Here is a 57671-nt window from a genome sequence, read left to right on the forward strand (position 1 = left end):
ATCCGTTAGGAATATCACTTGCCGTTAAACCCCAGCAATTTTCGCCATAACCATAGTTTCCGAGCGGATTAGCTTTGCAATAATTATAATTAATCTGCGTGTGTGCTTTAGTCTGTGTTTCGTAATTTGCGTAAGCATCGCTTAAACCTGTTGGATTGATACCCAAAAAAGAATAGTGTGCAAAAAATAATGGGCCACCATTGGCTGTTCCTAAAGGAAGTTGAACACTATAATAGGTATTCCCATTTTTCATTGCTCCATTTTGTGCCCAACCATTATCATAAACAGTTTTAGGGATCGAATAAGTAGGAGAGGCTGCTGCCATCACATAAGTGATTAGGCACTCGTTCCAGCCTTTAATGGGTAGGTTCATGTCCCAGTTATAATTAGGGCTCCAATGCCAGTAAAGTGTATTACTGTTATCTTTTCTGTACCAGGCCCATTCTACGCCGTTATAAATGTTATTAATATCAGCTCGTAACGCAGTTTCTGCTGCATCAGTTCCATTAAAATATTGACGGGCAGTGATTAGTCCTGCCATTAAAAATGAAGTCTCAACGAGATCGCCACCATTATCTTTGGTGCTGAACGGAATTGCCTTTCCGGTATTGCCATCCAGCCAATGTGGATAGGCGCCATGAAAACGATCGGCAGTTTTTAAAAAGGATACCATCTTTTGGATCCTCGTCAATCCATCGGCCCTGCTGATGAAATTTCTGCTGATACCAGTAACCAAGGCCATGATTCCAAAACCCGATCCACCAGAAGTTACGGTATTACCAGATGTATTTCTTTCCCTGGCAAGGCCACTGGTTGGGTGTGCAAAATCCCAGAAATATTTAAAAGTCTGCTTTTGAACTAAAGTTAAAAGGTCGTCGTCGCTGATGCGGGCAAATTTATCTGCATCATCTACAGCAGTGATCAGGTTTACAGCAACCGCCGATTGAAGTTTGCCACCGGTTTTTGATGATAAATTGTTATTAACGTTTAAGATATATTTAGTAATGGGCTGCAATGCCGTAGCAGTAATTACAACCGTATTATCGTTGTTCTCTAATTTGGAAGTGAATGCTGCCGGATTTCCAGAGGCATCGGTAAGGGTAACGTTGCCACTTATAGAAGCCGAATTGATTGGTGATGAGAATGTTATTTTGATAATTGGGTTATTGTTTAAGCCATAATAGGTAAAGCCACTGTAAGCATCGTTTACCTTTAAATCGCTAAAAGCGAAAGATGATGGTGTAACAGGCGGATCAACCGGTGCTGGTGTATCGCCTTTTTTGCACCCAAAAAAAATAGCCGATAAGATGAAAATATAAAAATATTTTTTTTTCATAGTGTGGTAGTTGAAAGGGCCCCCAATCGGTGGCCCTTTTAATTTGGTCTATCAGGGAGGAAAACTATTTTCCTCTTCCTTCTAGTTTAGATAATGAACCAATTTCAACATCGGTTAGTGCCTTGTTAAAAATTTTAACTTCATCTAATTGACCTACTAAATAACTCGCCCAATCTTGTTTGCCAGTTGAGTTTGTTAAACTAGGTGTTGTTTGAAATTGCACGGTGCCAAAAACCATTTTAGAGGCATCCTGAAAGGTTAGTTGACCCAAGTTTGCTACAACTTTTTCTCCGATTTTAGAGCCATTAAAATATACTTTATAGGTTGAAGTGGTAGCATCATATGAATAGGCTATTTGATTCCATTTATTCCAAGGATCAACAATCTTTAAAAAATTGTCTCCGCCGTTGTTAACCACACCTGTATAAGAACGGGCAACCAATCTGCCAGTTGAAGCATCTCCGTTATTTTCCATAAACAGCGTTAGATTTCCCCAAAAATCGGATGATTTTGCAACATCAACTAATCCTACAATTCCTTTATCATTAAGGGGCATATTAAACCAGCAGGTGAGCGTAAAACTTTTTAAATTTTGTACTGCCGCTGGCGTGTTGGAAGTTACGTAGCCATTTAATGCGCCTTGTAACGATTTCCCTTTAATACCGGTACTGAAACTGGTACCAGTATTGGTGCCTGCTGTATTCGATACACTATCAATTAAACTGCCATCAAATGCCCAATAAGCTATTAGGCTTGAGGGAGCAATCTGTTTTGAACTCGTGTAGCCATTAATGTTTAAGGCTGGTGCATAAGTTGTTGGATCAAAGTCTTTTTGGCATGATGATAACACCAAGGTTACAGCTGTCAATAATAAAAAATATTTTGTTTTCATTTTCGTAAAAATTAGCGATTAGTAACCTGGGTTTTGAGTTAAAGTTCCTGCACTTTTATCAATCTCATTTGCGGGTATTGCCCAAACTTCGTTTTTGCCTGCTTTCCAGCCTTTAGGACCAAATATGGCCGCTCCACGACCTTGGCGAATTACATCGAAATAACGGTCTGACTCCATCGCTAATTCTACTTGTCTTTCTTTCCAAATCGCCTGGCGCAAAGCCTCTTTATCAGAAGTGGTTACATCTGGTAAAATACCAGCAATCCCTCCGCGTGCACGCGCACGTACCCTGTTCAATGATGTTTTAGCTAAAGTGGGATTTCCTTGCTCGTTTGCAGCTTCTGCATTCATTAGCAATACATCCGAAAATCTTATTACCCTAACATTTTGTTGCGAGCCTTCTGTATAACCGCTTACAATTAAACTAAATGGTACATATGATTTTTGATTATACATTGGATTATCTCCAGTCGGACTAATAGCATCACCTTGGGGAGTAGTTTCTCCTCTAAAAATTATTGTTGCATCTTTACGGGGATCACCAGTTTCGTAAGCTGCTACTAGAGCAGGAGTAGGTACATTAAAACCCCAACCTGCAACACTACCCCGTACACCTTGTACCTGGCTATATTGAGAGTTAGAAGCATCTTTATTATTCAATAAAAGTTCGCATTGTATCTCAAAAACTGATTCGATATTATTTTCGTGGTTAGTTCTAAAGCCCTCTTGATAATTAGGATATAAATCGTAACCCAATGTAATTACAGTATTTGTAAAAGAAAGTACCTGATCCCATTTTTGCTGATACATAGCAACTTTTGCATGTAAGGCGAGCGCAGCGCCTTTGGTTGCTCTGCCTAAATCAGCAGCTGGATAGGTTTGAGGCAAAACTGCTGCTGCATCATCCAGATCTTTCTCGATAGCGGCCCATACTTGCGCTTTAGGCGTTCTCGGAATATTAAACTCAGCCGGTGTTTTTGGAACGTTTAAACGCAAAGGTACATCGCCAAAAGCGCGAACCAATCTAAAATAAGAATATGCTCTAATAAATTTTGCCTCGGCTAAATAACGTGCTTTTAAGCTTGCATCCATATTGATCCCTGGAACGTTATCAAGCACTTGGTTACAAAGATTTATATTTTGATACTGTGCTTCCCAGAAGCCTCCCATTTGCCCTTCTGTTGATGTTACTGTAAAATTATCATAGGCATTTAAATAGTCAGAATCATTTGCCGCACTACCTTTTTCTGCTTCATCAGAACCCATACTTTCGAGCGCTAATGCCGGAAAAGCGGTATTTCCCCAAGTTCTGAGCTGTGCATACATCGAATTAACCGCTTTTGCAGCATCGCTAGCATCTTTCCAGAAAACTACCGCAGGTTGCTGTGCTTGTGGATCAACATCTAAAAAACTTTTTTTACAAGCAGGTATTATTAAAAGTGAGGAACAGATAACTACTATCCCCATCTTTTGTATATAGGTATTTTTATAATTTATTTTCATCGCTATTTGATATTAAAAAGTAACATTAACACCTAATCTGTAAACTGCAGATAGTGGATACACACTCGCATCGATACCTGCATTTGTTGGCGTACCACCGATTTCTGGGGTAAAACCTTTATATCCAAATAAGGTCACAGGGTTTTGCGCATCAACAAAAACTCTTACTTTTTTCATTGTCCACTTATTCATTAAAGTTGACGGTAACGAATAACCTAATTGGATATTTCTTATACGGATATATGATCCATCTTCAACATAGAAAGAGTTTGGAGCGGAATTAAAGGTTGAGCCAACTGCTGCAGAAGGATAGGTGTTTGAAGTGCCTGCTCCATGCCATCTGTTATCATAAAAATCTTTACTAAAATTTTCGTTTCCAAAACGCGAGCCAATATTGGCATTGTAAACATCTACCCCGGCAACACCTTGTATATCAACGGTTAAATCGAAATTTTTGTAGCCAAATGTAGTGCTTAAACCATAATTATATTTAGGATTAGGATTACCTAATACAATTCTATCTTTACCATCAATTACACCATCGTTATTTTGATCAATGTATTTAAAGTCGCCAGGTTTTGCTGTTTTTTGAGCCGATGCTGCAACCTCTGCAGGAGTTTGAAATATCCCATCTACTTTATAGCCATAAAATTCTCCAATTGCACCACCTTGTATAGTGCGTGTTGCTAAGCCTCCATTAGAAAGCCCTGCGCCACCCGCATAAATAGGGTTTAGGCCCGTAACAACTGATAAAACTTTGTTGTTATTTAACCCAACGTTACCGCTAATAGAGTATGAAAAGCCACTTTTAGTTTGATCTCTCCAAGTAGCCAAAAACTCAAAACCACGATTTTGTAAATCAGCCTGGTTGCCAATTTGTTTACCAGAAGAGGTACCAATAGAAGATAAGATAGGGATTTCGAAAATTGCTTGCTCTGTTTTTTTATTGTAAAAGCCAGTTTCTACATTTAATCTGTTATTTAAGAAACTTGCTTCAAGGCCAATGTCAGTACCAGTAGTACGCTCCCAATTTAAGAACGATGGCACTAATGAACTAACGTTTGCGCCAGTGTAAGCAACGCCGTTAAATACCACAACATAAGCGCCATCTTGTTTTACTACAAGCGTTGTTGGGTTTACAGGAACACCAGCATTACCCACTTTTCCCCATGATCCTTTTAGTTTTAAGCTATTGAAGATTTTCTGATCTTTCATAAAATCCTCATTGGAAATTACCCAACCAGCACCTACTGATGGGAAATAACCCCACAGGTCTCCTCCACCATAAAATTGCGATGCTGCATCAGCACGTATCGTTGCATTTAAAAGATAACGGTCTTTGAATGAGTAATTTGCTCTACCAAAATAAGAAGAATAGGTTGTTAAGCTACCACCATCAATTACTGATCTATCTGCAGCATTACCAAGTGCTAAATATAGATCGCCCTCGCTTGAGTAAGGAACATTAAGCGCTGATGAATTAATATAGTAATTTTTTCTTCTCTGGGCAGTTTGACCTGCTAAAATTGTTAAGTTATGATCACCGAAAGTATTTTTATAAGTTAAGGTGTTTTCTAAGATCCAGTTTCTATCCTCGGTTCTTTTAATTTCTAATAAGCTTTTGTCGTTTCTTTGCCCCTGTGTAGCCTGATAAACCGGAGTGTACCCACGAACTTCAGCCTGACCAAAATCTCCGCCTATACTTGTTTTAAAAGTAAAGTGCTTAGCAAAATTTAACTCGGCATAAAAATTACCATTGTAACGGTAATTTTTAGACTTTTGATTAAAATAATCTAAGGTTACCTGAGGATTAAAATTATTTCCTCCACCTAAACTAAAATCATTCGCATCACCATAGGTACCATCAGCATAATAAACCGGAACTACTGGACCGGCTGCATATAACTGACGGAAAATAGAGCCGTTAACATCATCAGAGTTTGATGCTGTTGCTGAAATGGTATAACCAATTTTTAAAGGCTTTAATACCTGAATATCGTTAGAAAATTTAGCTGTATAACGCTTGTAGTTTTGTGTTTTAACAATCCCATCTTCTCCGGTATAACCTAAAGAAAAGTTATAAGTACTCTTTTCACTACCACCGTTAATAGATACTTGATGATTGGTTTGTAACGCATTTCTGAATGCCTGGTTATACCAATTGGTACCCTCGCCAAAGCTTGATGGGTTTGCGAAAAGGTTAGGAGCGCCATTAATTGCAGATAACTCATTTATTATTGTAGCATACTCTGTTGCGTTAGCCATAGCCAATTGATTGGTAACTACTCGATAGCCAACGGATCCGTTATAATTTATTACGGGATCACCTGATTTACCTTTTTTGGTCGTTATTAATACAACGCCGTTTGCCGCACGGATACCATAAATAGATTGAGACGAGGCATCTTTTAGGATACTTAAGTTTTCAATGTCGCTTGGATTAAGGAAACTGACCTCATCATACCAAACACCATCTACCACATACAATACACCCGTATTGCCATAAATAGAACCAGTACCGCGAATGGTAATTTTTGGAGAAGAACCCGGTGCACCGTTGTTGGTAATGCTAACCCCTGCAACTTTTCCCTGTAACGCACTTACCGCGTTGGTAGAGGCCTGCTTTGCAATGTCTTCACCTTTAACGGTAGCTACTGATCCTGTAACATCAATTTTTCGCTGTGTACCATAACCCACAACCACAACTTGCTCTAGTTGTTGTGTTGATGAAGCTAATGATACATTTAAAGTAGCTTGATTGTTTACAGCTTGCTCAAGTGCTGTATAGCCTACAAAGTTAAATACTAATGTGGCATTGGCCGGCGCGCTAATGGAGTAGTTGCCGTTCACATCTGTTTGCGTACCATTTTGTGTGCCCTTGATTAAGATAGTTACGCCTGGTAACGGAGTTTTATCACCCCCATCAACTACTTTACCTTTTACGGTAATGTTTTGCGCTAATGCTACGTTAATTGTTAGCAAACAAAATGCAGCGAGAACAGAGATTCTTGTAAAGATTCTTTTCATGCTTTATTATAAATTTAGTTTAATTGTTAGTTAAATGTGGGGTTGTTTTTGCTGATGTGCAAGTGTTTTTACCTCTACATTAATACATCATCTGATACTGTGGGGTATCTCAATCAAATAAACCAAATGCCATTTTAGCCTAAAAATGCAGTTTTTTAGATTTTAACATCACATTAATAAATACACAAGTGTACAAATAACACTAAGTGTTTTGTGGGGCCAAAAAGCTCGCTATGAGAGGTAATGATGTAGTGCCGATTGAGTAAGATAACATGAAAAAGCCTCAAAAATCGTTTTTTGTGCAAACGTTCCCGAGGCTGGTTCGTGCAATTTTTGACCGCTCTAATTTGATTCTAGCTGCAAGATTAAAGTTCCATTAAAAACTCTGTCAGGTTTTTATCGTGCGGTACTTCGAGCTTTTTGCGTAAGCGATATCTTCTGATTTCTACACCCCTTAAACTAATGTTCAACAGTGATGACATCTCTTTACTACTCATGTTCATCCTGAGGTAGGCGCAGAGTTTCAAATCATTCGGAACAAGATCGGGATGCTGTGCCTTTAATTTTTTAAAGAAACTTTCGTGTGCCTCATTAAAACTATTCTCAAATAAATGCCAATCTCGCTCATCATTCATTCCATCATTAATTACTTTCTGGATTTTGCGTGTTTGATCATCTGAGAGTTTTTTTCCGTTCTCATCCTTTAATTTGGTGATCTCATCGCTCAGCTTTTGGAGCAGTTCGTTTTTATAAACAAGGGTCATGGCTGAGTTGGCCAGTTCTCTATTTTTCGAGGCGAGTTCTGCCTGTAATTTTTCGGTTTGCAGCTTGATGATCTGCTTTTCGTTGATCTCTGTTTCCTGTTTCAGGATCTCTTCTTGCTCGGCCTGTAAGCGGTCGCTGATTTTTTGGCTATCCCGCTGTAGTTTTCTTTCGTAAATTTTCTTACCCAGAATCAACACTACCACAAATAAAACAACATAACACAAAATGGCCCAATTATTTAGATACCATGGACGCAAAATAGTAAATGAATAAACGGTTTCCCTGCTTACTGAAGTATCATCGATTTTTGCCCTAACTTTAAAAATATAGTTGCCAGCACTTAAATTGGTAAAATCTTTTTGTGTGGCATAACTCCAATCAGACCAGGCCTTAGAATATCCTTCTAAATAAAACTGATATTTAACCTTAGCCTGTCGGTAATAGGGCAATGCATAAGAAATGCGGATATTGTTACGGCTGTTTTGGATCTCTGTTGCTTCCTCACCGTTTCCGGCTTCACTGATGAGCGAAAACTTATCGGTAATATCTTCTACACGCCTGATCAGTACGGCAGACAATTTTTGTTTCTGCAAACTCAGTTGAGCCGTAGGATTGTAGATTACAAACCCATCATCAACGCTGATCAGGTAAATGGAATTACTGATTCGGCTGATATTCTCATAATATTGCACCATCCTGCCATCTAAAATGCTGAATTGATTCGAATCTATTTCTACTTTACCAGGTTCGCTAAAGTTAACCAGTGCTGTTTTGCCGTGATTAATAAACCAATATTTTTTGCCACCGGCGCTAATAATTTTATTGGAGGATTCGAAAGAACCGAGTTCTTTATTGAGTGCTTCGTACTTGGTAAACTTATTGCTTAATTCATCATAGGTATAAAAACCTGCATCAGAAGAAAAGACAATCTTGTTTTCTAAGTTAAATATATTGATGTTGTAATTTCCGGGCAGACCGTTCCTTTCATCAAAATATTTGGTGCTGGTTACACTCGTGTAGTTAGGGCTTAAGCTTAATTTATACAGCCCCTTATAAGCATGCGCTACCCAAATATCCCCCTTATTATCCTGTTCTACATATCTGGAAGGGGCATCAAATCCGGCAATTTTAGTAACAAACTTTAATCCTGATGCAGGAGATTCTGTAAAAAGCGAAAGCCCGGTATAAGTACCCTGAACAAGGAAATTCGGGTTCGAATTTAGCTTTTTTATCGTCCAGCCACCAGATGATCTCGATAACCAATCGATTTTATCGCCGTTTACTTTAAATGTGCCGCTATTGTGTCCACAGATCAACTCATTATCAATAATGGTGAGTTCCCATACCTGCCCTTGCGAATTAGAGATTAACCGAAAATTAAATGGCAGTAGGTTATCTGGCGACCACTCGCTATAAAATAAACCCTGATTGGTGCCAAGATAAATTTTATTATTAAAGATAATGCTGGAGTAAACAGTACCAAACTGACCTGTTTTATCAAAATAAAAATATAAGGGAGAGTTAAGTTCTATGCGGTCGATCCCATTGTCAAGACCCGTCCAAAGATTTTGTTCATTATCGGCGTATAAACTTAAAACAGTATTGTTCTGTAAACCGCTCGATTTATTGATCCGCTGCACGACTCTTCCATTCTCGTCAATAATGATCAGGCCATTAAGGATAGTGCCGTAAGCAAAATATTTACCCAATAAACTTACTCCATTGTTAAGTTGGTAGGTTTTAAGATAGCTATTTGCTGATGTGTTTAGCGGCGTAAAATCTTTTCCGTCATAGGTAAATAATCCATTTTTACTGGTGCCGATAATGAGGCCACTGGTTTTGTAAGGAAGGATAGAAAGAATTCCTTCTTTGCCAAGTTTTTCACTATTTGGGATGTGGATCAATTTGTTGCCAATGAGCTCGAACAAACCTTTTTCCAGTACTTCAATTAAGTACCTTTTGTTCACCTTATAAAGAAACAGAAAGGATGATGGCGATTTTACAACCTCGATTTTGTTGTTTTTATAGAGAAATATTTTCGAAAAGGATTGAAAGATTACCCTATCCTGATCTACATATATTTTCCAGACTTCATCATTGATTTTTATTCCTTTTGGCAAAAGATTGGTAAGTGAGCTATAGGTTAACTTGTTGCTTTTAATCGACCAAAAGCCAAATTCACCAAAGCTACCGGTATAAATTCTTCCTTTATCATCTGTTGCGACCGATCTAACAATTTGCCTGTTGGGCATCTGATATTTCTGCCAGTAGCGGCCATCGAAAGTTAAAAGTCCTTCAGCATTGCCAAAGTACATTACACCATTTTTATCTTTTGCTATACTCCAGTTCTGGTTTCCTGACGAATAAACCGATTTTGGATAATTTTCTATATATGGAACGCCTATGCTTTTAATTTCTGATGCATGGGCATTTATTGCGAAGCAGGGTAATAATAATAATAATAGGAGCCGGAAATAGTTTAGCATAAAATGGTTAATAGGTAAAGCCATTAATACACAAAGTAAATGAAAAATTGTTTAATAGTCGATCGTTAATGGCCTATAGTTCATGACTATTGGTTAAAGAGGAAGGCTTTTGATAAATGATCAACAATCGCCCTATTAAAAGAGGACGTTGTTATGTAATATTATAATGGTTGATTGTCTTCAGCATTGGGGCGTTAAGAAACATTAAGCAGTTAAGTAAATTAAGGATAGAATACCGGAACCTGCCAACTAGCCCTGATGGCAGTGGCACGAAGCCAATTCTTCATCGGCAAAGTAAAACGTACAGCAGGACCGGACCCTTGTTGTTTGCAATGACACTGTGCTCCAAAAAACTTATGATGTTATAATCCCCACAATTGGAACTCATCAATCAACTACGAACTATCAACCCGAAACCTAGCTTTTCACTGCTACCGGCTGCGGAACCTTTACATAATAGCCTGTACCATCGTAAGGGCGTTTCCGTGGATTGGTAGTGCACTCCACTGAGCAACAGCCCTGAAGCTGATCGCCGCATTCATCGCATTGGGTAATGTGCTCATTACATTCCGGATTGGCGCAGTTAATCATTTTAGGGGTAGTTTTACCACAGTTATAACAAACTGAAACAATGGTAGGGTTTACCGCATTTACATCAACAGCAATGCGGTTGTCGAAAACATAACACTTACCTTCAAAATCCTTTCCACCGGCTTCTTTTCCATATTTAATAATGCCACCATGTAATTGGTAAACATCGTTAAAGCCATGGTGTAAAAGCAAGGCAGAAGCTTTTTCGCATTTAATACCTCCGGTACAATAGGTTAATATTTTCTTGTCTTTATATTGGGCAAGTTGATTAATCTGTTCAGGGAAATCGCGGAAATTCTCGATATCGAGTGTTAATGCATTTTTAAATTTACCAAGATTGTGCTCATAATTGGAGCGGACATCCAGGATAATTACATCCTCATCATCTTTCATTTTCATGAAATCTACAGGCTCTAAATGTTTGCCTGTTTTTTCATTCGGATTAATAATCGAGGTGTCTCTTAAACCAGAATGAACAATTTCTGATTTATAACGACAATGCATCTTAAGGAATGAAGGCTCTTCAACGTTATCTATTTTAAATTCTGTTTTTGCAAACCTTTCATCGGCATGTATAGCTTTCATATAAGCGTCGCAAGCCCCAACCGTACCAGAAACAGTGCCGTTTAAACCTTCATCAGCAACGATAATACGGCCAACTAAACCTAATGATTTACAAAATTTAAGGTGATCGGCAGCAAATTGTTCTGCCTCTGCTATGTAACTATAGCAATAGTAAAGTAATGTCTGATATTTTTCCATAACGCTGTTGATACCGTTGCAAACGGCGTTTAAAGCGGGGCAAAGATAGTGAAAAAAAGTAGAAGGTAGAAGGTAAGGTGGAAGGTTTTTAACTCCTGATTTCAGAATCTTCCCTTTTTAGGAAAACAGCCAAAATTGGCTGAGTATACCTTACGCCTTATACCCTACGCCTTAAACCTTATTATAAGGTGTAAGCTATTCTAAATCCTTGTGTTAATTTGCGGGCACCATCGTACGCGAAGCCATAACTGGCTCTTAACACCAAACGTTGGATACCAAAATAAAATTCTTTATAATTTCGCTTTTCAGGAGAAGACAGATAACCACCTCCAATAAATTCTTCCAACTTAGCCTTACGTAATAACGGAACCTTATTCATGAAAAAGCCTGCGAAATTATGCTCTAAATGCGCTTCGAAATATTGTTGATTAGTACTGAACTGGTAAAAATCTAAATATTGAAACTTCCGCAAATTAGGAGGGAAGATGGTAGAGATGTTACCTGCGAAATGTTTAAAGTCAGGGTAATACATTTTATCATTATTAAGAAATTTGCCTACACCTGCTAAAAATGAAGTATAACCCCATAATCCCAATCCGATCCTATCCTGAGAAACCTCAAGTTTTACAAAATCATAATCAACATCACTGTTTAACACGCCTTTAAACCCTTTTTTATACAATAAAGTCATCTTTGGGAATTTAGATTCGGTGTAAAACTTGCCATCCGGACGGGTAATGTATTTCTGTCCAATAGTATAAGTTAAGCTTGCAGTTGCACTAAACGAGTTGTAGGTTGGGAAAAGTGGTGTTTCTGTTGCCGGACTAAATGGATTGTTCGAAGTAAACTCCCTGTCCTTTGCATCAATAAACTTGAATGTTGAGTTATTACTTAAATTTTTGTTTCTACTATAATCTACACTTACACTTCCCTGAAGGCCGCTTGCCAGTTCTCTGGTTGTATTAATGTTAATAAAACTCTTCTCATAAAATTTCGAGAAGTTTTTTTCGTAAAGTAACGAGTTAATGGTATTGCCTAGTGCAGTCATTGAGCCCAGATTGTTTAGGTCAAAAATGCCATTTCCGAACGATGCACCTATACTGGCCCTTTTAAGCGGATTGTAATAGTAACTTCCGGTTAAACTTCCGGTAAGTTTTTGGTTGGCAAAACCATACCTCAGTTCGGGCCGGATAGAATAAGATCTTCTATTCTCGAAATCCTTTCTGTACGTAACCGCATATTTTACCGCAAAACCTTCTACAGTGTTGTAAAATATGGCTTTAAGTACCGGATCGAAAGACCAGTATTCCTTATCATAGCGATCGTTAACACTATATCCTCTTAACAGCAATTTGCCGATACCAAACTTATTGTTGTCTTTTTCAAGTGAATCGAGATACTTTTTCGATTCCTTTAATTTAGCAATACTATCTTTTTTAACGTAATTAAGCTTTTCATCACCTGTTAAAGGAATCGGCCTATTGTTTGTCCAGTAGGTAGAGTCTTTTTTGTTCACCATTTCAGTTATTTTCAATATTTCGCCATTGAAAAAGTTTTTAGGAAACTTAGGGTCAACATTGTAATTGCTATAAATACCTACATAATAACCTGCAATTTTAAAGCCCAGTACGTTCCCTGCAAATTGAAAATTAATAGCGGTAGGCATATAAATATCCTTAACCTTGGTAAACTGCTGACTGATGTTTAAGGTATCTATAAAATTGATCCCAGCGTTTTTGGTTAGGTAAACATCAGTATTATATATTCTCCAACTGTCATCAATAATATAGATGATCCCTCTAAATACTGGATCATTTTCACGGCGGGGAATAACCTGGATTTTGTGGATCAATTCTCCATTTTCTTTGGTTTCGCCAAGTAATTTGTATTTATAATAAAATAAGGCATTATCTGCAATTGGAGAGATGAAACCCCTCGCACTTAATTTGTTTTCAAGCAGATAATTATCGTAAAAATTAATGATAAGATCAGATGCTTTGTTAAAACTAAAAGAATTGTTTCTTCCCGCAACTTTTGATGAAATCATCTCCTCATGAACATCATTAGGCCTTCTGAAATTGAACTTACTCTGTGATTCTGATAAATAAATGATGCCCTTTCTGTTCGTATCAAGCTCTAAAATTTTTTGAATATCCCGGCCAAAGAACTTTTTAGGGGCACCTCTTAAACGTTGCACGCCTTTGATATAAACATCACAGCTAAATTCCTTAACTTCATTTAAATGTGTTTTTCTCTGATTAATGGCCTTGCGGATAATGGCATAAGCCGGATCTTCGGCATTTGCCCTGATGTTTACATTTTCTAAAGTATAACTTTCGGATGTTAGGGTTACGTTGAGCGAAATATCGTCGGTAAGGTTGATGATATGTTCCTGCTGTTTGTAGCCCACAGCCCTAAAATTTAGTGTGTATTCTCCCGTTTTTAGCTTCATCGAATATCTCCCATCAACATTTGCAGATGTGCCGGTAGTGGTGTTTTTTAAATAAACCGATGCAAAAGGAACAGGCTGCCCGTTGGTATCTTTAACTATACCCGTGATGGTAAATTGTTGAGCAAAAACAAAATTGGTGAGGCCACAAAAAAATAGGAGCGCGCAAATTCTTATCATAAATTAGATTAGTAAGCTATAAATATCGAATAACTTTTAAGACTATACATATAGGCATGTGTTAAAGTTTGTTAAGTTGAAAAAAAAATGGGATAATATTAATTTTTTTCAGAATAATATAAACCTAATCACCATTAGCCAACTAATCAAACGTTTGTCTCTAAAGTATGTTGTTAAAATTGCCTTTTTAGGTCTGTAAAGACTTTTTTTTATAACTTTGGGCGTAAAATTAACCATATAAAAAGGCCATGTATAAAACATTACAACCTGTTCTTCAGAAAGAACTTGAAGAAATCGAAAACGCTGGATTATTTAAACGCGAAAGAATTATTATTACCCCTCAGGGTGCCGACATTAAAGTAAGTGGCGGTGCTGAAGTAGTTAACTTTTGCGCAAATAATTATTTAGGGCTCTCTTCTCATCCAAAGGTGATAGAAGCGGCTAAAAAAGCGATCGACGATCATGGTTATGGAATGTCTTCGGTACGTTTTATCTGTGGCACACAAGATGTACACAAAGAATTGGAAGCTAAAATTTCTAAATTTTTAGGTACAGAAGATACCATTTTGTATGCTGCTGCATTTGATGCCAATGGCGGTGTTTTTGAGCCATTATTTAATGCAGAAGACGCCATTATTTCTGATGAATTAAATCATGCATCAATTATCGACGGTGTTCGGTTGTGTAAAGCACAACGTTTTCGTTATAAAAATGCAGATATGGAAGATCTGGAAAAACAGTTGATTGCTGCCAAAGATTGCAGACATAGAATCATTGTTACCGATGGTGCCTTCTCTATGGATGGATCGGTTGCTCCGCTGGATAAAATTGCAGATCTGGCCGATAAATATGAGGCCTTGATTATGATCGATGAATCGCACTGTACAGGTTTTATCGGTAAAAATGGCCGCGGAACACACGAACACTTCAGCGTAATGGATCGTATCGATATCATTACCGGTACTTTAGGTAAAGCTTTAGGTGGTGCATCTGGCGGTTTTACTTCAGGTAAAAAAGAAATCGTTGATATGTTACGTCAACGTTCACGTCCTTATTTGTTCTCTAATACCTTAGCACCAGCAATTGCAGGTGCATCTATCGCAGTATTAGATATGTTAAGTGAAACCACGTCGTTAAGAGATAAATTAGAAAATAATACGAAGTATTTCCGTGAAAAAATGACTGCAGCTGGTTTCGATATTAAACCAGGTTTCCATCCAATTGTTCCGGTAATGTTGTACGATGCAAAAATTGCACAACAATTTGCTGCTAAAATGTTAGAAGAAGGTATTTATGTAATCGGGTTCTTTTATCCTGTTGTGCCTCAAGGTAAAGCGAGAATCCGTGTACAATTATCAGCCGGACATGAGCAACATCACTTAGATAAAGCGATTGCCGCATTTACTAAGGTAGGAAAAGAATTGGGTGTAATTTAAAACCTATATATCTACGATAACTATAAAAGCCGCTTAAGCGGCTTTTATAGTTATCGGTTCATTTTCTTTTATAATGGTATTGTAAACAGATTATTTGAACTCATTACCCCTAAAATTATTGGATAATTTGCCGTATATTTGAAGCCATGTTACAGGACAAAATAACACAATATACCGATAAAATTAATGCTTTCGTAACTGAAAAAGCAGACGAGTTAGAGCAATTCCGCATCAAATATTTAGGAAGTAAAGGCGTAATCAAAGAGATTTTCGACGAATTCAAATCTGTTTCTGTTGAAGAAAAAAGATCGTTAGGTAAAGTTTTAAATGAGTTTAAGCAACTTGCCGAATCAAAATACCTCACCTTAAAAGAATCTACGGAAAGTGCTGAGGTGAAAACTGAAAACGCGCAACAGGATTTAACTTTACCCGGTGAAGGTTTCGAGATTGGCTCACGCCATCCTTTAGCTTTAGTGCGCCGTGAAATTGTAGAGATTTTTGCTAAACTTGGTTTTACAGTAGCAGAAGGTCCTGAAATTGAAGATGATTGGCATAACTTCTCTGCACTGAACTTCCCCGAAGAGCATCCTGCAAGAGATATGCAAGATACTTTCTTCATAAAAAAGGGTGGAGAAAAAGGCGATATCGCACTGCGTACGCATACTTCTTCCGTTCAGGTACGCATGATGGAGCAGGGCCAACCGCCGTTCAGGGCAATTATGCCAGGCCGCGTTTACCGTAACGAGGCTATTTCTGCACGTGCACACTGCTTTTTTCATCAGGTAGAAGGTTTGTATGTTGATGAAAATGTTTCATTTGCCGATTTAAAGCAAACTTTATTTTATTTCGTTCAGGAATTATACGGAGAAGGTACAAAAGTGCGTTTCCGTCCATCATATTTTCCTTTTACAGAGCCATCTGCAGAGATGGATATTTCATGTACCATTTGTAAAGGAGCAGGTTGCCAATTTTGTAAATACAGCGGTTGGGTAGAGATTTTGGGCTGCGGTATGGTAGATCCCAATGTTTTGGAAAATTGTGGTATCGATTCGAAAAAATACAGCGGTTTTGCATTTGGAATGGGAATAGAACGTATTACCAACCTGAAATACGAAATTAAAGATCTGCGTTTGTTCTCTGAAAACGATGTACGTTTCTTGAAGCAATTTAAATCTGCTTTAATTTAATGATGAAGTATTTATATAGCATATTGTTTGTACTCTTGATTGCCACAGCTTGTGGTAAAGATGAAGGTTACATTCCTGATGTGCCGGTAAATTATAATGTAACACTTCAAGAGTTTTCCATTAAACAAAAAGATAATGTTATGTTAGTTGATGACCGGGGTGTTGGCGGTTTAATTATTGTGAGGATATCATCCAACAATTATGTCGTATTTGATCGTTGCAGTACCGTAAATCCAGAGAAAATTTGTAAAGTAGTGCCTGATGACAGTGGGTTTACCGCAACCGATCCATGTTCGGGCGCAAAATTTTCACTGCTTGACGGAAGTCCACAAAAGGCACCCGCCGAAAGAAGCTTAAAAGCATACAATATTTCGTTGCAGGGCAATACACTATTACACGTAAGCAATTAAAATGGAAGCTGAAAAAATAAAAGAAACAGTAAAAAAGGCTGCCAAAGAACTATTTAGAAAATACGGTTATCATAAAACCAGTGTAAACGAAATTGCTAAAAAGGCGCGTATTGCCAAAGCAACAATTTACAAATATTTCGAAAGTAAAGAACAGGTGCTGGATAGTATCCTAATGGATTACCTTGATCAGAATCTTCACGAAATCCTGCATAATAAATTAAGCTATGCATCAGAAGAAGAACATTTAAAAGCATTGGTGATGAAAACCAGCCGTTTATCTTTTACGGCGTGTAACGAATTTATCGGGTGGGATTTTGTTCGTGAAAATGCAAACTCACAGGAATTCTTAAAACATTTGTCAGATCAGCTTGAAGCTTTATTATTAGCTGCTTACCTGCAATTGGATAACTTTAAGAATAATCCTGCCAGAAGAGAAGGATTGGCCTTTCTGCTAAAAGCCAGTAAGAGCATAGTGTTTTCATTTGCATTTACCTCTGTTAGCGATTCTGACGTTCGTAAGAACTTTGTAAGTTTCCAGAAAGAAATATTGCCATTTTTGGTAAAAGCCGCACTTTAAATCCATTAATTTGTATAAGGCGATCGTCATGCTGAATTTATTTCAGCATCTTTCTTGCAATATAGACCCAGAAATAAATTCAGGGTGACGACTCTCGGTCATAACACCACAATATGATCTTAGCATCCCGCTAAGACACTAAAAAATAAACTTATTGGTATGTCGTAACTCGACGCGACCACCAGAAAAAAATAAAAAGCGAACAAACGCAGAAGTCCGTGTTTATCTGTGTGTACCTGTGGTTAAAAATTCGACTTATTGATTGTAATAATCTTTCATCTTAAATTTTTGCACAGTTCTTTTTATTTTTCCATCAACAAGTTTTTGCATAATCACCGTAACATTATCTGCAATACTCGAATCTTCAATTACCGATGAATCTTCGTAAAGCACATTTTTAGTATCATATTTATAATTGATGGTTTTGTCAAAACAGCATCCATCTTTTTGATGAATAGAAACCTGCTTTGTTTTTTTATCAATATCGAACATGCCCAGGTTTTCGCTTGCCATTTTAGTAAGTTCTTTATTCAGTAGAAACTTGTTTTCTTTTGATGATAAATAAATGTTGTAAGATGGACTGGCATAAGCGCCATTATTACCGTTTCTTATCGCAATATCTTCAGAGCCGTCAAAATTAAAATCACCAAAAATTAGAGGTGTTTGGTATTTGCCCAGATCGAGCCATCCAAGTTTGGCATTCTGGGTTTCAGTTAAGCCAAAATCCAAATCTTCAGAATGGAAGGTGTCTACTTCTCTATCTGTGGCCTTATCGTAAATAATAATTGTAGCTTTTCCGCTACAAGCATTACCTTCGCATTTATCAACAAAAATTTTGGCCTTGTATTGGTCAGAGCTGTTATTAGCTAAGAATTTAAACTGTGCTTTTGAAGTATTGGCAATCAATAAAATACTGCAAAAGATAATCAAGCTTTTCATTAAATGTTTTTCGGTAAAATTACATCAATATCAGTCTGTAAAAAGTTAAAAAAGGTTAACGTTTTCTTTTTCGTGTTTTGATATAGCTTTGAACTGCCGATTTTGTGGTAAGCCAATCTCTACCTTCTTTGTAAGCATCTATTTTACCCTGCCTCGCTAACAAACTCACGTACTCTTGTCCATATGGAACATCAGGTTCTGAAACAATATGCGATATTAGTTCGTAATCTCCGTAGGTGTTTCCTGGCAATGCATTTATATAGATGTTTAACGAGCGCTCCAGGGCCTGCAACATTAACAAACAAAGCTTATGGTAATTGCCCTTGTTGGCTTGGTTAAGTGCTTCGTAGTATTTCTTTCTGTCGTTTTTGAGGATAATAGCTGGTGGGAAGCCTTTGCGCATGAGCAGTAAATTCATGGCAAGCCTCACCGTACGGCCATTTCCATCAAAAAAAGGATGAATCCAAACCAATTTATGATGAAAAATGGTAGACAGTAAAATGTCATTTAAGCCTAAAGGATTATCATTAACGAAGCCAACTAATTCATCCAATAGATCAGAAACTTTGTTAGCGTTGGGCGGGGTAAAATTTGCACCAACAATACGAACACCGCCGTTTCTTAGACGGCCTGCATAATCATCTTCAATGCTCCTGAGCACTAAGCCATGAAGCGACAAAATATCGATATTTCTAAGCGCGTAGTTCTTATTGACTATGGTATAGAGGTAATCGATGGCTTTTTCGTGGTTATAGGCTTCAAAATGCTCTCTCAGTGATTTCCCTTTAACGGTCATACCTTCCTGTAAAACCATTTGGGTTTCTTTGAGGCTTAAAGTGTTTCCTTCTATGCTATTGGAGTTGTAAGTCCATTCTAAGGTGAGGTCTTCTTTGATACGGTGTAGCGCGCTATTAGGCAGTGGCCTTGAGGTTTCCAGCCTGGCCTTTTTTTCGTACAACCTATCTAATTGAGGTAGTAGTTCTTCTAAATTGCTTAAATCGAATTCCCACACACCCAAATATAATAAATATCGGTTGGATATAAAAATTTACTTATCCGATATTAAAGATTTTATCCAAAAAATGATAGCAGATTTGCTACCATTTAAAAACCTTCTTTATTTAATTATTCCCATTTAAATACTTTTACCGCAACGGCATAAATACCAATGCCCCAAAGTAATAGGATCATAATTTGGAATTTAACGTCCCACAAACCTAACCCTTCAAAAGCTACTTTGCGCATGGCATCGTTTAAATAGGTGAGTGGTAAGGCTCTGCTAATCGGCTGTAACCAACTTGGGAAAGCCTCAATGGAAAAGAATGTTCCCGATAATAAAAACTGTGGCAGGGTAATAATGTTTGATATTGGAGGTACCATACTTTCGCTTTTGGCAATGCCTGAAATGATAAAACCAAAGCCCATAAAAACAATCACACCAAGTGTAGCCAGCATGAGCATATTGACGACGGTGAGCGCACCATGGACCAGTGTAAAGCCAAAAAAGAAATGACCTATCAAAATGATAAACAACGCACCAATTAAGGCAAAACCAATGCGGGCAATACCTTCGCCGATTACAATGCTTGAACGCCTTACTGGTGTTGCAAAAAAGCGTTTAATAACCAGGGTTTGGCGCAGACTTAAAAAAACGAATGCAGTTCCGAAAACACCCGTGCTTAATAGCGAGAAACCTAACTGCCCAGGAAGTATAAAATCGATGGTTTTATATTCACGGCCTGTAATGGTGCTTTCTTTTATTTCTGCTACTGTTGGTTTTAATGTTTTATCGTAAAAAATATTGTTTAAAACCGATTTTAAAATCCCGCCTTTATCTCTTGATGCGGAGGTGTAAACTACGTTGACCGAATAAGCAGCTGAATTGACTTTTCTGTGAACATCAATCATGGCATCAACATTGCCTTTTTCTAACAGTTTATCAAACTCAGCTTTCGATTTATCTTTAACCAGGCGGATCATTCCTGTTTTTTCCAACATGCCCATTACCGGGTTGTTTACATCAGCGCCTGGTGTTACTCCCACATCGATGCGTGTTCCTCCACCACCTAAAAATCCGAAGACTAAAATAAATATCAAAGGAAAAGCAAGCGTAAATACCACTGCCGATGGGCTCCGCATAATTGACCGGAAACTCGCTTTGGCAAGGGCAAGGGTTGCTGTAAGGTTATTGTAACCCCCAGCCCCTGAAGGGGAGTCTGAATTTCTTTCGTGTATATCTTTTTGCATATTAGTTCTGCTGGATTTTGTTTTTTAAAAAATGTATTAGCACTAGTTTAAAGCTCCCCTTTAGGGGGTGGGGGCTTATTCTCTCCATTCCTGGCCGGTAAGGTTGATGAAAACATCTTCCAGATTGGCCTTTTTAACCTCTTTTTTGCGCTCAAAACCACTGCTCACTAATTTATCTATTAAATTATCAGGAGTATCCAGCGCGATAATCTGTCCGCGTTCTACAAAAGCAACGCGATCGCAAAGTTGTTCAGCCTCGTCCATATAGTGGGTGGTGATTACAACGGTGGTGCCTGCATTACGGATTTCTGTAATCAGATCCCAGAGATTTCTTCTGGCCTGTGGGTCTAAGCCTGTAGTGGGCTCATCCAAAAAAATAATTTTGGGTTGGTTGATTAATGTAGTTGCTATAGAGAAGCGCTGTTTCTGGCCGCCAGAAAGTGCTTTGTATTTGGCTTTGGCCTTATCCTGAAGGTTTACTTTCTCCAGCATTTCCATCGGTTTGATGCTGGCACCATATAAACCAGCAAAAAGTTCGATCAGTTCGATAAGATTCAGATTTGGATAATAACCAGCTGCCTGTAGCTGTACACCGATAATCTGTTTAATATCCTGCGGCTGTTTGTCGACAGAAAAGCCATCAACAATAATTTCGCCCGAGGTTTTATCCCTTAGGGTTTCAATAATTTCGAGGGTAGTGGTTTTTCCGGCGCCATTAGGGCCAAGCAGACCAAAAATCTCATGCTCGTAAACTTCAAAGCTAAGCCCTTGAACGGCCACGAAATCATCGTATTTTTTTACCAGGTTTTTAACGCTGATAATGGCTTTTTTTGTTTCCATATTGCGAATGTAAGCAGCTTTAAATGAATAGAGAATGAATTTGTAGATGGATAACCGAAAATGTCGGTAAAATGATGTTTGTAGTAGGTAAAAACATTAATTGGTGCTCTTTTTGGTTAAAATGATCACATCGCGATCTATCGAGTCTATTTTATAAGTGTTTTTAGCCGTGTTAAAAGCTTCGCCGAAAACAATTTGATCTTTTAGAAAACTAAACTTTCCTTTTGTATTTATACTGTCGGTAGGAATAACATACGATTCTCTATAAGTGCGATCGTATTCCATTCTGTGTTTCCAGGGGTTTTGGTATTCGCGTACCTTTTTCCCCGTAAAGGTTCCATTGGTTTTAAGCGATACCCGGTAGGTAGTTTTTAGATCATATGATTCAGTACTCCACGCGGTGTCTGGTTTCTTTGTCGCGTTAAATTTATAGATTAACCCATATTGTATTTTCTCTATAAATTCCCTGTTGTTTGTTACTGAATTTTGAAGTCTGAAATTGGCATTTGTGCCATAGAGGGTGTCTAAGCTTTTATTCGCGACAAATTTCCAGTCCGCATAAATATAATCTTTAGCGTTAAGTACTTCATTTATTCTTTTTAAGTAAATCGTGTCGATGCTAGCAGTTGCACCCTTTCCCTGTCCGCCACCAAAAGGGTTATGTCCTTCTATTTTGTAACTCAAAAATCCTTCTTTTTTTATAATTTCAGAAAAGTGAAGGGGAGGGGCTTCCATCATGAAGATTTCGGATATGAAAAATTTACTATAACGGAGTTCTTTTAAATAAAACTTACCATTTGCATCTGTAATGGTTTCGCCCACCTTACAGCCAACAACAGGGTTGTTCTGATAATCCAATATAGTGCCTGTAATTGCTGGCCTCGACAATCTGGAAATACAGGAGCTGAACAAACACAATGAAACAGCAATACACGCAATAAAAAGGTTTTTCAACATGTTCTAATTTAAATAAAAAAACACTGCCAATACGATTGAGCAGTGTTTTAATGCTTTAATAAAAAGACTTGTAGTTTACCAGGTTAATTCGCCCTTCATTACATCAACAAAATCGTCGAATAAGTAACGCGAATCGTGTGGACCTGGTGAAGACTCTGGGTGATACTGAACCGAGAATGCCTTTTTGCCTTTAACACGGATACCCTCTATTGATTTATCGTTTAAGTTAATGTGTGTAATCTCTACTTTATCAGAGTTTCTAACCTCATCAGGAATTACACCAAAACCGTGGTTTTGTGAGGTAACTTCGCAGTGGTTTTTGATAATGTTTTTTACCGGATGGTTTAATCCACGGTGACCGTTAAACATTTTCATGGTGCCAATATCATTAGCTTCGGCCAATAACTGGTGACCTAAACAGATCCCGAACATCGGTTTATTTACCGCTAGAATATCTTTGATTGTTTCTACGGCGTAAGGCATCACTGATGGATCGCCAGGACCGTTAGAAATGAAATAACCATCAGGGCTGAATTTTTCCATTTCGGCAAAAGTAGTTTTCGCCGGGAAAACCTGAACGTAGATATCGCGGTTTTCGAAACTGCGCAAAATATTTTTCTTGATACCTAAATCTAAAGCCGCCACTTTTAAGCTCGCTTCAGGGTTGCCATAAAAATAAGGCTCGGTTGTACTTACTTTAGATGAAAGCTCTAGACCTTCCATTGAAGGTACTTCGGCTAATTTTTGTTTTAATTCTTCTAAATCCGTAATCTCAGAAGAAATAATCGCATTCATTGCGCCTTTATCTCTAATGTGGCGAACCAACGCACGTGTGTCGATATCAGAAATGGCAACCAGGTTGTCGTTCTGAAAATAATCCTGAATTGATTCTGTTGCTTCTTTACGGCTATAAACGATGTTGTAATTTTTGCAGACTAAACCAGCAATTTTAATCGAACCAGATTCGATTTCATCTTTGTGGATACCGTAATTACCAATATGCGCATTGGTGGTAACCATTATCTGGCCAAAATAACTTGGATCAGTAAAAATTTCCTGGTAACCTGTCATCCCGGTATTAAAACAAATTTCGCCAGTAGTGGTGCCAATTTTTCCGGCCGCTTTGCCGTAAAAAACTGTGCCATCGGCCAGTAATAAAATCGCAGGTAACTTGGTGTAGTTAGTCATGGTAATTACAATATGGATTTTGATTTAAAAAAGAGTTGAAAAAAGAATGGCTTTCGGCATTAAAGCCGTTTTTGCTGGGTGCAAAAAAAGATGAATATATCCCTTCCATTTCGGGGTACAAAGATAGAGTTTTAGATTGGAAATGTAAAGAGAAAAGTGAAATAAGGTGAAAGGTTTAAGGTGTAGGGCGTAAGGTTGCTCAACAATAAACCTTATGCCTCAAACCTTATACCTTTTTAAAGAAAAAACAATACTTTTGGCAACACAAAACAAATCCCATGTCGGTACATAAAGAAATCAAACGCATCACCACGCACACTTTACAGGAAATGAAGCAACGTGGTGAAAAAATATCTATGTTAACGGCCTACGATTACTCGATGGCTACCATTTTAGATGACGCAGGATTAGACGTTCTACTTGTAGGTGATTCTGCTTCTAATGTAATGGCTGGTCACGAAACAACTTTGCCTATTACGCTAGATCAGATGATTTACCATGCTGCCTCGGTAATCAGAGCAGTTAAACGTGCTTTTGTTGTTGTCGATTTACCTTTTGGCTCTTATCAGGGAAATTCAAAGGAAGCTTTGAACTCAGCGATAAGGATTATGAAAGAATCGGGCGCCCACGGTGTTAAATTGGAAGGCGGCGAAGAAATTATCGAATCGGTTCAACGTATTATCACAGCAGGAATACCTGTAATGGGGCATTTGGGTTTAACACCTCAGTCGATTTATAAATTCGGAACATATACAGTCCGCGCTAAGGAAGAAGAAGAAGCAAATAAGTTAAAAACAGATGTTTTGGCTTTACAGGCTGCGGGCTGTTTTGCTATCGTATTAGAAAAAATTCCTGCTGCTTTAGGTAAAGAAGTTACAGAAAGCTTGAATATCCCAACTATTGGTATTGGTGCCGGACAAGACTGCGACGGCCAGGTTTTGGTTGTAAATGATATGATTGGTTTAACGAAAGGGTTTAAACCACGTTTTTTACGTCAGTATATTAATTTATACGATGAAATTTTGGGCGCAGCACAATCGTACATTCGTGATGTAAAAGCAAACGATTTTCCGAACGAGAAAGAACAGTATTAAGTTTGGGGTTGGGCGTTTTGAGTTTGGGGTTTTTTCAAGCGCAGATAAGCTATCCAACTTTAAACAAATTAACCAATTGACTTTTGCAATAGACGATTTGCTTTGTTAAGTGAACTAATGACGAATGAACCAATAAACTAACCGATGCCAATTACCGATAACGACATCCTTTTTGAAGATAACCATTTAATCGCCATTAATAAAAGGGCAGGTGATATTGTGCAGGTTGATGAAACCGGCGATGAGCCTTTGGATGAACAGGTAAAAAAGTATATCGCTAAAAAGTACAATAAACCCAATGGTGCTTTTTTAGGGGTGGTACACCGTTTAGATCGGCCGGTGAGCGGCGTAATCTTATTTGCTAAAACAAGTAAGGCTTTGGAACGGATGAATGCCGTTTTTAAAAATAGAGAAGTAAAGAAAACCTATTGGGCAGTGGTGAAGAACAAGCCAGAGAAAGAGTCGGCTACATTGATCCATTGGCTGGTTAAAAACCCGCAGAAAAATGTGGTTTCCTATTATAATACAGAGGTTACTGGTAGTCAGCGTGCGGAGCTTTCTTACAAAGTAAAGGCGAAGGTTGGCGATTATTACCTCTTAGAGGTAGATCCCTTAACCGGACGTTCGCACCAGATCAGGGTTCAGCTCTCATCAATGGGGTGCCCGATTATGGGTGATAATAAATATGGCTATCCCCGCGGAAGCAGAAAAGGGAGCATTTGCCTACATGCCCGCCGTTTACAGTTTATACACCCGGTTAAAAAAGAACCCGTAAATATATTTGCCAAGCTGCCTGTTGATGGTTTTTGGGAACGCTTCGAAGACTTATAGCACAACAATATTTAATATAATTAAGATATCCGGTCACAATATTTAAGTATTTGATCGGATTTTTTATGATTTGGCATCATATTTCGTCTGTTCAGGACTAAAACCAAATTAGTCATGAAAAACACCATCTTATCTATCGCTGCAGCAGGCTTATTGGCTTCTACATTGGTTTCGTGTGATAGCACTAAAAAAACGGAAACAACCAAAGACTCTAGTGAAATTTCCGCTAATGGAGACACCATTACCAAAATAACGACAAAAACAACTGAAACAGTTAAAACCGATGTTCCAACTTTCTCAAGTGAAGAGGTAAACAAAGGGCTTGCTGAATATGCTAAACTTAAAGACGAATATGTTGCAGCTGTGAAAAGTAAAAATGCTGCAGAAATTAAAGCATTAAGCGATAAATACACGGCTTGGGCAAATCAGGCAACGGGCTGGGCAAGCAAGCTAAAGCCAAATGAAATACAAAAATACTCTGATTATATGCTTAAGTTAAGCGAAGAATGGACGAAAGCAGCGAAGGAAGCAGTAACTAAGTAAAGCTCAAATTATAGGAAATCGTCATTCTCGCTTATGCGGGAATCTTAAAGCACTTTTGTTAGGCATTAAGATTCCCAATCAAGTTGGGACTGACGGTTCTTCGGAATTTATTTACAATCTATTTTGTCAAAAGTCATCAATTCATCAAACTTTAGTTTGCTTAGGTCTTTGAACTTGGTTTCTCCTTTTACTTCCTGTACATCGCCAAATCCCTCTGCTAACTGATCACCCTTTTTCAAAAAAGCCACTTCCCTAATTGATGTTTTGCCTTCAGACTGAAAAGTATAGTTAGCAATTATGGTATCGCCTTTAACAATTCCGGCTATAGTGCCCGCATTTTTATCTTTTTCGTATAAATTATAACCTAGTGTACCTGTTACCTTATCATCCGCTGTTTTTAACGATAGGGTGGCAGTATCTCGGTTTTTAATATATTGGTAGCACCGAATAGAGTCGGGGCTTGCTCCTGTTGCATTGGTTACTATTGTGGAATCTATTTTAGCCTGTGTTTTTTTTGCCGTGCCGCCCTGGCAAGATGCCATCAATAAAGCGGCTGCTCCTAGTATTGGGATAATGTTTTTCATTAGGATATATTCTTTTTTTATTATTAAGCAAAGCCCCTGCCAAAAAGATTCATTAACCTGTACCCATCTTTACATCGGAAATGAAGCTATCCTAAATATATGAGCTATGTGATAGCCTTATCAGGGAAGTTTCATTTAAAAAAACAACGAAATGCTGGTTCCTTTGTGTTCGTCAGATTTAATATCAATCTCTATTTTATGAAACCGGGCTATACTTTGCACAATGGCCAGCCCCAGACCAAAGCCGTTTTCTTCGGTATTTCCTCTTTTAAACCGATCGAAAGCATGTTCTACAAGTGCCACGCTCATACCAGATCCGGTATCGCTGATGGTGAGGATATATTTTTCAGCTTCGGTTTTATCTGTTATGGCAATGGTACCCCCTTCAATATTATACTTTATTGCATTATTGATGATATTGATTAAAAGGGTATGTATCAGCGCTTTATTTCCAGTAAAATGAAAATCCTTTGAAAGGTGAGCATTATAACTGATATTTTTATCTGCTATTCGATCTTCCAGATCTTCATATATATCATCGATTTCCTGTTTGAGGCTAATTTCTTCGGTTTTTAGATACTGATTGTTTTCTACCTTCGAAATGAGCAATAAGCTGTTGATAATTACCTTTAAGCGGTTTAACGTTTTTAAAGAGGCGTAGATTTTGTTTTCATGCTCTACCGGAATATCTGGTGTGTTGAGCATATTTTCGAAGCGCGTACTTAAAATTGAAATGGGGGTAAGCAGTTCATGCGAAACGTTAGCTATAAACTGCTTTTCTAAAGCAAAAAGCGTATTTATTTTACGCATTAAAGAGTTTATGCTATTATCAAGGATTTTAAAATCACTGGTACTGGTAGGGATATTCTGGTAATTGTAATGGGAAGGATCATCAACCAAGTTGATTTTTTTGTCGATAATGCGATAAAATGGCTTGAGTAAAAAGTTAGAGAAGGTAAAATCGGCAACCAGGGTTATGAGCAACGCTGCAACGAGTACAATGAGCATATAAAAGCGGATCGAATTTTTAATCGATTGGAGCGCTGTCATCGTTTCCCCAATTTCTAGGTTGTACCAGTTTGTATGGTAAGAGAATTTATAGTTTAAAATGCGGTATACTTCAATATCGCCCTCTATCTCTCTTTTTTCGGTAAATACCTTCGCGGTAGAATCTTTTTGATTGTCGGGTATATCCGTTAACACAATAAATTCTTCCTTTAAAATATTGTAGTCGGTAAATGATTGTTCTTTGTTTAAAAGGCTGTCGATCTCATTATCATTTAAATTTTTGATGATTTTATTCTTCTTTTTGATTAAACGGTTATCAAGTTGGTTGTAGGCAAGTCTGTCTAACGAGAATAAAATGATAGCCCCCAACACCAAGATGATGGCGATTTTGGTTACTGCATTGTATAAGGAAAACTTAACCTGTAACTTCATTTTATTTAATGGTTCATTGGTTCAATTGCCATTGGTTCGTTGGTAGATGGACGCTTAACTTCTGACTTCCCACTTCCCGACTCTTTAGCAATTAATCCTATAGCCAATACTCCTTACGGTTTCAAACCAATCTGTTACACTCACTGCTGCAAGTTTTTTTCGCAGGTTTTTAACATGAACATCAACAAAGTTGGAATCAGAATTGACTTCTAAAATATCACCCCAAACGTGTTCAGTTAAACTCATTCTAGATACCACGCGGTTTTTGTTCAACACCAAATAGTTAAATATTTCGAATTCCTTTTTGGTGAGGTTTAATCTTTCGTCACCAAATGAAACGGTCCTGTTCTGGATATTGAGCAAAAAATTATGAATGTTTACTTCATTTTTCTCTAACTTATGTTTTCTACGGGTAATGGCATGCATGCGCGCTAAAAGTTCATTTAGCGAAAATGGTTTTGGTAAATAATCGTCTGCGCCTTCATCAAGCCCCTTAATCCGGTCATCTACAGCACTACGGGCGGTTAAGATAATTACAGCATCATCGCGATCTTTCATTGCTTTTAACTGTTTTAAAATTTCAAAACCATCACCATCTGGTAAACCTAAATCGAGTAAAATGAAATCATAATTGTTTACAAATATTTTTTCTTCTGCAGAAGATTTTTTCCAGGCATGCTCTACAATAAATCCTTCTTTGCTCAAGAATTCATCCATTTCAAGCGCCAGGCTTTTTTCATCTTCAACGATTAGTACATTCATTTCAGTTAACAATTATTAGTTTTAATCTCTCAGCTTTTTACGCTACGCGCTTTGCTTTTACCCTGCAACTAAGTTAATATTTTTTAAGATGATCGCACAAGCTTCTTCAATTTCTTCTTTTGTAATAATTAAAGGAGGAGCAATGCGCATAGAATTGCTGCAATGTAAAAACCAGTCTGATAACACACCATCTAAAATGCAGGCATCAATGATTTTTTTATTGATCTCGAAATTTTCAAATTCAACCGCCAGCATTAAACCTTTTCCCCTAATTTCTTTAATGGCAGGATGTTGAAGGAGCAGTTTAAACAATTGTCCTTTTTCTTCTACTTCTTCAACAATATGATCATCAACCAAGGTACGTAAGGTAGCCAACCCAGCAGCACAACAAACCGGATGACCGCCAAAAGTAGTCATATGACCCAAAATTGGGGTATGTGATAATACCGACATAATCTCTAGTGAACTTATAAAAGCCCCAATTGGCATTCCACCACCGATTCCCTTCGCTAGGAGCAGCACATCGGGCACAACATTATAATGCTCGAAAGCAAACATCTTGCCGCTGCGGCCGAAACCAGATTGTATTTCGTCGAAGATTAACAAAGTTCCGGTTTCTGTGCATTTTGTCCCCAAAGCCTGCATGTAGCTTAAATCGGCTACCTGGATTCCGGCTTCACCCTGAATGGGTTCGATAAAAACAGCGGCAATTTCTGAGGTGATTTTTTCGAGATCAGCAATGTTATTATGTTCGATAAAACTTACATGTGGCAAGAACGGGCCGTAGCCGGAGGAATAGAAATCGCTTTCCATTAAACTTTCGGCACCCTGCGTACTCCCGTGGTAAGCATTTTTGCAGGCAATAAATCCTTTACGTCCAGTATAACGTTTAGCTAGTTTCATGGCACCTTCTACAGCTTCAGTTCCTGAGTTTAAAAAGTAGGTGCAGCTTAAGCTTTCGGGTAGGATATCGGCAAGGGCTTTAGCAAAATTTACTTGAGGCGTTTGCACATATTCGCCATAAACCATCAGGTGCATATAGGTTTCTGCTTGCTCTTGAATGGCCTTCACCACCGAAGGATGGCAATGACCAACATTACTTACGCCGATACCGGCAATAAGATCGATGTGTTTTTTGTTTTGGGCATCGTAAATGTAAATTCCTTTTGCCTTTACAAATTCGAGCATAAGCGGCTCAGGAGAGGTTTGTGCATTGTGTTGTAAAAACAACTGACGTTGGGTAAGCATGGCACAAAAGTACGGAAATGAAAGAGTGCTTTAAAACAAAAAAGACCTACATTGCTGTAAGTCTCTTTCTTTATTGCTTTTGGCGGCCTTTAAATCTATTGAGTAACTCTCTTTTAAAACCTTCCTGGGCGCGGTAAAACTTTCCAACAATTTTTATCGGCAATACCGCTTTAAGTTTGTTGTAATATTTTTTATCAAGATTAAGGTCTTTTTGCTTAAAGTCGAATTCGCTGGTAATTAAATTTTGCACCTGTGCATCGGTTAGATTATCAATTTCAGTTGTTTTTCTAAAAGAGATCATTTTCTGCATGCGTTCTTTGCGCAAGGCGTTTTGCTCTGCCTGCATATCGTTATAAATCGGCCAGAAAATTTTAGCCTCTTCTGATGATAGGTCCAGTTTTTGAGTGAAAAAAGCTATTTTAAGTGATTCTATTTCCTCTCCCTTTGGTTTTTGTGCCAACAGGGTTGTGGGTAATAAAAACATTAAAGCAACAAAAAGTAAATTCTTCATTTCTGTATTAATTATTTAGTTCCTGAGATAAATCACTTGATGAGAAATTACTCAAGATGTAGTTTTCCATTTCTGTATCTGACACAGAAGTTGTTTTTGTGGTAGATGATGTTGTGTTCTGAGCTTCTAAATGATCGATGATTGTACTTTCGTCAATATCATATAATAGCTGTTCGTTCATCGCTTCTGCAGATTGTGCTTGCTGAACCGCAGTGGTCGAGCCGTTCTGGTAAAAATAAACACCAAACGAGGCGATTAATAAGAAACAGGCTGCGCTTGCATATTTAACAATATTCCGTCTCCATAGCGGAATAATCTTGACTTCCTTTTTAGGTTCGGATGCTGCAATCCTATCGGCAATTCTACGCTGCAGTGTGTCGAAATAATTTTCGGGTACTGTAAAGGCCTGTTCTGCTTTAGGCATTTCAGACAAGGCAATCCGGATTTGTATGCGCTCTGTTAAATCTTCAAAATAATTCTGCGGAACTTCAAAATTATTGTCACTGGTTTTCTGTTTCAATCCATCTAAAAAGACAGCAGAAAAAATAGCCTCATCACAATTTTCGAAATATCCATCAGGAACGGAGAAAGGATTGCGTTTCCCCATTGCCGCAAGGGCTGGGGCTTCGTTCATCCAATCGTTATTTTCTATATTTTCGTTCATCACAGATATATGATACAATTAAAGTGAAAAGGTTTAATAGTCTATTTCATCATTTGTAATAAAAGCTTCAATTTTTTTTACAGCGATGTGAAATGATGCTTTTAAAGCCCCTACGGAGGTACCTAACACTTCAGAAATCTCTTCATATTTCATATCGTCGAAATATTTCATGTTGAAGATAATCCGTTGTTTTTCAGGTAGGGTAAGGATTGCTTTTTGCAGTTTAAGCTCAAGTTTATCGCCGTTAAAATAAGATGAGGCAACTAAGTTATCGGCAAGCTCGGATGATACTTCATCTAAAGGTGTATTGTTCCGCTGTTTTTGTTTGTTTAAGAAAGTGATGGATTCGTTGGTGGCAATACGGTAAATCCAGGTATAAAGCTGAGAATCGCTCCTAAATTTATCAAGGTTTTTCCAGACTTTAACAAATACTTCTTGTAAAAGATCGTCGCAATCATCGTGGTTTAAAACCAGCCTGCGGATGTGCCAGTATATTTTTTGCTGATATTTTTTCAGCAACAGGTTAAAGGCTTCATTACGCGTGCGCTCAACAGCGAACATTGCAAGAATTTCTGAATCTTCAACTTGTTTCATTTATGATAATTATAAAACCACAAAGACACTAAGTACACAAAGGTTTGGTTATGCTTGGTGTTCTTGGTGTCTTTGTGGTTAAATTTTAAATTTTATTTTTTTCTGCCAATTACTTTTTGAACAGCTTCAACAATGTTTACAGCATCTAAGCCATATTTAGACATTAATTGATCTGGTGTTCCGCTTTCGCCAAAAGTATCGTTAGTGGCTACAAACTCTTGTGGTGTTGGCAATTCTGTAGTTAACAAACGCGCTACACTTTCGCCTAAGCCACCAAATTTATTATGCTCTTCGCAGGTAACCACACAACCAGTTTTTTTAACTGATTTTAAGATGGCTTCGTCATCTAAAGGTTTAATGGTGTGGATATTGATAATTTCAGCATCGATACCCAATTCAGCTAATTTCTCACCGGCTTCGATCGCTTTCCAAACCATATGGCCTGTAGCAATAATGGTAACATCTGTTCCTTCGTTAACCATCCATGCTTTACCGATCTCAAATTTTTGATCTGGATCTGTAAACACAGGGATTACCGGACGACCAAAACGTAAATAAACCGGGCCTTCGTATTCTGCAATGGCCATAGTTGCTGCTTTAGTCTGGTTGTAATCGCAAGGATTGATTACTACCATTCCTGGTAACATTTTCATTAAACCTATATCTTCTAAAATTTGGTGTGTTGCACCATCTTCGCCTAAGGTTAAACCTGCGTGAGATGCACAGATTTTAACGTTTTTATTAGAATAAGCTACTGATTGGCGGATCTGGTCGTAGACGCGGCCTGTAGAAAAGTTGGCAAAAGTACCTGTAAAAGGAATTTTACCACCAATAGTCATGCCAGCTGCAATACCGATCATGTTTGCTTCTGCAATACCAACCTGTGTAAAACGCTCAGGGAAATCTTTAATAAAAGCATCCATTTTAAGCGATCCAACTAAATCGGCACATAATGCAACCACATTTTCGTTTTTCTTTCCCGCCTCATGTAAACCAGCTCCAAAACCCGAACGTGTATCTTTTTTTTCTGTATATGTATATTTTTTCATTTTGTTTTTAGCTATGAGATATGAGATTTTAGACGTGAGATCAGGCGAAAATTCGTCTCAAATCTCATATCTATTGTCTCAAATCTAGTTTAATAGTCCCCTAAAGTTTCTGGTAATTGCGCTAACGCTGCTGCCAACTGCTCATCATTAGGCGCTGTACCGTGCCATTTATGTGTGCCCATCATATAATCTACACCAGCACCCATTTGAGTACTCATTAAATTTAAAATTGGTTTACCTTTTCCGGTTAGTGTTTTAGCATAATGTAAGCCTTCAACGATTGCTTTCATATCGTTACCATCGGTATTGATTACATGCCAGCCAAAAGCTTCGAATTTAGCTTGTAAATCATCTAAGGCAAGAACTTTACTTGTAGGACCATCAATTTGCTGTCCGTTATAATCAACAGATGCAATTAAATGATCTACTTTATTAAAAGGGGCGAACATTGCTGCTTCCCAGTTTTGTCCTTCCTGTAATTCTCCATCACCCAATAAGGCGAAGATGAGAGATTTATCACCGTTTAATTTTTTGGCTAAAGCTGCTCCAATAGCAACTGATAAGCCCTGACCTAAAGATCCTGAAGCAATACGGATACCTGGTAAATGCTCATGGGTAGTGGGGTGGCCTTGTAATCTAGAATCCAGTTTACGGAAAGTTGCCAGTTCACTTTTATCGAAATAACCAGCATGAGCTAGTGTACTGTACCATACCGGAGAAATGTGTCCGTTCGAAAGGAAGAAAAGATCTTCGCCAGCACCTTCCATTGTGAAGTCTGTTTTGTGGTTCAATACTTCAAAATATAAAGCTGTAAAAAAATCTGCACAACCAAGCGAAGCGCCTGGGTGACCTGATTGACATCCGTGAACCATTCTTACGATATCTCTTCTAATTTGAGAGGCAATATCTTCTAGCTCTTTAATTGTATGTTTCATTAAAATAAGAGGTTGTTGTTACATAGCAAAGGTAATATTTTACCCGCTATATCATAATTAGTTATTAATTAAATCGAGTACTTGTTGTGTTGAGTTTTTTGTGTCAACTTTTTTGATGATATGAGCAATTTTTCCATCGCCATCTATAATGAAAGTGGTACGTACCGTACCCATGTATTTTTTGCCGTACATGTTTTTTTCTGCCCAAACACCGTAGTCGTTTACAATTTTCTGGTCGGTATCGGCAAGCAGGGTAAATGGTAAGTTATGCTTGGTAACAAACTTCTGGTGCGATTTTTCGTCATCAACGCTAACACCTAAAACCACAATGCCTTTTGCTTGTAAGCCCTGATAGTTATCCCTGAAATCGCAAGCTTCGGCAGTACAGCCTGGTGTATCATCTTTAGGGTAAAAATACAGAACAACCGTTTTGCCTTGATAATCGCTTAAAGAAACTTCAATGCCGTTTTGATCTTTTGATGTAATTGCCGGTGCCTGATCACCTTCTTTTAACGCTGCCATATTTATAATGATTGAATTTAGAATGTTATATTGATTGAATGCTTAAGATTACACGCAATTTAAACGTTTTAACTTATTATACTGTTCAATTTATGTTAAAAGATGACATTTCTTAGTTTTAATTATGGTTTTGATGCAACTCGATCATAAAACCCTTAAATCTTAAAAATCCTGATCCTATTTAAAGAATGTTACTGTGTATTTTCTGGTGTTTTCTTTCATATCCACTACAACTAATTCCAATATATGCTTTCCAGAAGTTGTTCTTTCGTCAAAGCTATGCCAAAGTGTAGCTGTTTTCGTATCAAATTCCATTAAAGCCCATTTGCCATCGATATAACCATTAAAACTTTTTATCCCTGATAAATTATCACTGATCCTGAAAAATATTTTAGATAAACCGGCCATGTTTTTCCCTTCAGCAATATTTACAGGTACTATCCTTGGTGCAAGGGTATCAATAGCGATATAAAAACTGCCGAAGTTTTTTGGAGTAGCCTTAACATAGTCACTTTCAAAAAACCCACCCTGAGATGTACCGTTGCTATTTACAATTAGGGCTTTGCTTCTTAAGTTTTCCGGAAGATTATCAGCCTTGATCGAGATATCGAAACCGATATGCAGTGGCGTGTACTTATTATGAATCTGATGTACAGCCGACCAGGCATTTCCCGTTGGTTTAGGCAACTTTTTATAAGTGAAATTTAAATTGCTGTACAATGTCCCGACTGGGAAAACCACTTTAATATCATCGGTATTAAACTCATTCACTTTATTATAAGGATAAATTATTCCAGGGGGAATAACCGGCGCTGCAATAGGTGCAGTACCTGCATTTACGGTAAAAGGTAGAACAGACGAGTTCCCTTTCGAATCTGTTATGATGTAGCGCAGCTGATGCGAAGCACCATCGTTAAAATTAATTCTACCGCTATTGACTAAACCGCTATAAATTTTTAAAGGATTACCAGGCTCAACAAAACTTTTCTGGATACTTCTTTTAGTATTTAAGTAGGTAGGATAATCGATATGCGAATTAATGGCTTTACTATCTTCGAAAGCAAAACGTTCAAGAGCAGAAGTGTATACTTTTTTTCCATCTACCTCTAACTGAATGGAATATACGCCATTGGTGCCCGATAAACCATTATGCCGATCGGTTACCACCAGGCCAAAACCAACTTCGCCAGTTAAACTGATGGGGGCTGTGGTTTTGTAACTGCCATTTGCTCCGCTAATGCCAATGGCTTGTTTAGGTGTCGATTCGTTAAAGGTTTTGCCGTTTAAGCGGTACACATATAAACCATGAATAACCGGAGGGATATTGTCTGGTATAACAATCCCGAAAAACTGCGAATTTATGGTCTCTTCTGTTCTGGTATCTCTGATTTCGAAATGCAGATGCGGACCGCCCGAACTACCTCGGTTGCCAGACCAGGCAATAATCTCGCCTTTATGTACGGGAATTAATGTGGCATCGGGAAACTCATCAATCTCAAATGATTTTTTCTCGTATTCAAGGTTTTTAACGATGGTTGCAATTTTGGGAGCAAACCGTTGAAGATGGCCATATACAGTAGTGAAACCATTAGGGTGATTAATGTACAATGCCTGTCCGAAACCACTGTTCTGAACCCTTAACCTCGAAATATAGCCATCTGCAACGGCATAAACAGGGTAACCTTCGCGTTGGTTGGTCCTGAAATCAATTCCAGAATGAAAGTGATTGCCGCGGATTTCGCCAAAAGAACCTGCAAGGGCAGGAGGACTAATATCCAAAGGTTGTCTGAAATCGGTAATAGGGTATTTATTCGTACTATAAATCTGTTGCGCCTGAACAAAAGTTGAAGCAAATAAAAGGCAGATCGAAACCAAAAATTTTAACTTATGCTGGATCGGGTTTTTAATCATTCGTTACTTTACATCAAAATTTAAAAGTTGCTTTCCTTCTAACCAGGCTTCCAATTTATCTCCTTTATTTATTTTTCCGACGCCCTGCGGTGTTCCGGTAAAAATTAAATCGCCTTTTTTTAAAGTAATATATTGAGAAACAAAGCTGATTATCTTCTCGAACGAGAATAATAAATCTTTAGTATGGCCTACCTGGCGGCTTTCTCCATTTACCTTCAACTCAAAATTTAAGTTGTAAAGATCCTCAAAATCACTTTTAGGATGGAAGATACTGATGGGTGCCGAGTTATCAAAAGCTTTGGCAAGTTCCCAGGGCAATCCTTTTTCTTTGTGTTTGCTCTGGATATCACGAGCGGTAAAATCGATGCCTAATCCCACTTCATCATAATAATTCGCGGCAAATTTTTCTGCGATGTGTTTTCCTTCTTTACAGATTTTTAATACCACTTCTAATTCGTAATGTACATCATCAGAAAAATCAGGCAGGTAAAAAGGTTTATTGTCTTTTAAAACAGCTGTATCAGGTTTCAGAAAAATTACGGGTATAGTTGGAACCGGATTGTTCAGTTCTTTTGCATGTTCGGCATAATTTCGGCCAATGGCGATGATTTTCATTCTTAAGAATATGAAATATGATAAAATAGACGGGAGTTAAATCCACATCAATCAAAAATAGAAAAGAAAATGGTGTTATAAAACCGAGATCCGTTTTACCTGGCTTTCGGAACCGGCAATAACCCTCAAAAAGTAAATGCCTGGGTTAATTCTATTAGGAATGACGAAGCTTTTGGTCTGTTCGCCAGCGTTTAAGCGTTCGTTTGAGAGTGTTGCTACCTCGTTTCCTAGTAAATCGATGATTTTGATTGTCGTTTGAGTACCATCTTTTCCAATGGAAAGGATAATATTTAACTGATCTTCAACCGGATTAGGATATATTTTTACGATGGTTAACAATTTATCTTTCGCTACAACCGTTGTATTTTTTGGAGTTGTGGAGTAAGTATTGAATATTCCAGAGCCGCCTACTGTCATATAAAGCGGCTTGTAAGGTGTGATATTGGCTTTAATTTCAGGAATTCGGCTTACTTTTTTGGTTCTGTTTTTTAAGCTAATATGAATACTATCAGCTTGTTGCGCCCAAGAATTTACGCCGCACAGTGACACAATGCACAATGTGCACGCAAGTTTTGTGAGTAACGTTATCTTAGTGTAGAGTTTCATCAAATTGGTATAGCAAATGTATTAATTTTAAACAAAGAAATTAAACATTTTGTTTAAAACCCATAAATTAACACAATTTAACAATAAAATTTAATTTTCATAGTGTTAAAAATACACAATAATTTGGTTGTTATATTGTTATAGTTAGTTTACTTTTGCTCGCAAAAAATAATCAACGAAGTGTCAAATCATAAAAATGTCAACGCGTTAACCGCCGGCGGTGTTCTAATTAGTTTAGGAATTGTGTTCGGTGACATTGGTACATCACCTTTATATACCTTAAATGCAATTTTTACAACAATTTTAGGGGGAAAACAAGATATCAATCCCACAAATGTTCTAGGGGTTTTATCTTGTATTATTTGGACATTAACCTTACAAACCACCATTAAGTATGTTATTATTACCCTAAGAGCCGATAATAAAGGTGAGGGTGGTATTTTCTCTTTATTCTCACTGGTACGAAAAAAGGCGAAGTGGCTGGTGGTTCCAGCCGTTGTAGGTGGCTGTGCATTACTTGCAGATGGTATTATCACCCCCAGTATTACCGTAACATCTGCAATTGAGGGGCTTACCAATAAGTTTGAGGTACCGGTTATTCCAATTGTAATAACCATTTTAACCATCTTATTTATTATCCAGCAGTTCGGAACAAATCTGGTAGGAAAGCTATTTGGCCCGGTAATGTTTGTTTGGTTTGCTGTTTTGGGTGTATTGGGTATGTCTTTTATTGTTAAAGATTTTACTATCCTAAAGGCTTTTAACCCTTATTACGCCATTCATTTACTGGTTACCAATAAACTAGCGTTTTTAATTCTTGGCGGTGTATTTTTATGTACAACAGGGGCTGAGGCCTTATATTCTGACTTAGGCCACTGCGGTAGAAATAACATCAGAATCAGTTGGATTTTCGTGAAATTAACCCTTATTTTAAACTATTTAGGGCAAGGCGTTTGGATTTTGCAGAACAGCGGGAGTTATGTTCCTGGCGCAAAAATGAATCCATTTTTCCAGATCGTTCCTGATCAGTTTCAGGTACCAATGGTTATTTTGGCTACTATGGCTGCAGTAATTGCCAGTCAGGCTTTAATTAGTGGGTCTTTTACCTTAATTGCTGAAGCAGTACGTTTAAACCTTTGGCCTAAAATTAAAATTGTTTACCCATCGGTTTCTAAAGGCCAGTTATACGTTCCATCTATTAACTGGATGCTCTGGATTGGTTGCTGTGGCATTGTATTGTTGTTTCAAAAAGCAGAGAAAATGGATGCGGCCTATGGTTTATCGATTACGATAGCCATGTTAATGACGACCATTTTGGTGAGTTTTTATTTGAGAAGTAAACGTTTCCCGAAATATTTAGTAGCGATATTCTTTTTTACTTATGTAATTATTGAGGGAACATTTTTGATCAGTAATTTAACCAAATTCTTACATGGTGGTTGGGTAACGGTATTAATCGGTTCGTTATTGTTTACGGTAATGTGGAGCTGGTTTGTAGCCCGTAAAATCAAAAACCGCTTTGTTAAATATGTCGAAATTGAGGATTATTATGAGATTCTAACTGAACTAAGCGGAGATGAATCGGTTCCGAAATACTCCTCTCAGCTGGTTTATTTAACCAGTGCCAACTTTAAAACGGAGATTGAATCAAAAATTATCTATTCTATTATACAAAAGGAACCAAAACGTGCCGATGTGTACTGGTTGGTGCATGTTGACGTAATGGACGAGCCGTATACCTTAGATTATAAAGTTGAATTTCTGATCCCGGGTAAACTGATCAGAATTGATTTTAGATTAGGTTTCAGGATTGAGCAACGTGTAAACTTATTGTATCGTAAAGTGGTTGAAGAACTGGTGAAGAATGGAGAAATCGATATTACCAGTCAGTACACTTCCTTAAACAAGCATAAAATTGCTGGCGATTTCAGGTTTGTTCTTTTAGAAAAACATTTATCTAAGTTTACCAAGTTAAGTTTCTATGAAAGACAGATTATGGATTATTACTTTATACTTAAAAAATTAAGTTTATCAGAAGAGCGGAGTTTTGGCTTGGATAGCAGTTATGTTGATGTAGAGAAAGTTCCGTTGATTTTCGTTACACCAGATGATATTGAATTGAACAGGTTGCCGGTTTAACTGATGAGAACTGCGATTTTAATATTGGGGGTCAGTTTGTTTATAGCTGGACCCATAGCTAAACTGTACCATTTCGATCATGCCAATAATTATATGATTGCATCTGGATTGGGGTTGGTGATGATTACTGCGCTGGCCTTTATAAAGAAGAAATAAATTGAATCCTCTTTCTGGTAAAGAAAGGGGATTTTTTGTTTTATAAATGGAATTTGTCTTCGTCCCACTTACTGGGATTATCTATAATATAGTTCGAGATGTTATTATATGCTCTTTCATCACGAATAATGTGTTCATAGTAGTTCCTTTGCCATAGCTTTCCCATTGTTTTATCGTGCGATTTGAATAGTTGCAGGCACGCATTAGAAACAATTGATTTATATGCGCCAACAATGTCGGAAATTGTCGGAGCGACCCTTGCGGTCACCCTGTTTAATTCATCTTCTTCTTGGGCGACCGCAAGGGTCGCCCCGACAGCAACATCTGATAAAATGATTATGCCGTGCATATGATTCGGCATGATCTGAAAAACATCAAGTTCGAAATTTGGAAATCTATCGGATAAATTTATCCATTCATTGTAGGCGATAGTTCCAGATTCATTTAAGATCATTTTATTGTCTGAAACTTTTCCAAATCTATGGATTCTATCTTCACAACAGATTGTTATGAAATAGGCTCCTGCATTTGAATAGTCGTAATCCTTTAGCCTGATCGATCTTCGATGATGTATTAAAGGATTATACTTCATTTATAATTAACTTTCAATTTTTGCCAGTTTACTGTGCCTGTAACCATAGGCAAAATAAACCACGAGGCCAATTACCAGCCAGATGCCGAAGCCGATCCAGTTCGAAATGCCAAGTTCGCACATCATGTACAAACAGCTAATCAATCCTAAAACCGGAATTAACGACAAGTTTTTAGTAATGCAATAGTAGGTGATCAACACACAGATGATCAAGAAAATCCACATAGGGATTTTGTGTTTAAACAACCCCCAACCGCTTTCGTATTTCTTTTCTACAGGTACTTTTGAGGCTGAAATAAACTGTTCGTAACGATCGGCCGGCAATGCACTTAAATAAGATTCTGCATCTACTTTTTCTGCCAATACAATTTGTGGCGATGCATTTTTAACAATTTCCTCTTTAACAATTTTAAGTTCATCGCCACTTAAAGAAGTAACAAAAGTTACCGTTTGGATTGTTTTAGGAGAATTGAAAAAGAAAGCTTTGGTTTCTTTCCCATATTTTGTGAATGCAAAAATTATAGTCGCAATTAAAACAATAGGTACAATAAACTTACTGTTTACATAAGGTATCTTGAATTTTCCACGCTGTACATCAGGCCTGTTCTGTAATACTAAAACCCCTGCGCAAACCAGTACGAAAGCAAAAAGTGTTCCGATAGAACACAGATCGGTAACGATAGTAAGATTCATGAACAACGATGGTACTGCCACTACAAAGCCTACCACAATGGTAGCAAACGAAGGCGTTTTGTATTTAGGGTGAATTTTCGAAAAAGATTTTGGTAATAAGCCATCTCTACTCATGCTCATCCAAATACGTGGTTGACCCATTTGAAAAACCAAAAGTACACTGGCCATGGCAAATACCGCACTTACGGCAATAATACCGCTCATTAATTTTAAGTTAATCTGATCAAAAACGAATGCCAATGGATCGCCCACAGCTAAGGTATCTGACTTAACAATACCTGTTAAAACCAGTGCAATAGCCACATAAAGGATGGTACATATAATAATCGCCCACATCATTCCGCGCGGTAAATCGCGTTGTGGATTTTTACATTCTTCGGCCGTTGTAGAAATGGCATCGAAACCGATATAAGCGAAAAATACTGCCGAAACTCCCTTTAAAACTCCAGAAACACCGTTCGGAGCAAATGGATCCCAGTTTTTTGTGTCTACATAAAATATACCTACCGCTAATACCAAAAGAATTACCGCAAGTTTAACCACCACCATCGCATTACTGGCATTCCGGCTTTCTTTCATTCCACGGTAAATTAACCAGGTAATTAAAATGATAATACCTAAAGCAGGAATATCTGCAACAAGATGAAAACCACCGATTGTTGGGGCGGTAAGCCATGCATTATTGGCCAATGCTGTAGCCGAATCTAAATCTGCCAGGTTTTTGCCAGCCGCCAGAAGCGCTTCAGCATGTTTATGTCCGTTATAGGCACTTAAATAGTCCATTGTCATCCAATCGGGTACATGAATGCCCTCTATGCCGAGGGGAGGTATTTTGATGGTAGAGAGTAATCCTGTAAAGTAATCAGACCAGGATATGGCTACCGTAATATTACCGATGGAATATTCCATAATAAGCGACCACCCTATAATCCAGGCAACCAGTTCGCCGAAGGCTACATAAGAATAGGTGTAAGCACTGCCAGAAACAGGTACCATTGAAGCAAACTCTGCATAAGCAAAGGCTGCAAAACTACAGGCTACTGCTGTAAAAATAAATAAAAAGATTACCGCCGGACCACCATCTGCACTTGCTTTGCCAATCGTACTAAAAATCCCTGCTCCAATAATCGCTGCAATTCCAAAAGCTGTTAAATCGCGTACTCCGAGTGTTTTATGTAATGTGTTTTCATGGTCGCCATAGCCTTTTGCCGCATCTTGTAATATCTTGGAAATGGATTTTTTTCTGAATAGCTTTTCGAACATCTTTTGTTTGCTTGTTTCCTCAAACTTATAAAAAGTTTGGTTAAAAACGTTTAAAGCAGGATATAATTTTCAATACACCACGCGCTAGTAGGCAAATGCCATCAAAAAGGATGGCAATTATTAGATTAAAGTAAAAAAATGAAATTATTTGGCCTGAATAATCCTTTGTTTGATTAGCATAATTTTAGGATGAGTGAAACAGTTAATTTTGTTGTCAATAATCAGTAAGGTGCATAAAACAATATATGTCTTGTTTGATTGGAATATTTATATACCATTACAGTACCAATATGAATGCAGATATAGCACAAATAAAATACATTAAAGAACGTCACCAGGGTTTGGCTACTTTACTGGCCTTTGCCTTAATTCCATTGTCGGGTTTTGCTACCGATATTTATATCCCCTCATTACCTACCATGGCTGGTGAAATGCAGGTGAGCAATGTTCAGGTTCAACTTACACTCAGCATTTTTCTAATAAGCTATGGGGTTGCTCAACTTTTTATCGGCAGTGTGCTCGATAGTTTTGGAAGGTATAAAATCTGTTTATACGCATTATTAATTTTCGCTGCAGCAAGTATCATCATTGCAACTACCCATAACATTTACCTTATTTATTTAATGCGCATTATTCATGGTCTTACTGTAGGCGCAATTGTAGTAGCAAAAAGAGCATACTTTGTTGATCTTTTCGAGGGCGATCAGTTAAAACATTACCTAAGTTTGTTTTCCATCATCTGGTCTACCGGACCAATTGTAGCACCGTTTATTGGGGGTTATCTGCAAACGGTATTTGGCTGGGAATCCAACTTCTATTTTTTGGCTGGTTTTGCAATTGTTTTTGCAGTGCTGGAGTTATTGTTCAGTGGCGAAACATTAAAGCATTTTACCGATTTTCAACTGAAAAAAATTACAAAGATCTATGTTGAAATGATTAAAACTACCAGTTTTACACTCGGTATTGTCATGTTGGGTTTAGCTTATTGTATGGTGATGGTTTACAATATGACCGGCCCGTTTATTATTGAGCACCACTTTAATTTTTCGCCGGTTATTGCAGGTTATAGCTCCTTGTTTTTAGGTTTTGCATGGATGGTTGGAGGCTTTATTGGCAAGGCCACCATTAACAGGCCCTTCTTTAAGCGATTAATGATCAACTCACTGTTTCAGGTAGCTTTTGTTGTCCTGATGATTGTAAGTTTAAATTTCGTTTCGAACCTTTGGTCTTTAATTTTCTTCGCCTTTTTGATCCATGTAGGAGCGGGCTTTACCTTTAATAATTACTTTACTTTCTGTCTGAGCAAATTTCCGAAAAACGCAGGCATTGCAGGTGGATTAACAGGAGGGATTACCTATGTGATCGTTTCTTTTTTGAGTTATGGTATCGTAAACCTGATCCCCGCTAAAGATGAACGCAACCTGAGCTACAGCTATTTAATTATGATATTAATATCAGTTTTGGTAATGTTCATCATTTTAAAGCTTAGAAAAAAAGAAGAAGTATAAGTATTAATAATTATTTAATTCTGCCTTCTTCGTCGGTTACACTGGTTTTTCGTTCTCGGTTGCCTTTAATACTACTGCTGCCAAAAATGTAATTTAAGCTTAGTCTGTATACCCTGCTTTCTTGCTTTTGAGTTAGGTTATAATCTAAGCCCGAGAGTGCACTGCTAATTCTTGCCTTTCTGGTATTGAAAACATCATTGGCTGTAAGTTTAACGTTGAGCTTTTTATCGAGGAATGATTTCTTGATCCCGAAATCTATCCCATAGTAGGGCTTAATGGCATAAGTGCCATAAATCTGCGATGATGCATATTCTCCAGAAAGCTCTGCTGCAGTTGATGGGCTAAGGGTGAAATTGTGACTGCTGTTTCCCGTAAAATTTACTTTCTTCCTGTCGTATATACCATCACCTAAGTTTGCGGTTTTGATCTGGTTATAGGTACTGGTAAGCGTATTGTCCATACTCCAGAATTTGGTAATGGTAGTAGGATAGCCAATCGTTAAATCGTAGGCATATTGTTTATCAAGGTTTTTTACCGTTTGGTAGAGTGTTTTCTTCTCGTTATCTGGCAGCAAAACATCAATAATCAGGTTGTTGGTAGTGCTATATCCAAAGGAAATATTTAATGTTTTTTTATAATTGTAGGATACTTGAAAAGTATTGGTATACTGTGGGTTAAGAAAAGGATTGCCTTGGCTAAAGGTATACAAATCGACAAAGTAAACAAATGGATTTAGCGATTTATAATCTGGCCGGTCTATCCTTCTGCTGTATGAAAAACCAATCTCATTATTCGGATTTAAAGTTTGGTTGATGTTAAAACTTGGAAAAAAATCAAAGTAGCTGCGTTTTACAATTTTGCTATCATTAATGGAGTTACCTTTTGAGTTGGTTTGTTCAGTTCGTAAACCAATTTCAATACTGGTCGATTTAAATTCGCATTTTAAAGTAGCGTAAGCCGCATTTATGTTTTCATCGTAAATGAAATGGTTACTTCTACTGATGTCATTTTTCCAGCCATTCTCTGTAAAATTTTCGAACTGAAAGTCATTATCCGTACTTACCCAACTGCTTTTTAGTCCAACATCCAGTTTTGTTTTGGCATTAAATGGAATTGTATAATCAATTTTAGCAGCTTTTATTTTTATAAAAGAAGGCGTGGCATTCCGAAATATAGATGCTGATTTATAACTGGAGCCACCCTTTTCGAAAAATGAGTTTTGATAAACAGTATTTTCTTCACTATGGTATTTGGCATAATCTAAATCGATAGAAAGTTCCTGACCTAAGGTATCCATCACACTTTTGTAATTGAGGTTGTAAGCCTGATTACGATATTTATTTTTCGATGGATTATCGGCAACAATCGAAGAATCGACTTTTGTAAAACTTTGGCCAATAGCGGTAAGGCCGTTGGATAGGTCGTGGCCGTTATTAAAATAACCTGTGGTGAGGAAACCTAAAGTGTTTTTATCGGTGATGAAATAATCAATCCCCGCCTTATAATTGTTGTTGTGCGAAGATCTTGTTTGTGTATTTGATTGATGAAAATAGGTATTTTGATCACTCCCGTTCACTACTCTCAAAATGTCTAGATTTTCGGTGGCTTTATTGTTGTTGTTCGCGAAGCTACCGTATAGGTTAAGGCTCTTATTTCTATGGTTAATGGATATTCCGGCGTCGCTTTTTGGATTCTCTCCATAGCCAAAACCTAAATCTATATTTCCGTTTGTGCCGTAGTTGGCATTCTTTTTTAACTTGATATTGAGCAGACCTGCGTTTCCTTCAGCATCATATTTAGAAGAAGGACTGGTAATCAGTTCAATAGTTTTTATTTCGTTACTGTTTAGCGATCTTAATCTGGTAGCCAATTGTTCTGCAGATAAATAAGTTGATTTTCCATCAATCAGCACATTTACACCAGACCTACCTCTAATACTGATTACCCCATCCTGATTAACCGATACACCGGGCATTTTAGCGAGCACTTCGAGCGCTGTATTACCAGAAGAAACGATGCTGTTTTCTACATTCATAACCGTTTTATCGTTATGGCGTTCTATTAAAGGTTTACGGCCAGTGATGACAACACTTTCGAGTTCTTTTATCTCTGCCTGAAGGTTAAAACTTAAATCGAGGGTAGTTTTTCCTACAAATGGTTCGAATGTTTCTTTTATCGATTGATAACCTACAGCCTTAACTTCAACAGTGAACTTACCCCTTGGAAGGCTTTCTAATACATAATTTCCTTCTTGATTGGTGCTAACTGTTTTAACAAAAGAAGTATCTGCTAAACTGGTAAATTTAAGGTTAGCTGAAACCTTAACGCCGTTTTTGGTAATTACCGTGCCTGTAATGTGCATTTTTGTAGTCTGCGCAGAAACTACATTCAAAAATAATAGGGAGAGCATAAAATATAGAGCGAATATTTTCATTGTTAATTGATAGGCTGATGATTAGTTTTTCCTTTTATCTGATTAGGAATTAAAGCGAAACTAAGTCATTAGGTGCATTCACTTGTAGATTTTAACAATGTTTAACCCAATTAACATTTTTTTACAGACTAACGATTAGTTCATAGGTCATTTGTTCATTGGTATTACCTAAGGTTTAAAGTGTGATGTGATGGAGTTTCTTTTAGATAATTCTCCTTCGGGTTGTCACTCTGAGCGGAGTCGAAGAGCCTTACAAAATCTGTGTCTTCTGCGTTTCCGTTGCAAAAAAGCGTTAGCGAAATGCTACGACAAGTTGAAAATATAGCTAAATCATTAGGATGCTTCGTGCCTCGCAACGACCTTGTTTAAAAACAAACAAAAAAGTCGCAGCAAGATGCCACGACCCTTATTGTATTTCAATTGAGGGGAAAACCTTCAACCCTCCACCTTACCCTAATTTTTCCAGTTCTTCCTTCACAAAATTCGCCAGCTCTTTCACATACTCAGCACTAAAATCAAATTTAATTCCGGCAGTTTCATATATCTCATTCATTGGTTTAGTGTAACCTAAAGCAAGTGCAGCAAGGTATTGTTCTAAAGCCTTTTCAGGATTTTCTTTATAATTTTTCCAAACCGCAATGGCACCTAGCTGGGCAATTGCGTATTCGATATAATAAAAAGGAACTTCGAATAAATGCAGTTGTTTTTGCCAGCCATTTCCAAATTGTTGTTCTAAATCTGTCCAATCGGCAAAACCAGCACCAAAACGGCTAAAAATCTGCTTAAAGGTTTCTTCACGATCAGCCGCCGTATGGTTGGGGTTGGTGTAAATCCAGTGTTGAAACTGATCAATTACGGCTACCCAAGGCAAAGTTTTCAAAACATCAGCCAATTGCTCTTTTTTAGCACGGTTTAAATCTTCTTCATTGTCGAAATAAACATCCCACTTATCCATTGAGATTAATTCCATACTCATCGATGCCAGTTCGGCTACCTCAGATGGACAATGCTTAAAATCGTTTAGCTCTAAATTTGCCGTTAAAAAGGTATGAATTGCATGGCCGCCTTCATGAACCATTGTAGTTAAATCGCGCAACGAATTTGCCGAGTTCATAAATATAAAAGGCGCTCCCGTTTCGGCCAAAGGATAATTGTAACCGCCGGGCGCTTTACCTTTTCTACTCTCTACATCAAAAAGCTTATTGGCTTTCATTGTTGCCAGTTTTGAGCCTAACTTTTCATCAATGGCATTAAAGCAGGCAATACTTTTATCAATCAGTTCTTCGCCGTTGTTAAAAGGTTTCAAAGCTGGCTTGCCACTAATGCTTACTTCTAAATCCCAAGGCCTTAATACTTCTAGTCCTAAAGCTTCTCGGCGTTTTTCGGCCTGCTCTTTTAAAATCGGTACGATTTCTTTTTCAATAGCATTGGCAAAATCATAACAGTCTTGTGGGGTATAATCGAAACGGCCCAAAGCCTGGAACATGTAATCGCGATAATTCTCAAAACCCGCGTTTAAGGCAACCTGATTACGCAGTTTAATCAACTCATCAAACAACACGTTTAAATCATCTTTATCAATTAAGCGGCGTTGTTGAATCGTTTTCCATGCATTTTCGCGTACCTCGCGGTTTAAATCTTTGATAAAGATCGAGGCTTGCTCCAAAGTATATTCCTGACCGTTTAGCTCAACACTCATGGCGCCTGTAATGCTCTGGTATTTTTGTTGTTTCACCTGCAATTCGGTAAACAGCTCAATATTTTCATCGCGGTAAAGCTCTAATGCTTTTTTTATCGCACGGCTGTAAACGAAATATTTTTCTTTGTCCAGGTCGTTCATAAAAGGACTTTCGACAAATTTTTTGTTCAATTCGTTGGCGAATGGAGAAATTTTCGGTTCTATTTCAGTTGCAAAATATTGAAAGTTTTTAACCAATTCTTCATTTGCGGTATCGCAACTCATTTTAATATATCTCCAGGCAAAATCTTCTTCTAAAGCAGCTTCAAGCTCCGAACGGTCTTTTAACCAGTTTTCTAACTCAGCAGTGCTGGTTATTTCGCGGTTTTGCAGTTCGGTAAAAAGTGGTTCTAAATTTTCCCAGGTAATGTTTAGTTCCTGTGGAATGTATGTTCTAGGTTTCTTAGTTATCATAATAGTTAATTATTGAATGTTGGAATGATTGAAGGAGTGAATGGTTTAAGGCCGTAATGTTATATTCTCTCATTCAAAATTCAATCACTCTCTCATTCGGCCTTTACTCATTTTATTTATGTTATTGAATGTTGGAATGATTGAAGGAGTGAATGGTTTAAGGCGTAATGCTATATTCTCTCATTCAAAATTCAATCATTCTCTCATTCGGCCTTTACTCATTTTATTTATGTTATTGAATGTTGGAATGATTGAAGGAGTGAATGGTTTAAGGCACAATGCTATATTCTCTCATTCAAAATTCAATCATTCTCTCATTTTTATTTATGTCTTAAATACGCGTCTATTAAAAAGCATATAGCAAACACTACCGAAGCATAACCATTTAAGGTTTGAAACGCCCTGTTTACTTTGCTGATATCATTTGGTTTTACCAGTAGGTGCTGATAAATCAACATCGAACAGAAAAACACAATACCTACGTAATAAACCCAGCTAAAGGATGTAAAAAACACAGGCAAAATAACACAGGTGGCAGAGAGTATATGCAACAGCACCGAAACATTCAAAGCATTTTTAATGCCAAGTGTCGATGGGATGGAGTGTAATTTTTCTTCCCGGTCAAATTCTTCATCCTGTAATGCGTATATAATATCAAATCCACTTACCCAGAACAATACGGTTAAGGAGTAAAGTACAGGAACCAGCGCAAAATGTCCGGTTACGGCAATGTAAGCGCCAATAGGCGCAAGCGCCAGCCCTAAGCCCAATACCAAATGGCAAAGCGCGGTGAAACGTTTGGTATAACTATAAAACAAAACCACAAATAAAGCCACAGGCGATAAATAGAAACAAAGCGGGTTAATGAAGTAGGTGGTAATGGAGAAAAGCACACAATTGGCAATAACGAAAATCAACGCCTCATTTGCCGAAACTTTACCTGCAGGGATATCGCGCATTTTAGTGCGTGGGTTTTTCGCATCAATATTTCTATCCAGGTAACGGTTAAAGGCCATGGCCGAGTTTCTGGCAAAAACCATACAGAGCAAAACTAAAATCAGTTTATACCAGGAAAATGGATTTTCTGTTGTGGTTACGCCCAAAAAGAAACCAATCATAGCAAATGGTAGTGCAAAAACAGAGTGGGCGAATAATACGAGTGAAAAGTATTTTTTCATTTTTTTTAGAACTGATTAATTTCCCTTTCGGGGTGATTGCACAGATTATTTGATTACACAGATTTTTTATTGTTAAACTGAAAATTGTGCACTGTAGACTGAAAACTGGTTAAAACTTCTTATAATCTGTAGGAACAACAAAGTCTTTGTTTACCTCATAAATGAAATTAAGCACTTCATCTTTTCCAGTTCCTTTTTCTGCAGAAGAAATAAAGGTGGCAGGAATTTCTTCGAAAAATTCACCTAATTTTTTCTTAAAGGCAGCTACATTTTTCTGAGTGGTGGTCATGCCCTGTTTATCGGCTTTGGTAAAAATTAACGAAAACGGTATCTGTTTTTCACCTAACCAATAACAAAATTCAATATCAATTCCCTGAGGTTCTAAACGGCTGTCTATCAGAACAAAAACACATTGTAAACTTTCTCTTTTGGTTATATAGGCACGGATAAATTTCTCCCATTTCTCTCTGCTGGTTTTAGAAACCTTGGCATAACCATAACCTGGTAAATCGACAATATACCATTTCTCGTTAATCAGAAAGTGATTAATTAACTGTGTTTTGCCAGGGCGTTGAGAGGTTTTTGCCAATCCATGTTGATTAACCAGCATATTGATTAATGAAGATTTACCCACATTAGAGCGGCCAATAAATGCATATTCGGGCATAGTTGGTACGGGTAGTGCCGAAATTTGGGTGTTGCTGCAAACAAATGTTGCCGTTTTGATAATCATGGTACAAAGGTAACAATTAGTTTTGAGTTGAGGGTTTGGAGTGTGGAGTAGAAAACCCACCGTCGTCAGCAATTCGTAAAGTTTAAGGCAATCGCTAAACTGCAAACTCTAAACTCCCAACTGCAAACTCTTTTCTCTATCTTTGCCCCATATCATGAATCAGAATATCACCCCATACCAAGTAGAAGATGCAACTAAAAAGGAGCAGGTTGCAACCATGTTTAATAACATTTCGGGCACTTACGATTTTTTAAACCATTTTCTTTCTTTAGGGATAGATGTATTATGGCGTAAGAAAGCCATTAAAGAACTGGTTTCCATCCACCCGAGAACTTTGCTTGATGTAGCTACAGGAACTGGCGATTTTGCCTTTGAAGCCATTAAAAAGCTTCATCCCGAAAAGGTAATTGGTGTTGATATTTCTGAAGGTATGTTAGAAGTAGCCAAGAAGAAAATTAACGAGCGTAGTTTAAACGAAGTTTTTACCGTTCAGGTTGGCGATTCTGAAGGTCTGCATTTCGAAAATGATACTTTTGATGCGATTACCTGCGCTTATGGTGTGCGTAATTTCGAAAACCTCGAAAAAGGATTAACTGATATGTACAGGGTATTAAAGCCCAACGGGAAAATGGTGATACTGGAATTTTCGAAACCAAAGGTTTTTCCGGTAAAACAACTGTATAGTTTTTATTTTAAACAGGTAACGCCTTTCTTTGGAAAACTATTTTCTAAAGACCACAGAGCTTATACCTATTTGCCAGAATCGGTAGCAGCTTTTCCCGACGGAGAAGATTTTACCAACCTGATGGAAAAAGTTGGCTTTAAAAGTACCAAACAAAGAATTTTAACGTTTGGAATAAGTTCGATATATGTAGGAACCAAATGATCAGAAAATTAAGCCTCATTCTTTCACTTTTTATGATTTCTACAACCGCCTTTGCTCAAAATTGGGGCGGTGGAATAGATGATGAAGATTGGAGTTTTGGTTTTAATTTCCAATATATCTCAGCCGAATACAAAATTCTTAAAAAGCAAAATTGGCGATCGCCTTTTTATGAGGTGCCAAATTCTCTGGATCCTTCTTACGATCCGAATTCGGGCATTCCGGTTACCTCAACGCTAAATTCTATTTCTAGCTCACCATCTCAAGGTTTTGGGTTGGGTTTTGTAATGAACAGAATGATCTCTGATAACTTCGATATCAGGGCAACGCCGTCGCTTATTTTTAGTGATAGGATAGTAACTTACGAGTATGAACCTATGGCGCCGATCAACGTAGGCAATGGGCAAACGAAAAACTTTCAAACCGTGGTTGAAAGAAAAGTTCAGGCAACCATGTTCGAATTTCCATTAGGCTTAAAGGTGAAGTCGAACCGGATGAACAATTTTAGGGTATATTGGTTAGGCGGCGCTAAATATTCAATAGATATAGCTTCGAAAAAGAAAACCTTCGATGAAGGCGAAACACCGGTAAATAAGTTTTTAAAAAATCAAAGAAATTACCTGTCGTACGAAACAGGTATTGGTTTCGATATTTACTTCGAGTATTTTAAAATGTCGCCCGAAATAAAACTCTCGTATTCGACCAACGATTTGCTTCAGCACGACAATACGGTTTATGCCAATCCAATAGATAAGTTGAAATTACGTCAATTAACATTCAGTTTGATTTTTCAATAGTCCTGCAATCCAAAAAAACTTACCTTTGTTGGTGTAGGTAAATCAAAGATGGTATCTTAAAGAATTACCGAGACTTAAAATTCATAAAAATGTCTAAAATCGCATTAATTACAGGCGCAACTTCTGGTATTGGCGAAGCTTGTGCACATACATTTGCCCAACAAGGTTACAATCTGGTATTATTGGCCCGCAGAGAAGATCGGTTGGCAAAAATTGCCCATCATTTAGAAGATAAGTATGCCATTACCATCAAACAGGTTTTTGCCGATGTTCGCGATAAAGAAAGTCTTACCGCTGCTTTAGAGGTTTTGCCGGCAGAATGGAAAAAGGTTGATGTTTTGATTAACAATGCGGGCTTAAGTCAGGGTTTAGATCCGATTGATAAAGGCGATACCAACGATTGGGACACCATGATTGATACGAATGTTAAGGGTTTGCTTTATGTAACCAAAATTGTTTCCAACTGGATGATACCAAACCAATCAGGTCATATTATTAACATTGGTTCTATTGCCGGAAAAGAAGTTTATCCAAATGGAAACGTATATTGTGCCAGCAAACATGCTGTTGATGCTTTGAGTAAAGGTATGCGTATAGATTTATTGCCCCACGGCATAAAGGTTACCGAAATTAATCCAGGGATGGTAGAAACCGAATTTTCGGTGGTGCGCTTTAAAGGTGATGAAGACCGGGCGAAAAAAGTATACGAAAACCTGGAGCCATTAATTGCCGACGATATTGCAGATGCCATTTGGTATGTAGTAAGCAGACCAAAACATGTTAATATTAACGACATGCTGATTATGCCTACCGCACAGGCTACAGCAACAATTATAAGTAGGGGTTAACTGTTTAAATTGTTTAAACTGGTTAACTGTTGTGAATAGCAATGGCATTTAACCGATTAACCTTATAACAATTAACCACTTAACCCCTGGAACGATTAACCAATTAAAGAAATGATATCAAACACAATAGATCAGGAAATAAAAAAAGCCATGTTGGCTAAAAACAATGCACAGTTAAGAGGTTTAAGAGCAATAAAGGCAGCTTTACTTTTAGCTAAAACAGAGAAAGGATCTTCAGAAGAAATTACGGAAGAAACTGAACTTAAAATTCTTCAGAAACTGATTAAACAACGCCGCGAATCTGCTGATATTTACAAGCAGCAAAATCGCGAAGATTTGTATCAGGTAGAAGAAGAAGAAATTGAAGTGATCAGTCAGTTTTTGCCAAAACAGTTAGATAGGGCAGAGGTTGCTGCAATTATTGAGGCTGTAATCAAACAATCTGGTGCTACATCGGTTAAGGATATGGGGAAGGTAATGGGCATGGCAAATGCAGCGCTTGCAGGTAAAGCTGATGGTAAATTAATTGCTGAGATTGTTAAAGAAAAACTAGCTTAATTTAAGGCTAAAAGCAGAAAGAGTAAAGCTTAAAGCGCATTTATCGCTGGTCGCTAGTTGCTTACCGCTTTACAAAGGGCGTTTTTATACCGTTTTCGATTTTATTTCAGAAAAATGGCATAGAAATGCATAAATTTAATTTTACTCTACTAACTTAGTAGCACAATACCATCTAGAATATATATGACCTACCCGATAATAGAAGAAGACGGATTTAAATACATCGAAGCTGGAACAGGCGAAACACTGGTATTGCTACACGGCCTAATGGGCGAACTAAGCAATTGGGAACTGGTTATAGAACAGTTTAAAGATCGCTATCGTGTAATTATTCCAATTTTACCAATTTACGATTTGCCTATTTTAACATTGGGCGTAAAAGCATTGTCGAGATATCTTCATCGCTTTTTAAAATATAAAAATTTAAACCAGGTAGTACTTGTTGGTAATTCGCTTGGTGGCCATGTGGGTTTGGTATTTACGGTTGCCCATCAGGAGTTTGTTAAAGCCTTGGTACTAACAGGTAGCTCTGGCTTATACGAAAATGCTTTTGGAGGTTCTTTCCCGCGGAGAGAGAGCTACGATTACATTAAGGAAAAAGTAGAGTTTACTTTTTACGATCCTGCAACTGCAACCAAAGAACTCGTTGATGATGTTTTTAAAACGGTTAACGATAGATCGAGGGTTATTAGGATTTTAACTATGGCTAAATCGGCAATACGCCACAACATGGCTAAAGAACTGTCGAAAATTACCATACCGGTTTCTTTAATCTGGGGTAAAAATGATAAGGTTACGCCACCAGAAGTGGCAGAAGAATTTCATGAATTGTTGCCGAATTCGGAATTAAATTGGGTTGATAAATGTGGGCATGCGCCTATGATGGAACATCCGGAAATATTTAATGCATTTTTAGAGAAATTTTTAGATAGAATATTGTTAAAATAAATGTTTGCAGCAGAAATCATATCAGATGCAATTCCATCACTAAGGGCCGATGACACGGTGCAGAAAGCTTTAGATCGTATGAACGATTTTAAACTAAAGCATTTGCCGGTTGTTAACGAGGTAACTTTATTGGGGCTGGTTTCTGAAGATGATTTACTAAATATTGATAATCACGATACACTTTTAAGCGATAGTGCGGTAAACATACTTAATGTTTTCGTGTTGAGTAACGTACATACGTATGATGTAATCAGGTTATTGAGTCAGTTAAAATTGACAGCTGTTCCGGTTTTAGATCAACAGAAAAATTACCTGGGTTTAATTTCGATCAATAACATGGTAAATGCCGTGGCCGAACAGTATGCTGTAAATGAACCTGGGGGAATTATCGTTTTGGAAATCAGTAACCGCGATAATTCTCTGGCACATATTGCACAGATTGTTGAAGCCGATAATGCACAGGTGCTCTCTTCTTACGTGAATTCTTTCGAAAATTCTACACGTTTAGAAGTAACGCTCAAAGTAAATAAAACAGAAATTACTTCATTGGTAGCTTCTTTCGAAAGATATGATTATCTGGTAAAAGAGGTATACAATAACACGCAGATTGATGATGGGTCGCAGGAGCGTTACGATTCTTTCATGAACTATTTAAATGTATAAACCTACTTTATGAGGATTGCAATTTACGGGAGAGATTTTAATGACACGGTTTTGCCCTACGTTCAAGAGGTTTTTAATCATTTAGCCGAGCATCATATCCAGCCGGTTTTATATTCAAAATTTAAAACATCCCTTCATGGCAAAATTAAGTTGCCTGCCAATACGGTTATTTTTCATAACCATAGCGAACTAAAAGACCTTGCCGATGTATTGTTGAGCTTAGGAGGCGATGGTACCTTACTGGATACTTTATCGTTAATCCGTAATTCGGGCATACCCGTAATAGGAATCAATTTTGGCCGGTTGGGTTTTCTGGCCAGCATCAATAAAAATGAAATAGGATCGGCGCTAAAAGCCTTAATTAACGGAGAATATACCCTAGATTCCCGTTCTCTTTTAACTTTAGAATCGGATAATGGCCTTTTTGGAGAAGAGAATTTTGCACTGAATGACATTACCATTCACCGCCGCGATAATTCTGCCATGATGATTATCCATGCCTCAATGAACAATGAGTTTATTAATTCTTATTGGGCCGATGGATTGATTATTGCAACGCCGACGGGATCAACCGCTTACTCATTAAGCTGCGGTGGCCCGATTATTTATCCCGATTCTGAAAACTTTGTAATTACGCCTATTGCACCGCATAACTTAAATGTAAGGCCGGTGGTTGTACCAGATGATAATAAACTCTCTTTTGAGGTAGAAGCACGCGAATCAAAATTTCTGGTTTCTTGTGATAGCCGAACTGTCACCGTAGAGCGTTCAGTAAAAATTAGCATAAAAAAGGCAGATTTTTGTGTAAATCTTATCCGCCTTAACAATGAAACCTACTTAAACACGTTAAGAAATAAATTATTATGGGGCATTGATACCCGTAACTACTAAGTATGACGCCAACCAAACCTCTCTTAATTCTCCTCTTTTTTATCTTTAGCGGACAAATTCTTCGTGCGCAAGAAGGCACCTGGGAAGTTGGGCTAATGGGTGGAGGAGCAGGTTACATGGGCGATCTCAATCAAAATAATCCATTGCAGATTAGCGGACTCTCTGGCGGTGCTTATGTAAAACGTAACTTTAACCAATATTTTGGCGTTCGCTTAAATTATACTTACGGACAAGTTAAGGCAGATGATGCTAATTCTAGTAATGAACAGTTCCGTGAAAGAAACCTCCGTTTTAAAACATCGATGCACGAGTTTAGCGGGCTGATCGATTTTAATTTTTTTAACTTCAGTATAGGTGGCGGAACCAGACAGTTCACTCCCTACCTTTTTACTGGTGTTGGTTTAGTTGTTTTTAAACCTAGGGTAAAAATTGATGGTGAAAGATACCGGTTAGATCGACTCAGAACCGAAGGCCAGGAAAATGGTTACAACAATGCTGTTTTAACTATCCCATATGGATTAGGGCTAAGGTATAATTACAAAAATACCTGGAGTGTTTTTACTGAACTAGGTTACCGGACACCACTTACCGATTATATTGACGATGTAAGCGGCCGCTATCCGGTTAATCCTGTAATCGTTGGAAATGGCCAAAATCAGGTCAATTTATCCGATCCTTCACGCTACCAAATCGGACAAGCGGGTACTCAAAGAGGCGATTTTAGAAAAAGGGACACTTATCTATTTGTTAGTGTTGGCATATCTTTTACCTTTGTATCCTCAAAATGCTATTCCTTTTAAGCTGATTTTGACATAATTAATGGGATTTAAAGAACAAATAGACTATAGCCGCCTGCCAAGGCACATTGCCGTAATCATGGATGGTAATGGAAGATGGGCAAAAGGCCAGGGTAAAGTGCGGGTTTTCGGACATGAACAAGGTGTGCTTTCTGTAAAAGACATTGTAGAAGGTTGTGTGGAAGTAGGTATTGAGTACCTCACTTTGTATGCTTTTTCTACAGAAAATTGGAACAGGCCTAAAGAAGAGGTGGATGCATTGATGCAGATTCTGATTTCTACCATCAACAAAGAAACCGAAACACTTAATAAAAATAACATTAAGCTGAATGCCATTGGCAATATTGCGTCTTTACCTCAAGAATGTATAGATGACTTAAAAGAAGCCATGGAAAAGACTGCCCATAACGAAAAATGTACTTTAACATTAGCGTTGAGCTATAGCGCAAAGTGGGAGATTTTGGAGGCTGCCAAAAAAATCGCATCGGCAGTAAAAGACAATGCCATTTCTTTGGATGATATAAACGAAGACCTGTTTTCATCAAAACTAACAACGGTAAATATACCCGATCCAGAATTGATGATCAGGACCAGTGGTGAGCACCGTATCAGCAATTATCTGCTTTGGCAAATGGCTTATACCGAGTTTTATTTTACTGATGTTTTATGGCCGGATTTCAGACGAGAAGATCTTTTCGAGGCTATTGTAGACTATCAAAAACGCGAACGCCGTTTTGGTAAAATTAGCGAACAATTA

The 57671-nt window shown here is 37.7% G+C and carries 50 protein-coding genes (2 of these 50 cut by a window edge); 18 read left to right on the forward strand and 32 right to left on the reverse strand.

The annotated features are described in order from the left end of the window. The 7 genes from J7E57_RS19750 to J7E57_RS19780 all read right to left on the reverse strand — a co-directional run. Nucleotides 1-1336, reverse strand: partial view of a glucoamylase family protein gene (locus J7E57_RS19750; protein WP_215131314.1) — the 5' portion only. 329 nt of this gene lie to the left of the window's left edge; 1336 of the gene's 1665 nt are visible here — the first part of the coding sequence; the start codon lies at nucleotides 1334-1336; its stop codon lies beyond the left edge, outside the window. Between the two features lie 64 nt (nucleotides 1337-1400). Beyond that, nucleotides 1401-2228 carry a LamG-like jellyroll fold domain-containing protein gene (locus J7E57_RS19755; RefSeq protein WP_215131312.1) on the reverse strand — a complete coding sequence of 276 codons (828 nt, stop codon included), beginning with the start codon at nucleotides 2226-2228 and terminating at the stop codon, nucleotides 1401-1403. Nucleotides 2229-2246: 18 nt separating this feature from the next. Further along, nucleotides 2247-3731, reverse strand: a complete 1485-nt coding sequence (locus tag J7E57_RS19760) for a RagB/SusD family nutrient uptake outer membrane protein (protein WP_215131310.1) — start codon at nucleotides 3729-3731, stop codon at nucleotides 2247-2249. Between the two features lie 12 nt (nucleotides 3732-3743). After that, nucleotides 3744-6758, reverse strand: a complete 3015-nt coding sequence (locus J7E57_RS19765; protein WP_215131308.1) for a SusC/RagA family TonB-linked outer membrane protein — start codon at nucleotides 6756-6758, stop codon at nucleotides 3744-3746. A 365-nt stretch (nucleotides 6759-7123) separates the two neighbouring features. Further along, nucleotides 7124-10009 (reverse strand): triple tyrosine motif-containing protein, encoded by a 2886-nt coding sequence (locus J7E57_RS19770; protein ID WP_215131306.1) that lies wholly within the window; start codon nucleotides 10007-10009, stop codon nucleotides 7124-7126. Nucleotides 10010-10426: 417 nt separating this feature from the next. Next, nucleotides 10427-11362, reverse strand: coding sequence for a rhodanese-related sulfurtransferase (locus J7E57_RS19775; RefSeq protein ID WP_215131304.1), 936 nt, complete (start codon nucleotides 11360-11362; stop codon nucleotides 10427-10429). A 181-nt stretch (nucleotides 11363-11543) separates the two neighbouring features. Further along, complete coding sequence (locus J7E57_RS19780) at nucleotides 11544-13991, reverse strand: DUF5686 and carboxypeptidase regulatory-like domain-containing protein (RefSeq protein WP_215131302.1); 2448 nt, start codon at nucleotides 13989-13991, stop codon at nucleotides 11544-11546. 248 nt (nucleotides 13992-14239) lie between these two features. On the opposite strand from J7E57_RS19780, the gene kbl reads away from it, so the two are divergent. From kbl to J7E57_RS19800, 4 genes are all read left to right on the forward strand, one after another. Then, a complete protein-coding gene (gene kbl, locus J7E57_RS19785) occupies nucleotides 14240-15427 on the forward strand; it encodes a glycine C-acetyltransferase (protein ID WP_215131300.1) in 1188 nt (395 codons plus the stop codon). Between the two features lie 146 nt (nucleotides 15428-15573). Further along, nucleotides 15574-16614: a phenylalanine--tRNA ligase subunit alpha gene (gene pheS / locus J7E57_RS19790; RefSeq protein WP_215131298.1), complete on the forward strand. Its 1041-nt coding sequence runs from the start codon at nucleotides 15574-15576 to the stop codon at nucleotides 16612-16614. Beyond that, nucleotides 16614-17024, forward strand: a complete 411-nt coding sequence (locus J7E57_RS19795) for a hypothetical protein (protein ID WP_215131296.1) — start codon at nucleotides 16614-16616, stop codon at nucleotides 17022-17024. Before pheS ends, J7E57_RS19795 begins: the two co-directional genes overlap by 1 nt. A 1-nt stretch (nucleotide 17025) precedes the next feature. Continuing rightward, on the forward strand, nucleotides 17026-17601 hold the full coding sequence (locus J7E57_RS19800) for a TetR/AcrR family transcriptional regulator (protein ID WP_029274048.1): 576 nt from the start codon (nucleotides 17026-17028) through the stop codon (nucleotides 17599-17601). 255 nt (nucleotides 17602-17856) lie between these two features. Here J7E57_RS19800 and J7E57_RS19805 read toward each other — a convergent pair whose 3' ends face one another. From J7E57_RS19805 to carA, 6 genes are all read right to left on the reverse strand, one after another. Beyond that, a complete protein-coding gene (locus J7E57_RS19805) occupies nucleotides 17857-18540 on the reverse strand; it encodes an XAC2610-related protein (protein ID WP_215131294.1) in 684 nt (227 codons plus the stop codon). Nucleotides 18541-18595: 55 nt separating this feature from the next. Further along, nucleotides 18596-19552: a Fic family protein gene (locus J7E57_RS19810; RefSeq protein WP_215131292.1), complete on the reverse strand. Its 957-nt coding sequence runs from the start codon at nucleotides 19550-19552 to the stop codon at nucleotides 18596-18598. Nucleotides 19553-19665: 113 nt separating this feature from the next. Then, the gene (locus J7E57_RS19815; protein ID WP_215131290.1) at nucleotides 19666-20787 is read right to left on the reverse strand and encodes an ABC transporter permease; all 1122 of its coding nucleotides are present in this window, start codon (nucleotides 20785-20787) and stop codon (nucleotides 19666-19668) included. A gap of 75 nt (nucleotides 20788-20862) precedes the next feature. After that, nucleotides 20863-21627, reverse strand: a complete 765-nt coding sequence (locus J7E57_RS19820) for an ABC transporter ATP-binding protein (protein WP_215131288.1) — start codon at nucleotides 21625-21627, stop codon at nucleotides 20863-20865. Nucleotides 21628-21723: 96 nt separating this feature from the next. Continuing rightward, the gene (locus J7E57_RS19825; RefSeq protein WP_215131286.1) at nucleotides 21724-22584 is read right to left on the reverse strand and encodes a hypothetical protein; all 861 of its coding nucleotides are present in this window, start codon (nucleotides 22582-22584) and stop codon (nucleotides 21724-21726) included. A gap of 75 nt (nucleotides 22585-22659) precedes the next feature. Continuing rightward, on the reverse strand, nucleotides 22660-23772 hold the full coding sequence (gene carA / locus J7E57_RS19830) for a glutamine-hydrolyzing carbamoyl-phosphate synthase small subunit (RefSeq protein ID WP_215131284.1): 1113 nt from the start codon (nucleotides 23770-23772) through the stop codon (nucleotides 22660-22662). A 278-nt stretch (nucleotides 23773-24050) separates the two neighbouring features. On the opposite strand from carA, the gene panB reads away from it, so the two are divergent. The 3 genes from panB (at nucleotide 24051) to J7E57_RS19845 (ending at nucleotide 26240) form a co-directional block, all read left to right on the forward strand. Further along, nucleotides 24051-24866: a 3-methyl-2-oxobutanoate hydroxymethyltransferase gene (panB, locus tag J7E57_RS19835; protein WP_057932746.1), complete on the forward strand. Its 816-nt coding sequence runs from the start codon at nucleotides 24051-24053 to the stop codon at nucleotides 24864-24866. A gap of 144 nt (nucleotides 24867-25010) precedes the next feature. Next, nucleotides 25011-25697, forward strand: a complete 687-nt coding sequence (locus J7E57_RS19840; protein ID WP_108198402.1) for an RluA family pseudouridine synthase — start codon at nucleotides 25011-25013, stop codon at nucleotides 25695-25697. Between the two features lie 114 nt (nucleotides 25698-25811). Further along, complete coding sequence (locus tag J7E57_RS19845) at nucleotides 25812-26240, forward strand: hypothetical protein (RefSeq protein ID WP_215131282.1); 429 nt, start codon at nucleotides 25812-25814, stop codon at nucleotides 26238-26240. Nucleotides 26241-26347: 107 nt separating this feature from the next. Here J7E57_RS19845 and J7E57_RS19850 read toward each other — a convergent pair whose 3' ends face one another. The 13 genes from J7E57_RS19850 to J7E57_RS19910 all read right to left on the reverse strand — a co-directional run bounded on the left by J7E57_RS19850 (nucleotide 26348) and on the right by J7E57_RS19910 (nucleotide 37624). Beyond that, nucleotides 26348-26824, reverse strand: a complete 477-nt coding sequence (locus J7E57_RS19850) for a hypothetical protein (protein ID WP_215131280.1) — start codon at nucleotides 26822-26824, stop codon at nucleotides 26348-26350. Nucleotides 26825-26959: 135 nt separating this feature from the next. Beyond that, nucleotides 26960-28264 carry a sensor histidine kinase gene (locus J7E57_RS19855; protein ID WP_215131278.1) on the reverse strand — a complete coding sequence of 435 codons (1305 nt, stop codon included), beginning with the start codon at nucleotides 28262-28264 and terminating at the stop codon, nucleotides 26960-26962. 84 nt (nucleotides 28265-28348) lie between these two features. Beyond that, nucleotides 28349-29026 (reverse strand): response regulator transcription factor, encoded by a 678-nt coding sequence (locus tag J7E57_RS19860; protein WP_215131276.1) that lies wholly within the window; start codon nucleotides 29024-29026, stop codon nucleotides 28349-28351. Between the two features lie 57 nt (nucleotides 29027-29083). Continuing rightward, on the reverse strand, nucleotides 29084-30274 hold the full coding sequence (locus J7E57_RS19865; RefSeq protein ID WP_215131274.1) for an aspartate aminotransferase family protein: 1191 nt from the start codon (nucleotides 30272-30274) through the stop codon (nucleotides 29084-29086). Nucleotides 30275-30344: 70 nt separating this feature from the next. Continuing rightward, a complete protein-coding gene (locus tag J7E57_RS19870) occupies nucleotides 30345-30785 on the reverse strand; it encodes a hypothetical protein (RefSeq protein ID WP_215131272.1) in 441 nt (146 codons plus the stop codon). Between the two features lie 7 nt (nucleotides 30786-30792). After that, complete coding sequence (locus J7E57_RS19875) at nucleotides 30793-31449, reverse strand: hypothetical protein (RefSeq protein ID WP_215131270.1); 657 nt, start codon at nucleotides 31447-31449, stop codon at nucleotides 30793-30795. A 33-nt stretch (nucleotides 31450-31482) separates the two neighbouring features. Further along, nucleotides 31483-32043, reverse strand: a complete 561-nt coding sequence (locus J7E57_RS19880; RefSeq protein ID WP_215131268.1) for an RNA polymerase sigma factor — start codon at nucleotides 32041-32043, stop codon at nucleotides 31483-31485. A gap of 92 nt (nucleotides 32044-32135) precedes the next feature. After that, nucleotides 32136-33092 (reverse strand): transketolase family protein, encoded by a 957-nt coding sequence (locus J7E57_RS19885; protein ID WP_029274068.1) that lies wholly within the window; start codon nucleotides 33090-33092, stop codon nucleotides 32136-32138. Between the two features lie 89 nt (nucleotides 33093-33181). Then, entirely contained in the window at nucleotides 33182-34027 is an 846-nt protein-coding gene (locus J7E57_RS19890) for a transketolase (RefSeq protein WP_215131266.1), read from the reverse strand. A 57-nt stretch (nucleotides 34028-34084) separates the two neighbouring features. Next, nucleotides 34085-34549, reverse strand: coding sequence for a thioredoxin-dependent thiol peroxidase (bcp, locus tag J7E57_RS19895; protein ID WP_215131265.1), 465 nt, complete (start codon nucleotides 34547-34549; stop codon nucleotides 34085-34087). Nucleotides 34550-34726: 177 nt separating this feature from the next. Continuing rightward, entirely contained in the window at nucleotides 34727-36460 is a 1734-nt protein-coding gene (locus tag J7E57_RS19900) for a M23 family metallopeptidase (protein ID WP_215131263.1), read from the reverse strand. Nucleotides 36461-36463: 3 nt separating this feature from the next. Further along, nucleotides 36464-37075 carry a fumarylacetoacetate hydrolase family protein gene (locus tag J7E57_RS19905; protein ID WP_215131261.1) on the reverse strand — a complete coding sequence of 204 codons (612 nt, stop codon included), beginning with the start codon at nucleotides 37073-37075 and terminating at the stop codon, nucleotides 36464-36466. A 75-nt stretch (nucleotides 37076-37150) separates the two neighbouring features. After that, nucleotides 37151-37624 carry a T9SS type A sorting domain-containing protein gene (locus J7E57_RS19910; RefSeq protein ID WP_317196562.1) on the reverse strand — a complete coding sequence of 158 codons (474 nt, stop codon included), beginning with the start codon at nucleotides 37622-37624 and terminating at the stop codon, nucleotides 37151-37153. Between the two features lie 237 nt (nucleotides 37625-37861). Here J7E57_RS19910 and J7E57_RS19915 point away from each other — a divergent pair, with 237 nt between their 5' ends. After that, nucleotides 37862-39820, forward strand: a complete 1959-nt coding sequence (locus J7E57_RS19915; RefSeq protein WP_215131259.1) for a KUP/HAK/KT family potassium transporter — start codon at nucleotides 37862-37864, stop codon at nucleotides 39818-39820. A 196-nt stretch (nucleotides 39821-40016) separates the two neighbouring features. Here the strand turns inward: J7E57_RS19915 and J7E57_RS19920 are convergent, their stop codons facing one another. Together J7E57_RS19920 and J7E57_RS19925 are read right to left on the reverse strand one after the other, a co-directional pair. After that, entirely contained in the window at nucleotides 40017-40568 is a 552-nt protein-coding gene (locus J7E57_RS19920; RefSeq protein WP_215131257.1) for a transposase, read from the reverse strand. Between the two features lie 6 nt (nucleotides 40569-40574). Continuing rightward, nucleotides 40575-42524, reverse strand: coding sequence for an amino acid permease (locus J7E57_RS19925; protein WP_215131255.1), 1950 nt, complete (start codon nucleotides 42522-42524; stop codon nucleotides 40575-40577). A gap of 290 nt (nucleotides 42525-42814) precedes the next feature. On the opposite strand from J7E57_RS19925, the gene J7E57_RS19930 reads away from it, so the two are divergent. After that, nucleotides 42815-44032 carry an MFS transporter gene (locus J7E57_RS19930; RefSeq protein WP_215131253.1) on the forward strand — a complete coding sequence of 406 codons (1218 nt, stop codon included), beginning with the start codon at nucleotides 42815-42817 and terminating at the stop codon, nucleotides 44030-44032. A 10-nt stretch (nucleotides 44033-44042) separates the two neighbouring features. Here the strand turns inward: J7E57_RS19930 and J7E57_RS19935 are convergent, their stop codons facing one another. The 4 genes from J7E57_RS19935 to yihA all read right to left on the reverse strand — a co-directional run bounded on the left by J7E57_RS19935 (nucleotide 44043) and on the right by yihA (nucleotide 50529). After that, entirely contained in the window at nucleotides 44043-46466 is a 2424-nt protein-coding gene (locus J7E57_RS19935; protein WP_215131251.1) for an outer membrane beta-barrel family protein, read from the reverse strand. A gap of 448 nt (nucleotides 46467-46914) precedes the next feature. Continuing rightward, nucleotides 46915-48618, reverse strand: coding sequence for a M3 family oligoendopeptidase (locus tag J7E57_RS19940; RefSeq protein ID WP_215131248.1), 1704 nt, complete (start codon nucleotides 48616-48618; stop codon nucleotides 46915-46917). A 320-nt stretch (nucleotides 48619-48938) separates the two neighbouring features. Continuing rightward, entirely contained in the window at nucleotides 48939-49796 is an 858-nt protein-coding gene (locus tag J7E57_RS19945) for a UbiA-like polyprenyltransferase (protein WP_215131246.1), read from the reverse strand. A gap of 109 nt (nucleotides 49797-49905) precedes the next feature. After that, complete coding sequence (gene yihA / locus J7E57_RS19950) at nucleotides 49906-50529, reverse strand: ribosome biogenesis GTP-binding protein YihA/YsxC (protein ID WP_116251379.1); 624 nt, start codon at nucleotides 50527-50529, stop codon at nucleotides 49906-49908. A 154-nt stretch (nucleotides 50530-50683) separates the two neighbouring features. On the opposite strand from yihA, the gene ubiE reads away from it, so the two are divergent. From ubiE to J7E57_RS19995, 9 genes are all read left to right on the forward strand, one after another. Continuing rightward, nucleotides 50684-51415: a bifunctional demethylmenaquinone methyltransferase/2-methoxy-6-polyprenyl-1,4-benzoquinol methylase UbiE gene (gene ubiE, locus J7E57_RS19955; RefSeq protein ID WP_215131244.1), complete on the forward strand. Its 732-nt coding sequence runs from the start codon at nucleotides 50684-50686 to the stop codon at nucleotides 51413-51415. Next, nucleotides 51412-52209, forward strand: coding sequence for an outer membrane beta-barrel protein (locus J7E57_RS19960; protein ID WP_215131242.1), 798 nt, complete (start codon nucleotides 51412-51414; stop codon nucleotides 52207-52209). Before ubiE ends, J7E57_RS19960 begins: the two co-directional genes overlap by 4 nt. Before the next feature lie 89 nt (nucleotides 52210-52298). Beyond that, nucleotides 52299-53057, forward strand: coding sequence for an SDR family oxidoreductase (locus J7E57_RS19965; protein ID WP_215131240.1), 759 nt, complete (start codon nucleotides 52299-52301; stop codon nucleotides 53055-53057). A 111-nt stretch (nucleotides 53058-53168) separates the two neighbouring features. Further along, nucleotides 53169-53615: a GatB/YqeY domain-containing protein gene (locus J7E57_RS19970; protein WP_215131238.1), complete on the forward strand. Its 447-nt coding sequence runs from the start codon at nucleotides 53169-53171 to the stop codon at nucleotides 53613-53615. Between the two features lie 183 nt (nucleotides 53616-53798). After that, the gene (locus J7E57_RS19975) at nucleotides 53799-54563 is read left to right on the forward strand and encodes an alpha/beta fold hydrolase (protein ID WP_057932771.1); all 765 of its coding nucleotides are present in this window, start codon (nucleotides 53799-53801) and stop codon (nucleotides 54561-54563) included. Further along, nucleotides 54564-55226: a CBS domain-containing protein gene (locus J7E57_RS19980; RefSeq protein ID WP_029274088.1), complete on the forward strand. Its 663-nt coding sequence runs from the start codon at nucleotides 54564-54566 to the stop codon at nucleotides 55224-55226. A gap of 9 nt (nucleotides 55227-55235) precedes the next feature. Beyond that, the gene (locus J7E57_RS19985) at nucleotides 55236-56117 is read left to right on the forward strand and encodes an NAD kinase (RefSeq protein WP_029274089.1); all 882 of its coding nucleotides are present in this window, start codon (nucleotides 55236-55238) and stop codon (nucleotides 56115-56117) included. Nucleotides 56118-56119: 2 nt separating this feature from the next. Further along, complete coding sequence (locus J7E57_RS19990) at nucleotides 56120-56917, forward strand: DUF6089 family protein (protein WP_215131236.1); 798 nt, start codon at nucleotides 56120-56122, stop codon at nucleotides 56915-56917. Nucleotides 56918-56936: 19 nt separating this feature from the next. Then, nucleotides 56937-57671, forward strand: partial view of an isoprenyl transferase gene (locus J7E57_RS19995; RefSeq protein ID WP_215131234.1) — the 5' portion only. It continues 6 nt past the right edge of the window; only the first 735 of its 741 coding nucleotides appear in the window; it begins with the start codon at nucleotides 56937-56939; the stop codon falls past the right edge of the window.

Source organism: Pedobacter sp. ISL-64 (genome assembly GCF_018613605.1).
GTDB lineage: Bacteria > Bacteroidota > Bacteroidia > Sphingobacteriales > Sphingobacteriaceae > Pedobacter.

Coding starts and splice junctions, on each gene's coding strand:
- J7E57_RS19875 (WP_215131270.1), bottom strand. CDS start 31,449: ATGAACGAAAATATAGAAAATAACGATTGGATGAACGAAGCCCCAGCC.
- J7E57_RS19865 (WP_215131274.1), bottom strand. CDS start 30,274: ATGCTTACCCAACGTCAGTTGTTTTTACAACACAATGCACAAACCTCT.
- panB (WP_057932746.1), top strand. CDS start 24,051: ATGTCGGTACATAAAGAAATCAAACGCATCACCACGCACACTTTACAG.
- J7E57_RS19940 (WP_215131248.1), bottom strand. CDS start 48,618: ATGATAACTAAGAAACCTAGAACATACATTCCACAGGAACTAAACATT.
- J7E57_RS19980 (WP_029274088.1), top strand. CDS start 54,564: ATGTTTGCAGCAGAAATCATATCAGATGCAATTCCATCACTAAGGGCC.
- J7E57_RS19855 (WP_215131278.1), bottom strand. CDS start 28,264: ATGAAGTTACAGGTTAAGTTTTCCTTATACAATGCAGTAACCAAAATC.
- yihA (WP_116251379.1), bottom strand. CDS start 50,529: ATGATTATCAAAACGGCAACATTTGTTTGCAGCAACACCCAAATTTCG.
- J7E57_RS19755 (WP_215131312.1), bottom strand. CDS start 2,228: ATGAAAACAAAATATTTTTTATTATTGACAGCTGTAACCTTGGTGTTA.
- J7E57_RS19905 (WP_215131261.1), bottom strand. CDS start 37,075: ATGAAAATCATCGCCATTGGCCGAAATTATGCCGAACATGCAAAAGAA.
- J7E57_RS19935 (WP_215131251.1), bottom strand. CDS start 46,466: ATGAAAATATTCGCTCTATATTTTATGCTCTCCCTATTATTTTTGAAT.
- ubiE (WP_215131244.1), top strand. CDS start 50,684: ATGAATCAGAATATCACCCCATACCAAGTAGAAGATGCAACTAAAAAG.
- J7E57_RS19805 (WP_215131294.1), bottom strand. CDS start 18,540: ATGAAAAGCTTGATTATCTTTTGCAGTATTTTATTGATTGCCAATACT.
- J7E57_RS19985 (WP_029274089.1), top strand. CDS start 55,236: ATGAGGATTGCAATTTACGGGAGAGATTTTAATGACACGGTTTTGCCC.
- J7E57_RS19770 (WP_215131306.1), bottom strand. CDS start 10,009: ATGCTAAACTATTTCCGGCTCCTATTATTATTATTATTACCCTGCTTC.
- J7E57_RS19885 (WP_029274068.1), bottom strand. CDS start 33,092: ATGAAAAAATATACATATACAGAAAAAAAAGATACACGTTCGGGTTTT.
- J7E57_RS19945 (WP_215131246.1), bottom strand. CDS start 49,796: ATGAAAAAATACTTTTCACTCGTATTATTCGCCCACTCTGTTTTTGCA.
- J7E57_RS19825 (WP_215131286.1), bottom strand. CDS start 22,584: ATGTTGAAAAACCTTTTTATTGCGTGTATTGCTGTTTCATTGTGTTTG.
- J7E57_RS19840 (WP_108198402.1), top strand. CDS start 25,011: ATGCCAATTACCGATAACGACATCCTTTTTGAAGATAACCATTTAATC.
- J7E57_RS19795 (WP_215131296.1), top strand. CDS start 16,614: ATGATGAAGTATTTATATAGCATATTGTTTGTACTCTTGATTGCCACA.
- J7E57_RS19845 (WP_215131282.1), top strand. CDS start 25,812: ATGAAAAACACCATCTTATCTATCGCTGCAGCAGGCTTATTGGCTTCT.
- J7E57_RS19965 (WP_215131240.1), top strand. CDS start 52,299: ATGTCTAAAATCGCATTAATTACAGGCGCAACTTCTGGTATTGGCGAA.
- J7E57_RS19760 (WP_215131310.1), bottom strand. CDS start 3,731: ATGAAAATAAATTATAAAAATACCTATATACAAAAGATGGGGATAGTA.
- J7E57_RS19870 (WP_215131272.1), bottom strand. CDS start 30,785: ATGAAGAATTTACTTTTTGTTGCTTTAATGTTTTTATTACCCACAACC.
- bcp (WP_215131265.1), bottom strand. CDS start 34,549: ATGGCAGCGTTAAAAGAAGGTGATCAGGCACCGGCAATTACATCAAAA.
- kbl (WP_215131300.1), top strand. CDS start 14,240: ATGTATAAAACATTACAACCTGTTCTTCAGAAAGAACTTGAAGAAATC.
- J7E57_RS19930 (WP_215131253.1), top strand. CDS start 42,815: ATGAATGCAGATATAGCACAAATAAAATACATTAAAGAACGTCACCAG.
- J7E57_RS19970 (WP_215131238.1), top strand. CDS start 53,169: ATGATATCAAACACAATAGATCAGGAAATAAAAAAAGCCATGTTGGCT.
- J7E57_RS19820 (WP_215131288.1), bottom strand. CDS start 21,627: ATGGAAACAAAAAAAGCCATTATCAGCGTTAAAAACCTGGTAAAAAAA.
- pheS (WP_215131298.1), top strand. CDS start 15,574: ATGTTACAGGACAAAATAACACAATATACCGATAAAATTAATGCTTTC.
- J7E57_RS19975 (WP_057932771.1), top strand. CDS start 53,799: ATGACCTACCCGATAATAGAAGAAGACGGATTTAAATACATCGAAGCT.
- J7E57_RS19860 (WP_215131276.1), bottom strand. CDS start 29,026: ATGAATGTACTAATCGTTGAAGATGAAAAAAGCCTGGCGCTTGAAATG.
- carA (WP_215131284.1), bottom strand. CDS start 23,772: ATGACTAACTACACCAAGTTACCTGCGATTTTATTACTGGCCGATGGC.
- J7E57_RS19890 (WP_215131266.1), bottom strand. CDS start 34,027: ATGAAACATACAATTAAAGAGCTAGAAGATATTGCCTCTCAAATTAGA.
- J7E57_RS19990 (WP_215131236.1), top strand. CDS start 56,120: ATGACGCCAACCAAACCTCTCTTAATTCTCCTCTTTTTTATCTTTAGC.
- J7E57_RS19765 (WP_215131308.1), bottom strand. CDS start 6,758: ATGAAAAGAATCTTTACAAGAATCTCTGTTCTCGCTGCATTTTGTTTG.
- J7E57_RS19880 (WP_215131268.1), bottom strand. CDS start 32,043: ATGAAACAAGTTGAAGATTCAGAAATTCTTGCAATGTTCGCTGTTGAG.
- J7E57_RS19775 (WP_215131304.1), bottom strand. CDS start 11,362: ATGGAAAAATATCAGACATTACTTTACTATTGCTATAGTTACATAGCA.
- J7E57_RS19780 (WP_215131302.1), bottom strand. CDS start 13,991: ATGATAAGAATTTGCGCGCTCCTATTTTTTTGTGGCCTCACCAATTTT.
- J7E57_RS19925 (WP_215131255.1), bottom strand. CDS start 42,524: ATGTTCGAAAAGCTATTCAGAAAAAAATCCATTTCCAAGATATTACAA.
- J7E57_RS19900 (WP_215131263.1), bottom strand. CDS start 36,460: ATGATTAAAAACCCGATCCAGCATAAGTTAAAATTTTTGGTTTCGATC.
- J7E57_RS19800 (WP_029274048.1), top strand. CDS start 17,026: ATGGAAGCTGAAAAAATAAAAGAAACAGTAAAAAAGGCTGCCAAAGAA.
- J7E57_RS19815 (WP_215131290.1), bottom strand. CDS start 20,787: ATGCAAAAAGATATACACGAAAGAAATTCAGACTCCCCTTCAGGGGCT.
- J7E57_RS19960 (WP_215131242.1), top strand. CDS start 51,412: ATGATCAGAAAATTAAGCCTCATTCTTTCACTTTTTATGATTTCTACA.
- J7E57_RS19920 (WP_215131257.1), bottom strand. CDS start 40,568: ATGAAGTATAATCCTTTAATACATCATCGAAGATCGATCAGGCTAAAG.
- J7E57_RS19850 (WP_215131280.1), bottom strand. CDS start 26,824: ATGAAAAACATTATCCCAATACTAGGAGCAGCCGCTTTATTGATGGCA.